Below are 56,360 nucleotides of genomic sequence, written 5' to 3' on the forward strand. Positions count from 1 at the left end.
TTCAAGATCGTCGTGTACGCGCCGGTGGACAGCTTGCCCGTCGCGACAGCAGCCCCGAAGTAGCGCCCCTTCTCGGCCGCGGACGCGCGGAGGGTCGTGCCGGCGCTGGCCGAGGTGGTCAACGCCATCGTCATACCGGCGGCGAGGACGCCGGTGACCGCGATGGTCACCGCCGCCCGCAGGGCTCTTCTGTGATTCATGCGGATTCCTTCTCTGTGGTGGTGCAGCGATGGAGGCGCAGCGCCCGAATCTGCTTCAGCGACATCGGAGACGACAGCATCGGTCGCCGTCGCGGCAGCAGTGCGGGGAGTCCTGACCCGACGTCCGGCATGCCCTGGGCGGACGTCGCGCTCCGAGGGGCCACAGCGGGTTCGCCCGGTGAACCACAGGTGCGGCCGCCCTCAACCATCGACTGTGAGCGATAACATGCCGTTCGTCAAGTCGTAACCAACCGTGCCGAGAACCTGTCGCTCCGGTCGCAGCCACGGGGCACGTCGTCGTGCTGCCGGAGCCGTACGAGCACGGCTCCGGCAGCGCCCGTCACTGGAACGAGACGTCGTCGACGAGGAGGCTGTCGGTGCCCGCCGCCGTCTCCACGTAGAAGGCGGCACCGGACAGCGTGCCGCTCCACGACACGGTCGTCGTGCCGGTGAGCTGGGTCCAACCGTTGACGTTCACCCCCACCGCCGGGGTCAGCTGGAGGTAGCTCGTGGTGCCGTTCGCGGTCAGCGACAGCGTCGCCTTCGCCGCCGGGGTGCCGCTCTGTGCGCGTACCCAGACGTTTGTGGTGTAGCTCTTGCCGTTGGTGAGCTTGCTGGTCACGTCCTGGCTGGGGCCGTTCCACGCGCCGGTCCGGCCGGTGATCGACAGCGACCCGCTGCCGCCGTGCGCGACAGTGGTGTTCCTGGTGAGCATGCCGCTGCCGTGCACACCCCAGCCCGTCGTGCCGTTCTCCACGTCACCGTTGGTGACCAGGTTGGCGCTGCCGCCGCCGGTGCCGCCGAACTGCCACCAGTTGATGTTGAACAGGTTGCCGGTGCCACCGGCGAAGCGCAGGTAGAGATCATGGGTGCCGGTCGCCCCGCTCACCGCGCAGGTGGTGGTGGTCCACGTCTGCCAGCCGCCGGTGCCGCCGACGGTGCAGGTGCCCACGGTCGGGCCGCTGGCGCTGTCGAGGCGCACCTCGATCCGGCCGCCGCTGGTGGCCGACGCGACCCGGGCGCTGAACGAGGTGGCACCCGCGCCGAACGCGACGCCCTTGACCTTGATGTTGTCGCCGTTCTCGATCCAGCCGACGTTCATCCCGCCCTCGCTGGACGCCTCGGTCTCGATCCCCGAGCCCCACGCGATCGTCTCGGCCTCCTGCCGCACGTACGGGTTCAGCGTGCCCACCTGCGGTGCCCCCGTACCGGTCATCGTGATCGTCGGGAACATGCCGCTGCTTGTGTAAGTGAACTTCTCCACCGCGACCGAACGGGTGTAACCACTACCACCGGGCAACGCCCCGTTGTGATAGAAGAAATACGATCCACCCTGGAAATCGATCACACCCGCGTGATTGGTGAAGCTGGCGCCCTGGCGCGGCATGATCGTTCCCCGGTACGTCCAGGGCCCGGTCGGCCCCGTCGCCGTGGAGTACGCGATGAACTCCGAGCAACACTCCGCCGCGAACACGTTGTAGTACAGGCCGTTGCGCTTGAACACCCACGGCCCCTCCTCGTACAACGTCGGCCGACTCGCATTGCCGTTACGGGTGCCGAAACCCGCTGTCGTGAGGGGAATGCGTGTCGCGCTGCCGGAGTACGAGATCATGTCGGCGTTCAGCTTCACGTACCACAGGCCGGGGTTACCCCAGTACAGGTACGCCTGCCCGTCGTCGTCGATGAAGACGGACGGATCGATCTCGTTGTTGCCGACGAGTGGTCGACCGAGCGCGTCGCGGAACGGCCCGGTCGGGCTGTCCGCCACACCGACACCGATGACCATCTGACCGTTGGAGCGCTGGCGCACCGGCACGTACCAGTAGAACTTCCCGTTACGGGCGATGACCTGCCCGGCCCACGCGTTGGCGTCCGCCCACGCGAAGGTCGCCAGACTCATCGGCGAGCCGTGATCGGTCCAGTTCACCATGTCCGCGGACGAGTACACCCGCCACTCACGCATGGTGAAGTAGGTGGAGTTGTCCTCGTCGTGTCCGGTGTAGAGGTAGACCCGACCGTTGTGCACCATCGGCGCCGGGTCGGCGGTGTAGATGTTCTGGACGATGGGGTTGTCGGCCTTGGCCGTTCCCGGGATCAGTGCGAGGACGCAGGCCATGCTCGCCAGCAAGGCGAGGGCGCGCCCGGCCCGGCGGGTGGCCCGCGTTGTGGATCGATCTTTCACCTTCACGATTACTCCCACAGAGAGTGCGCCGTGCGCGATGTCTGACTCGGCGAGCCACAGCTGTCCTGCTGCCGCTCGAACCGGGCCTTGCCGTCCGCACGCCGTGCAGTACGACCGGCAGCCGTGTTAGCGCTAACAGCTATTTCCGGACACCCCCTCCCCCGTCTGACCTGGATTTTTGCGAGGCGCGGGATGTCCGTCGTAACCACATCGCAGCATTGCTGTATCGACGTGGACATCCAAGATTTACGATGCACCGTACTGAGCGACCCGGCGGGCGTCAACGCCAGGCCAATCGCTCTCCACCCATCGCCATTCGTCACACACGGTCACTTTCTGGTGATCGCGACCCGACGGATGTCCGTTTCGGACCATAGCTGCCATCGGGGCGCGGGCAGGTTGTCGCAGGATGGGTCAGCCAGGCACCCGAGGGGTTGCGGGTGTGTTAACGACGAACTATGTTAGCGATCACATCGATGTGCCGCGATCAGCGCCTGGGTGGGCACCCGGCGTCCACGGCGACCGCGTTCCCCACCACCCACACCGCATCCGTTGTCGGCCCCGTCGCGGCCGACCGCCCCCGCCGCCATCGATGGCGGCCCCGACGTACCCGGCCACCTGGAGGTTCCCCATGCCACCCCCGCCCCTCAGCCGCCGCAACCTGCTTCAGGCCACCGGTGCCACCGTGGTGCTCTCCGCGACCGGCGCCGCCGTCTCTCCCGGAAGCGCGTCCGCCGCCATCGTGCCCCCGGCCCGGGCCGACATCGGCGTCTCGGCGTACGCATTCGACCTCGGTCAGGTGCGGCTGACCTCCGGCCGCTGGATGGACAACCAGTCGCGGACGCTCAACTACCTGCGGTTCGTCGACGTCGACCGGATGCTCTACAACTTCCGCGCCAACCACCGGCTCTCCACCAACGGCGCCGCCACCAACGGGGGCTGGGACGCGCCGAACTTCCCGTTCCGGACCCACATGCAGGGCCACTTCCTGAGCGCGTGGGCGTACGCGTACGCGGTCCTGGGCGACACCACCTGCCGGGACAAGGCGAACTACATGGTCGCCGAGCTGGCCAAGTGCCAGGCGAACAACGGCGCCGCCGGGTTCGGCTCGGGTTACCTCTCCGGCTTCCCGGAGTCCGACTTCACCGCCCTCGAGGCACGGACGCTGTCCAACGGCAATGTGCCCTACTACTGCATCCACAAGACCCTCGCCGGTCTGCTCGACGTCTGGCGCTACATCGGCAACACGCAGGCCCGCACCGTGCTGCTGTCGCTGGCAGGCTGGGTCGACACCCGGACGAGCCGACTGAGCTCCAGTCAGATGCAGTCGATGCTGGGCACCGAGTTCGGGGGCATGAACGACGTGCTCGCCGACATCTACCAGCAGACCGGCGACAGCCGGTGGCTCGCCACCGCGCAGCGGTTCGACCACGCCGGCGTGTTCGACCCGCTGGCCAACAACCAGGACCAGCTCAACGGCAAGCACGCCAACACGCAGGTGCCCAAGTGGATCGGCGCGGCCCGGGAGTTCAAGGCCACCGGGACCACCCGTTACCGGAACATCGCCAGCAACGCGTGGAACATCACCGTCGGCGCGCACACCTACGCCATCGGCGGCAACAGCCAGGCCGAGCACTTCCGGCCGCCCAACGCGATCGCCGGCTACCTCACCAACGACACCTGCGAGCAGTGCAACACGTACAACATGCTCAAACTGACCCGGGAGCTGTGGCTGCTCGACCCGAACCGGGCCGACTACTTCGACTACTACGAGCGCGCGCTGATGAACCACCTGATCGGCGGACAGAACTCGGCCGACAGCCGCGGCCACATCACCTACTTCACCCCGCTGCGGCCGGGTGGCCGTCGGGGTGTGGGCCCGGCCTGGGGTGGCGGCACCTGGAGCACCGACTACAACTCGTTCTGGTGCTGCCAGGGCACCGGCCTGGAGATCAACACGAGGTTGATGGACTCCATCTACTTCTACAACGGCACCACGCTGAGCGTGAACCTGTTCACGCCGTCGGTGCTGAACTGGACGCAGCGCGGCATCACCGTCACCCAGACCACCAGCTTCCCGGTCAGTGACACCACCACGCTGACCCTGAGCGGCTCGATGAGCGGCTCCTGGAGCATCCGGGTGCGGATCCCGTCCTGGACCAGCGGTGCGACGATCTCCGTCAACGGCACTGTGGAGAACGTCACCACCACCCCGGGCAGCTACGCCACGGTCACGCGCACCTGGGCCGCGGGCGACACCATCACCGTGCGGCTGCCGATGCAGATCGCCGTCAAGGCCGCCAACGACAACTCCAACGTCGGCGCGGTCACGTACGGCCCCACGGTGCTGGCCGGCAACTACGGCAACACGGCCCTGAGCACCCTGCCCACCCTCACCGTCTCCTCGATCACCCGGACCAGCACCAGCTCGCTCGCGTTCACCGCCAGCGCGAACGGGTCCACGGTGAACCTCGCCCCCTTCTACGACGCCCACGGCTACAACTACACGGTCTACTGGAACACCACAGGTAGCGGCGGTGGCGGCGGCAGCAGCTACCGCCTGCAGAACGTCGGCACCGGGCTGGTTCTCGGCGTGCAGAACATGTCCACCGCCGACGGTGGCCTGGCCGTGCAGTGGAGCGACAGCGGCACCGCCGACCACAACTGGGTGGTCGTGACCGACGGCAACGCGGTCCGGTTCCGCAACGTCCACAGCGGCAAGGTCCTGGGCGTGGAGAACATGTCCACGGCCGACAACGCTCGCGTCCTGCAGTGGGCGGACAACGGCACCGCCGACCACCGGTGGATCCTCGTGGACAACGGCGACGGGACCTACAAGATCCGCAACGTCAACAGCAACAAGCTGCTCGGCATCCTGAACGCGTCGACCTCCCTGGGTGCGCAGGCCGTGCAGGATTCCGACAACGGCAGCGCGGACAACCGGTGGAGGCTGGTCCGCAACGCCTGACCTCCACCCCGCCAGACGGGCTCACCGGCGCGGTCACCCGAAGACCGCGCCGGTGACGCCGGGCGTCGTCGGCCTACCCAACGCCCGGTTCACCACGCCGCCCACCCCCACCACGCCGTACACGCCCGTCGCGGTCCGCGCCCACGGAGCGACAGGCGGGGGTACGCGCCACGCGAGTGCCACCTCGGCCCGCCGCTCTGGATCTCGATCGCCGATCGGCCGCCAGTAGGATCACTGGCACCTCGGCGGCGACTGTCGCCTCGTGCACCCCCGGAGTCTGTGTGGCCGCCCGTTCGTACCGGTTCCTGCGCCGAACCCTGGTCGTGGGCTGCCTCATCGCGGCCGCCGCACTGCCAGCCGCACGCCCAGCCGCACGCCCGGCGGCACCCCCGACCGGACCAAGCGCCGCCGCGAAAGCCCCGCAGCCCACGGTTCTGCGGATGCTCCAGATGAACCTCTGCAACAGTGGCCGCGCCGGCTGCTACACCGGCCAGGCGATGGCCCGGGCCGCCGAGGTGATCACCGTCGAGGCCCCCGACGTGGTCACTCTCAACGAGATCTGCGCGGGCGACCTGACCGTCCTGCGGCGCGTGTTCCAGGCCGTCCACCCCGGCCGGACCATCGTGGGCGCGTTCCAGGCCGCCGGCGACCGCCCAAGCGGCGACGACACCCGCTGCCGCAACGGCCAACGATTCGGCATCGGGCTGCTGGCCCACGTGCGGACGCCGAGTTCCCCGGCCAGGGTGTACGCCGGAACCCACCCGACGCAGGACCTCGCGGACCCCGAGGAACGAGCCTGGCTCTGCGTCGACGTCGACGGCGCCCTGCTCGCCTGCACCACGCACCTGTCGGCCAGCGGCGGCTACCGCGTCGCGCTCGCCCAGTGCGACCACCTGCTCGGCACCATCCTGCCGATGATCAGCCGCGACGCCGGGCACGAGCCCACCGCGCTGGGCGGCGACCTCAACCTGCGCGCCGGCCACGACCCCGACGTGCGGTCCTGCACACCGCCGGGCCATCAGCGCATCGACGACGGCGGACTGCAACACGTCACGGCGACCCGCGAGATCAAGCTCTGCTGTCGCAGAACGGTGCCCATGCACGGGACGACCGACCACCCCGGACTGCTTGTCACACTCAGCATCGACGGTAGCCGACCGGGCCGGCGGCCGGCCTGATCCGCCACCGCGCCGTACGCGGACGGGGCCGGCCGGCCGCACGGCATCAGCGCGGCGGCGTGTCCCGGCGGGACGGGAACGGCGTACCCGGCTGACCGAGGGTGGAGCGGGCGCGCAACCCGACCGGGTCGGGAGCAGCGGTGGGCGCCGGGGCCGCCGGCTCCGAGAGCCGCCGCGCGTCCAGGTACGCGGTGGCGGCCCGGTCGTCGTCGGTCGGAGCGGCGAGCAGGGCGTAGAGCAGCCCGACGACCCCGAAGACCACCGCCAGCACGATCGGCACGAGCAGGGTGCTCACCCCGGCGCCGGTCACCTCACCCGCCCGTTCGTGGCGGTGCACCGACAGGGCGCTCATTCCGGTGAAGTGCATCCCGTTGACGGCGATCCCCATGACCAGCGCGGAGGCGAAGATCGCCAACCCCCGCCGGACGGTCATCGCGAGCCACAGCGCGACGGTGGACGCCACCACGGCGATGACCACCGAGAGCACGACCCGGACCGTGTCGTAGCCGAGACTGCCGTTGAGGCGCATGGCGGCCATGCCGGTGTAGTGCATGGAGGCCACGCCGGCGCCGGTGAAGATACCGCCGGCGATCAGGCGTACCGGATTCAGCCGGCCGGTGCCCACGATGGCCAGGCCGATACCGACCGCCACCACGGCGATGGCCGTGCTGGCCGCGGTCAGCGGCACGTCGTAGCGGATCCGGGTGTTCTCGACGGCGAAGCCGAGCATGGCCATGAAGTGCATCGCCCAGATGGCGGTGCCGCCCAGCGCCCAGGCCGACAGCAGACCCCACCACGCCCGCTGGCCGTTGGTGCGGGCCGTGCGGATGCGCCCGGCGCAGACCAGACCGAGGATCGAACCGAGCACGGACAGCGCGTAGCTCAGCGCGGGCGTGATCCAACCGTACTCAAAGTGATTGATCTCCGCCACGGCGGCTTTCTCCCCATTCGTTACCGACGCGTCAACAAGACGCCTCGGCAATGATCAGGGGTGCTGTGATCAGGCGCAACAGTGCCCCCTGGGCTATCCGAGGGGTGCCGTCACGGTGACCGTCCGCTGCGTCGATTCACCGACGATAATGACTGAGCGTGATTGTCACGCTGACGTGTGGTACGCGAGAACACCTCGATTGACGGCCGCTATAGCCTGTCGAGCCGTCGACCGCAGCTCCGTTGTGGCACCGCCGGAGTCGGCAATCTGACCCAGCAGGTCGACGACCTGTCGGGCCCACCGGACGAAGTCACCGGCGGGCATCTCGCCATCGATCTCGTGACCGCTGCCGAGCACCTTCGCCAGCGCCTCGCCCCGGGCCCACCGGTAGACGGGCCAGGCGAAACCGAGATCCGGCTCCCGGGTCGCCGTCAGCCCCCGCGCGGCCTCGTCGGCCTCGATCTCCCCCCACAGCTTCAGCGTCTCGTCCACCGCGTCGGCCACCGGCCCGCGCGGCAGCGACGCCCGCTCGTCGACATCGCGGCGCGCCTCGAACACCACCACTGACACCGCGGCGGCCAGCTCGGCCGGGGACAACCCGTTCCACACCCCCCGGCGCAGGCACTCGGCGACCAGCAGGTCCGCCTCGGTCCAGATCCGGCCCAACATCCGACCGGCGTCGGTGACGGCACCGTCGCGGGCGAGGTAGCCACGCTCGGTCAGCAGCGCCACGATCCGGTCGAACGTTCGCGCGAGGGACCCCGTACGACCACTGACGCGCTCCCGCAGCTCCTCGGTGTCGCGCTCCAGCCGTCGACGCCGCTCCGCCCAGCGGGCGTGCTCCTCCCGCTCCGGGCAGGCGTGGCAGGGATGGTGACGCAGCTCGGTGCGGAGCTGGGTGATCTGGTGGTCCTCGCCGGTCACCTGCCGGGAACGGCCCCCGCGTCGGCCACCGTGCCGATCCAGGCCGGTGCCGCTGACCTCGGCGGCGAGATCCCGCCGGGCGCCCGGGGACCGGTGGTTGAAGTGCTTGGGCACCCGGATCCGGGCCAACACCTCGGCCGGAGTGGTGAAGTCGCCGGGGCTGACCCGCCCGGCCCACCGGTCCTGGGTGAGCACCAGCGGCCGGGGCTCACCGAACCCACCGGTCGCCGGGTCCAGCACCACGGCCAGCCCGGCCCGCCGGCCCGACGGCACCCGGATCACGTCGCCGACCCGCAGCCGCTCCAACGAGGCCACCGCGGCGGCCTTGCGCTGGGTCTGCCCCTGCCGGGCGATCGCCTTCTCCCGGTCGGCGATCGCCACCCGCAGCGCGAAGTACTCGTCGAAGTCGCCGTGATGGCAGGCGGCCTCCGCGCCGTACGCCTCGATGGTCTCGGTGTTGCGCTGCACCTGCCGGGCCAGGCCGACCACCGACCGGTCCGCCTGGAACTGGGCGAACGAGGACTCCAGCAGGGCCCGAGCCGGCTCCGCGCCGACAGTGCCGACCAGGTTCACCGCCATGTTGTACGACGGCCGGAAGCTGGAGCGCAGCGGGTAGGTGCGGGTGGACGCGAGCCCGGCCACCTGCCGCGGGTCGGTCTCCGGGGACCACACCACCACGGCGTGCCCCTCCACGTCGATGCCTCGACGGCCGGCGCGCCCGGTGAGCTGGGTGTACTCCCCCGGCGTCAGGTCGACGTGCGCCTCGCCGTTGTACTTGACCAGCCGTTCCAGCACCACGCAGCGGGCCGGCATGTTGATGCCCAACGCCAGCGTCTCGGTGGCGAAGACCGCCTTGACCAGACCGCGGACGAACAACTCCTCGACGATCTCCTTGAACACCGGCAGCATGCCGGCGTGGTGGGCGGCCAGGCCGCGTTCCAGGCCGTCCAGCCACTCCCAGTAGCCCAGGACCGACAGGTCCTCACCGGGAATGGCGGTGACCCGGGACTCGACGACGCGGCGGATCTCGGCCCGCTCCTCCGCCGAGGTGAGCCGCAGCCCGGCGGCGAGACACTGCTGCACGGCGGCGGCGCAACCGGCCCGGCTGAAGATGAACAGGATCGCCGGTAGCAGACCCTCCCGGTCCAGTCGGTCGACGATGTCCGGGCGCAACGGGCCACGCCAGCGCGGGCCGCGCCGGCCGGCACCGGGCCCGGCGCTGCGCCCCTCACCCAACTCCAGCCGCCGCGCGGTCTCCCGGGTGTAGCGCAGCAGCTCCGGGTGCACGTCGTGCTTGCGGGCGGCGTCGGCGTCGTGGAACAGGTCGAACATCCGCTTGCCGACCAGCATGTGCTGCCACAACGGCACCGGCCGGTGCTCGCTGACCACCACTGCGGTCTCGCCGCGCACGGTGACCAGCCAGTCGGCGAACTCCTCGGCGTTGGAGACGGTCGCCGACAACGAGACCAGGGTGACGGAGGCGGGCAGGTGAATGATCACCTCTTCCCAGACCCCACCGCGGAACCGGTCGGCCAGGTAGTGCACCTCGTCCATCACCACGTACGCGAGGCCCTGGAGGGTGCTGGAGCCCGCGTAGAGCATGTTGCGCAGCACCTCGGTGGTCATCACCACCACCGGCGCGTCGCCGTTGATCGCGTTGTCGCCGGTCAGCAGGCCGACCTGCTCGGCGCCGTACCGGGCGACCAGGTCGTGGTACTTCTGGTTGGACAGCGCCTTGATCGGAGTGGTGTAGAAGCACTTGCGCCGCGCCGGTGGGGTCGCCGCGTCGACATCGGGCACCGGGTCGTCGGGCCGCCCCCGCAACGCCAGGTGGACGGCGAACTCCCCGACCACCGTCTTACCGGCGCCGGTGGGAGCGCAGACCAGCACACCGCTGCCCCGCTCCAGCGACTGACACGCCTCCCGCTGGAAGTCGTCGAGGTCGAACCCCAACTCGAGGGCGAACTCGTCCAGCGCCGGAAACTGTGCGGCTTGTGCGGCCTTGCGGCGCGCCGCTGCGTACCGCTCGGCGGGGCTCGACATGGCACCAAGATTAGTGCGTGCCGAGTCATGTCACCCCACAAGGCCGTCCGGAGGCACGGTCGGGGGCGGTCGGTAGGGTGCACGGCGTGCCGGACCATGCCGAACCGCCCCAGACCAGTCCGCCGGGCACCGCTGAGGCGCCCGCCGCCCGCCGGGCGTCCCGACGCCCTGTCAAGGCGGTGCTCTTCGACTTCCACGGCACCCTGGCCCAGGTGGAGGACCCCCAGCGGTGGGTGCTGGAGGCCGCTGCGGCGTGCGGCGTCACCCTGGACCGGGTCCGCGCCACCTCGCTGGCCGACCGACTGCTGACCGCCGGCCGCGCCGGCGGGCCACTGCCGGCACGGGTGCCGCCCCGACTCGCCGAACTGTGGGCCGACCGGGACCTCTACCAACACGCCCACCGGGGCGCGTACACCGGGCTGGCCGAGACCGTCGACGCCGGCATCGACGGCTTCGCCGACGCGCTCTACGAGCGGCTGCTGACCGCCGAGGGCTGGCTACCGTACACCGACGCCGCCCCCACGCTCACCGCTCTGCGCGACGCCGGGGTGCCGGTGGCGGTGGTCAGCAACATCGGCTTCGACCTGCGGCCACACTTCGACACCTGGGGGCTGACCGACCTGGTCGGCGCGTTCGTGCTCTCGTACGAGGTGGGGCGCTGCAAACCCGACCCGGCGATCTTCTGGCGTGCCTGCGGGATGCTGGGCGTCGACCCGGAGCAGACCCTGATGGTCGGTGACACCCCCGCGGACGCGGGCGCCGTGGCCGCCGGCTGCTCGGTGCTGGTGCTCCCGGCCGCCGAGCCGGGCCGGGAGAACGGGCTGGGCGCGGTGCTCGACCTCGCCCTGCCGGCCTGAACCCGCCGTGCTGTGCCGTCAGCCGGGAATGTGAATCACCGGTAGCTCGTCGCCGTACCGGGCCTCCCCGGTGAGGATCGAGGCGTCGTGTTCGAGGACGGCCAACGCCGTGGTGGCCAGGTCGGCACGGCCCGTCACCGTGCGCCAGAAGCTGAGTTCGTGCCAGGAGTGTCCCTCGGTCGAGAGCACCGCACAGGCGTCCAGGTTCAGCAGCCGGTGCAGAGTCGCCCGTTCCTTCGGGTCGCTGACGATCGCCAGCGCCTCCGCCGCGGTCACGGCGGTGACGCCAAACCTGTTGCGGTCCTGGATGACCTCGTGCAGCGGCTCCCCGACGTGCACCGACCCCGCCAGGTACGCCAGCAGTGCCGACCGGTCCAGCACGAGCCGGATCGGCCGGTCGTCCTCGGGGCTCACGCGGCCGGTTGTTCGGGCGTTCCGGCGGCGGCGTCCAGCGCGTGCTGGCGGACCCGCTCGCGAAGGGCGCTGCGGCGGTCCGGCGACCAGTCGGCCTCCACGGCGGCCCGGCGGGCGCGCGCCTCGGCCACGCCCTGCTCGCTGATCGGGATGCCCTGGTGGGCCAGCTCCGCGTCCAGGGCGTCCAGCCGCATCCGGTCGCGGACGGCCTGGGTGATGTAGGCGCTGGCGTTGGACTCCTGCTCCAGGCGCTCAGCCACGTCGGGTGGCACGGAGATCGATAGTTTCCGCATCGCACTCGTCATACCGGGAACCGTACGCCGGTGGCACCGTGGGTGGCGAACATCTACGGCCGTGTCGGCTTTGCGCTCTCGCGGCGCACGGCCAGAGCGGTCGGAACCTCGGACCGCCACCCCGGATACCCCGGTGGCGAGCGGCGAGACACCGCCGCTCGCCACCGGGGCCAGGGCGGTCAGGCGGCTCCAGCTTCGCGCAGGGGACGCCAGGCGAGGACGGTGATTGTCACCATCACGGCGGCGGCGATCCAGAACGGTGTGGTGATCTCCCAGACGCTGGCGAACAGACCGCCCAGGAGCGACCCCAGCGCGGCTCCGCCGAGATCCAGCAACGCGTACACGCTGCCGACGCGGCCGCGTAGCGGTGGCGGCACGACCCGCTGCCGGGCCGAGGTGACGACGATGCCCCACACCATGGCATGGATGCTGAACACGACCAGGGCGATGGCGGCCAGCCAGGGTGTCGTCGTGATCGCAAGGGACACGTGTGTGAGGATCTCGACGACGAGGCCGGCGCGCAACACGGTGGCGTTGCCGAGCGCTCGCATGAGTCTCGCGGCGATTGTCGTGCCGACGAGGCCGCCGACCGCGAACGCGGTCAGCAGGAAGCCGTAGCCGACGCCAGACACACCCAGACGCTCCCGGCAGTAAAGTACGAACACGGCGAACGCGGCACCGAACGCGATGTTGCTCAGGCCCATGCTGACAGCAAGGAGCCGCAGCAGGCGGTGTCGCCACAACCACGTCAGACCTGCGGCGACCTCGGCACGCAGTGAGGTCTGCTCACGGGGTTTCGCGGAGACCGGCCCAGGTCGGATACCCGCTATCAGCGCCGCGGAGATCGCGAAGGTGAGCGCGTCAACGCCGAAGGGTACGGCGGCGGAGATGACGAATAACCACGCGCCGAGCGGTTTGGCGACGAACTGGTTGCCGATGGTGAAACTCGCGTAGAGCCGGGCGTTGGCGCCCGCCAGTTCGTCGGGGGCGACCACCGCTGGGAGTAGGGCGCCCATAGCGGTGTCCGCGAGGGTTTCACCGACACCCAGGATGAAGAGCACCAGGTAGATGATGATCACGCTGACAGTCTCGGTCGCGATGGCAGCCGCCAACCCCGCCAGCGCTCCGGCGCGCGCCAGGTTGACAACCATGACCATGCGGCGCCGGTCGAGTCGGTCGACATAGGCGCCGCTGATCAGGGCGAGCAGCAGCCAGGGCAGTTGCTGCGCGAAGACGGCGCCGGCGATGAGGGCCGGTTTGTCGGTGACGGACGCGACCAACAAGGGGCCGGCAGCCATGGTCACGCCGTCGCCGACGTTGGACACCGCGGCGGCGGTCCACAGTCTGGTGAAGTCCGCGCCAAGACGCGCGGATACAAGGGCACGCAAAAGAGCTCCTCGAGCCAGGGAAGGAAACGGTCGTCGTAAGACCGCTCCGCGGCGAGGAGCACCAGAGCACCGGCGGGAATCCCCGGTGCTGCCCGATCAGTACCGGGCGGGCTCTCGCGGCGAAGCGGAGACCGTGACCAGGTCGAGGCGCATCCCAGCTCCCAACTGTGGATCGATACCGTTCCGAACAGGGTAGCCGCCCATCGAGGCTCCTGTATCCCCGCACACGCTCGCCAGACGGACGAGCAGCAGACGCGGGCTTCGCCACGAACCGACTGGGACGGCACGCCTTTCGGCAGGTGGACACCGCCGCACGGCGGCCGGAGCTGAGCGCCTAGCGTCGTGCCCGTGACCGAGACCCTGCTGCCCACGCCATCGCCGGCCGACACGCCACCGGCCCGGCGCGGTGGCGTCGCCGCCGTGGGGCTGGTGCTCGGCGGGGCCCTGTCGGTGCAGTTCGGCTCCGCCGTGGCCGCGTTGCTCTTCCCTCGGACCGGGGTGGCCGGCGCGGTGACCCTGCGGCTGACCATCTCTGCGGTGCTGCTGCTCGCCGTGTGCCGGCCCCGACTGCGCGGGCACGACCGCTCGGCGTGGCTCGCGGCCGGCGGGTTCGGGCTGGCGCTGGCCGGCATGAACTCGCTGTTCTACCAGGCCATCGAACGCATCCCGCTGGGCCCGGCGGTGACGCTTGAGGTGCTCGGCCCGTTGGCGCTGTCGGTGTTCTCCGCCCGGCGACCGGCCAGCTGGGGCTGGGCGGGGCTGGCACTGGCCGGGGTGGCGCTGCTCGGGCAGGGCGGCTTCGACCGGCTGAACCCCGTCGGGGTGGCCTTCGCGTTCGGCGCGGGCGCCATGTGGGCCGCGTACATCGTGCTGAGCGCCCGGGTCGGCGGCCGCTTTCCCGGCGCGGACGGGCTGGCCCTGGCGCTGACCCTCGCCGCGCTTGTCACCCTGCCGCTGGGCATCGTCGACGGCGGCGCGGTGCTGCTCGACCCGCCGGTGCTGGCGCTCGGCGCCGCCCTCGCGGTGCTCGCCTCCGGGCTGCCCTACACCCTGGAGCTGCTGGCGCTACGGCGGATGCCGACCGCCACCTTCGCGGTGCTGATGAGCCTCGGCCCGGCCGTCGCCACGCTCGCCGGCTGGCTGGTGCTGCGACAGGCGCTGACCCTGCTGGAGTGCGCCGCCATCGTGCTGGTCATCGCGGCGAGCATTGGCGCGGTACGGGTCAACGCAGCAGCCGCAGGGCGCCCGGAACCGCGCTGATCGTCAGCGGCAGCTCCAGGGAGCGTTCCCCGTCGGCGTACGAGGTGATGCCCTCGGCGGCCAACTCCACGGTGCGGGCCCGGAAGCTGTACACCATCGGGTGGTTGACATGGGTGCCCTCGTAGATGCGCGGCTTCACCCGGACCAGGGTCCGCCGGTCGACCGGACCCGCCACCACCACGTCGAGCAGCCCGTCGGTCGGGTCCGCGTCGGGGCAGATCCGCATCCCACCGCCGTACGTGGGGCAGTTGCCCACCGCCACCAGCACCGCGTCCAGGTCCTGCGACACCCCGTCGAGGCTCAACGTGTAGCGGCGTGGGCGCATCCGGGCCAGCTCGACCAGGATCGCCAACTCGTACCGGCGCGGGCCGCGTGGCCAACGCATCCGGTTGGCCCGCTCGTTGACGATCGCGTCGAACCCGGCCGCGAGCACCGCCCCGTACCAGCGCTCGACCCCGTCGACCCCGACCATCCGGGCCAGGTCGACAGGTCGGCTGCGGCCCTCGCGCACCGCGTCGGCGATCACCGCCGCCGCGGCGAAGGGCTCGGCCGGGAAGCCGACGTCCAGGGCGAAGTCATTGCCGGTGCCGGCCGGGATCGCGCCGAACGGTACGTCGGTGCCGGCGACCGCCTGCAACGCCCGATGCACGGTGCCGTCCCCACCGACCGCCACCAACGCGCCGGCGCCGTCGGCGACAGCGGCCCGGCACACCGCCTCCGCCTCGGCGGGGCTGGACACCGGCAGCAGCCGGACCGGCCGCCCACCGGCGGCCAAACCCTCCAGCAGCCGGGGCAGCAGAGCGCGGTGCCGCCCACGACCAGCGGTCGGGTTGGCGAGCACGGCGACCGGGCCGGGCAGGTGATCGTCTGCGGTCACGGGCAGCACCGTACCGGTCGGACACCTGTTGTTCACCATGGGCAGATGCCGTCACCACCGGTTGCGCTACCAGCGCTAAATGTGATGCAACGACGCCGCCCCCAGAAACGGGGACGGCGTCGGCAAACCGGGCGGCGCGGGGCCGTCAGGTCATATCGTCGTAGCGGCGTTCGATAGGTGCCGGTGGGGCGATCGGATCGGGTACGCCGATCGGCGCGGTCGAGTCGACCCGCTGCCCGGCCACGACCGGGTCCGCGTCGAACTCCAACGGCGACACCTCGTCGTCGTCGATGCCGGCGTAGACCTCCTTGCCCCGCCCACGCCGCTTGTCGTTGAGGAACGCGATGCCCACCGCCACGAAGTACAGCAGCGAGAGGGAGAGCGCCAGCAGCGTCATGCCGAACGGACCCGGATCTGGGGTAGCGACAGCCGCGAAGGCGAAGCAGATGAAGATCACCGCCCGCCACCAGCTCAGCAGTCTTCGTCCGCTGGCAATCCCAGCGAAGTTGAGCATGAGTAGGATCAGCGGAAACTCGAACGCCACCCCGAACAGCAGGATCATGTTCGTAATGAAGGCGATGTAGGCGCTGACCTCGAACTGGTTCGAGAGCCCGCCGACACCAGACTCCATCAGGAACCCAAGGCCCTTGTCGACCACGACGTAGGCCAACATCGCCCCAGCGGCGAACAGCGGCGCCGCGATCGACACGAAGACGTAGGCCCACTTCCGCTCATGTCGGTGCAGACCGGGAGCAATGAACGCCCAGAGCTGGTACAGCCAGACCGGCCCGCCGATGATCAGGCCGAGCCAGAGCGCCAACTTCAGCTTCAGCACGAAACCAGTGGTCGGTGCCAGTGCCAACAGGTCCTGGCAGTTCCCGAACGCGTCCCTGGTGTCGGGCAGCCGGCAGTACGGCTGCTTCAGAAGCAGGAAGACCGGATCGGCGAGCAGGAACCCGACGATCAGGCCGGCGACGATCGCCAGTGACGCACGGAACAGACGATTACGTAGCTCACGGACGTGCTCGATGAGCGTCATCGACCCGTCGGCGGCCCGCTCGAACGCCTTTGGGCCACGTTTACGCAGTGCGAAGGCCACGGGAGTGGGGCCCTTCGGTCAGTTGTCGCGGACGCGGTGCACCGGGTCGACGACCGGCTGCTGCGGCGGCGCCTGCTGGTACGGGGCCTGCTGCGGCTGACCAGCGTACGGCGCCTGCTGCCCGGCGTGCGGCGGCAGCGGCTGGTAGCCGGCCTGCGCGTCGGCCTTCTCGGCGAGGTCACGGTCGTCTTCCTGCAGGCTCTTGGTCTCGGCCTTGATGATCCGCAGCGACCGACCCAGCGAACGGGCCGCGTCGGGGAGCCGCTTCGCACCGAAGAGCAGGATCAGCACAACCACGAGAACAGCGATGTGCCACGGCTTGAGGGCACCCATGAGAAGCTCCAGTCGCTCTGTGTCCGGGGGGTGGTACGCAGCCCATCGTACGTGCGGATCGGCTGCCCGCCACCCACTGGGTGGTGGTGGTCCGGGCGGGAGGGTGAAGTCTTGACCAACCCGCGATGATCCGTCAACCACCGCCGGGTGCGTACCCGATCAGCCGCGCTTGGCCTTGATCACCGCGAGTCGCTGGGAGGTGGTGTCGAGCCGACGTTGGACCTCCTCGGCACGCTGTTGCAGCGCCTCGGCGGTTTCCCGCAGCGCCTCGGCCTCGGCGGCCCGCCGCTGCAACGCCACGGCGGCGCGGCGCAGCCGGGGCAGCCGGGCCAGCACCGGGCGCGCGGCCAACGCGAGCGCCACGAGGGGTAGCAGCACCACCGCGAGCACGATCCAGATCAGCACGGCGGTCAGCCTACTGGGTGCGGCCGGCCACCGCCGGGTCACCCGACGCCGCGCGCTCCGGGTCGACCTCGGGCGGCCGGGGCACGGCCGTGGGCGCTGGCACGGCGTACGCGTCCAACGCGGCGGCCGCCGTCGCCCGCACCTGCTCGGCCAACTCGACCGGGGCGACCACCGTCACCTCCGGGCCGAGGCCCAGCACGAACCGGCGGGCCCACAGCAGGTCGGTGACCCGCAGGGAGACGAGCCACTGGTCGCCGTCGCCGGCCTCCACCCGCTCGCACGGGTAGTACTCGGTGATCCACCGCTCGCCCCGACCGATGCGCAGGGTGATCAACGGCAGGTCGGCCGAGGGGCGGAACACGCCCTCGGTGAGGTCGTGCGGGACGGCCTGCGGCGGCACCGTGGCCGGCTCGTCCAGCTCGGTGACCGCGTCGATGCGGTCGGCGCGGAACAGCCGGACGGCCTCCGCACGCCGACACCACGCTTCCACGTACGCCCGGCCACCGACCATGAGCATCCGCAGCGGGTCGATGACGCGTTCGGTGGTCTCGTCCCGGGCAGCCGTGTAGTAGGTGATCCGCAGGGCCTTGCCGCCCTCCACGGCGGCGCGCAGCGCCTCGACCCGCCGGGTGTCCCCGGGCAACCGGACCGCCACCGGCGCGCCCACCAGGTCGCCCGCGGCCTCGATCTTGGCGAGGGCCCGTTCGACGGCCTCCCGGTTGGCCACCCCGGGCGTCTCGGCCAACATCCGCAGCGCCACCACCAGTGCCAGGGCCTCGTCGGGGGTCAGCCGCAACGGCCGGTCGATGCCGGCGTCGTAGGTGATGGTCACCCGGTCACCGTCGAACGCCATGTCGATCAGGTCACCGGGGCCGTACCCGGGGAGCCCGCACACCCAGAGCAGCTCCAGGTCCTCCCGGAGCTGGCGCTCGGTGACGCCCAGGTCACCGGCCGCCTCGGCGATCTCGATGCCGGGCCGGGCCAGCAGGTAGGGCACCAGGTTGAGCAGTCGGGCCAGCCGGTCGGCGGACGCGCGGGAACCGTTGCGGGCGGCCGGGCGGGTCACCGGGCACCTCCGCTGACGGCCAGCTCGTCGCTGTGCACGGCGATCTCCTTGAGTCGTTGGATGACCGCCTCGCGGACCTCCGGTGGGTCCAGGACCCGCACGTCCGGGCCGTAGCCGACGAGATGACCGGCCAGCCCGTCCGGGTCGGCGTACGGCAGGACCAGCCGGTCGCCGTCCGGCCCGGCGGTCACCTCCACCGCCCAACGGCGCAGCCCGGCGGCCCGCCCGGGCGCGGCCAGCACCGTGGCCCGACCGGTGCGCTCCACCGGGCCCGACCAGCGGGCCACGTGGCTGATCAGGTCGACGTTGGCCGGCGGCTCGTACGCGCCAGGGGCGCCGGTCACCCGGACCGCGCCGACGACCCGGGACAGCCGGAAGCAGCGGGTCGCCTCCCGGTCCTGGTCGTGGCCGACCACGTACCACCGGCCGCGCCAGCAGACCACGCCCCACGGTTGCAGCCGCCGCCGGCTGGGCGCGTCGCGGTCGGGCACCCGGTAGTCGAAACCCACCTCGCGGCGGTCCCGAGCGGCGGCGGTCAGCGGCGCGAACGCCGGGTCGACGGTGACCATCGGCTCCAGGCCGAGGGTCGCCTGCGGGTCCACGTCCACCCCGGCGGCACGCAGCTTGGCCAGCCCCGACGACGCGGCGGCGGCCAACCCGGCGTGCTGCCACAGGCGGGCGGCGATGCCGACCGCTGCGGCCTCGTCCGGTTCGAGGAGGATGTCGGGCAGCGCGTATTCGCGGTGGGCGATCCGGTAGCCGGGCTCGGCGTCGAAGGCGCTCGCCGTGCCGGTCTCCAGTGGCACACCCAGCTCACGCAGCTCGGCCTTGTCCCGTTCGAACTTGCGCTGGAACGCCTCGTGGTCGCGCGCGTCGTCCGGATCGTGCTCGTAACCGGGCACGGTCGCGGCGATCTGCGCGGCGGTCAGGAACCGTCGCGTGGACAGCAGGCAGATCACCAGGTTGACCAGGCGTTCGGTGCGGGTCCGCGACACGCGGTAGACGCTAGCAGCCGACCCGCCCACACCGTGCACCCACGCGGGCGTGCCGCACACTTGTTCGGATCGGGCCTCCCCCGGCGCGTCGCCGTCCGCGGTCATAGGGTGATCCTCATGTCGCAAGCGGAGGCCAGGCCCGAGAGTGAGAGCGTCGGCACCGTCGTCGTCGCCGGTGCCGCCAACCTCGCCATCGCCATCGCCAAGCTGATCGCCGGGCTGATCTCCGGATCAGCCGCGATGCTCTCCGAGGCGGCGCACTCGGTCGCCGACACCACCACCGAGGTGCTGCTCTTCCAGGCGCTGCGCCGCGGCGCCCGCCCGGCCGACCAGCGACACCCCTTCGGGTACGGCAAGGAAAGCTACGTCTGGGCGTTCTTCGCCGCCATGTTCACGTTCGTCGCCGGCGCCGGTTTCGCCGTCACCCACGGCGTCACCACGATCCTGGTGCACGAGCACAGCGGCGACTACCTCATCTCGTACATCGTGCTCGGGGTGTCGTTCGTCATCGAGTCGATCTCACTGGCCCGGGCGGTGCGGCAGGTCCGCCGCGAGTCGCGACGCTGGCGGACCACACCTCGGCGGTTTTTGCGGCTGACCGCCGACACCACGGTCAAGGCGGTCTTCCTGGAGGACAGCGCGGCCCTGATCGGCCTGGTGCTGGCCGGGCTCGGCGTCGGCCTGTCGCACGCGACCGGCGACGAGGTGTGGGACGGCGTCGCCTCGATCCTGATCGGGCTCCTGCTGCTGACCGTCGCCGGGGTCCTCGCCGGCAACAACCTGTCGCTGCTGGTCGGCCGGGCCGTCCCGGAGCGGCTGCGCCGCGAGATCGAGCAGGAGCTGGCCGGGCTGCCCGAGGTGGAGCGCATCGACACTCTGTTGACCATGCAGCTCGGCCCGGCTGACATCCTGGTCGCCGCGAAGGTCGACTTCCGGGACGAGGCCACCGGCGCACAGATCGAGGCCACCGCGGACGACGCCGAACGGCGGCTCACCGACCGGTACCCGGAGATCCGGTTCGTCTTCCTCGACCCCACCCGTTCGCTGCCCGGCGTCACCGGCACCGCCCGGGACACCCAGGCCGGGCCGAGCCCGGACGCCGGCGGCCCCGAGCCGACCTGAACCACACCCGGGCGCGGGCCGTCGGGCCCGCGCGGCTAGCGTGCCCGTCATGGTGCGATGGCGTACGGGGACGGTGGCGACGCTGCGACGGCAGTGGACCGGGGCGGTGGAGCTGGACGTCGACCTGCCCGACGGCACGCGGATGCGGGCACTGGCCTACCCGGAACTGGTCGGCACGCCCGAGCCCGGCGACCGGGTGCTGCTCAACGCCGGCGCGCTGCTGATGGGGCTGGGCACCGGCGGGTACGCCTTGGTGGTCGCCCTGCCGGACCGGCTACCGCCGGACCCGCCGGACGTCGCCGACACCCGCGACGCCGGGCACCTGGTCAAGGCCCGCTACACGCCGTTGCAGCCGATCCTCCTCGGCGTCGACGAGGACGCGTCCCCGCACCGCGACGTGCTGGCCGACGCGGACGACCTGGGCGGCCTGCCGGTGGTCACCGCCGACCTGCACTCGGCGCTCCCGGCGATCCTGGCCGGCATCCGCGCCGACGCCCCGCGTGCCCGGGTGGCGTACCTGCTCACCGACGGTGGGGCGCTGCCCGCCTGGTTCTCCCGCACCCTCGCCGGGCTGCGCACCGAGCTGGCCGGCACGATCACCGTCGGGCAGGCGTTCGGTGGCGACCTGGAGGCGACCACCCTGCACGGCGGTCTGCTCGCCGCCCGGTACGTGCTGCACGCGGACGTGGCGATCGTCGCTCAGGGGCCGGGCAACCTGGGCACCGGAACCCGTTGGGGCTTCTCCGGCGTCGCCGTCGGCGAGGCGGTCAACGCGGTGGCCACGTTGGGCGGTCGGCCGGTCGGCTCGTTGCGCATCTCCGACGCCGACCCTCGCCCCCGACACCGGGGCGTGTCACACCACAGCCTCACCGCGTACGGCCGGGTGGCGCTCGCCCCGGCGGAGCTGGTGGTGCCCGAGGACCTCGCGCCGTCCCTCGCGGCCGAGGTGCACGCGGCGCTGACGCCCCTGGCGGCCCGGCACCGGATCGTCCGGGTGCGCACCGACGGTCTCGACGCCGCGCTGCGGGCCAGCGCCGTGCCGCTGTCCACCATGGGCCGCGGTCTCGACGCCGACCACGCGTACTTCCTGGCAGCAGCCGCCGCCGGTCGCCACGCCGCAGCCCTCCTCCCCTAACACCCACCCCCACCCCGGCCCCGGCCCCGGCCCCGGCCAACGCCGTTGATCATGAAGTTATTGCCCGCCGCCTCGGCGTGTCCCGGCAATAACTTCATGATCAACGCGAGGGAAGGAGGGCCCTGGGGGTGGGGGGAGGGGGGCGGGGGTTAGGCCAGGAAGATCAGGGCTAGCCAGCCGCCGACGATGAGGGCCAGCGCCAGGGCCAGCACCCAGGTTGGCACCGTGTAATCACCGCGCCGGTTACGGTCGACCTCGGCGCGGATCTTCTCCCGCCGGCGTTCGATCCAGTTCTGCCGCTCGGTGCCGCGGTCGGGGCGGTCGGAAGGTCCAGAAGTCGTCATGGCGCGCTCAGCTTAACCGCTCGGCGCGGCGAGCTGACCGGCCCCGTCGGCGCAGCGCACCGCCGGGGCCGGCAACCCGTCACATGCTGGCGATCAGCCGCTCCACCCGTTCGTCGTACGCCCGGAACGGGTCCTTGCAGAGCACGGTGCGCTGGGCCTGGTCGTTGAGCTTCAGGTGCACCCAGTCGACGGTGAAGTCCCGGCGCTTCTCCTGTGCGTGCCGGATGAACTCGCCCCGCAGCCGGGCCCGGGTGGTCTGCGGAGGCGTCTCCTTGGCCTCGAAGATCTCCGGATCGGTGGCTACCCGGTCGACGTCGCCGCGGCGCTCCAGGAGCCCGTAGAGGCCCCGGCCACGACGCACGTCGTGGTAGGCCAGATCCATCTGCGCCACCCGGGGGTGCGACAGCGGCAGGTCGTGCTTGCGCTGGTAGCGCTCGATCAGCCGCAGCTTGCTGACCCAGTCGATCTCCCGGGAGACCGGCTCCAGATCGCCAGTCTCCACCGCGTTGAGCACCCGACCCCACAGCTCGACGACCCGCTTGGCGGCCTGGTCGCCACCGCGCCGCTCGACGAACTCGGTGGCCTTGGACAGGTACTCCTGCTGGATGTCCAGGGCGCTGACCTCCTTGCCGTTGGCCAGCCGCACCTTGCGCCGGCCGGTGATGTCGTGTGACACCTCCCGGATGGCCCGGATCGGGTTCTCCAGGGAAAGGTCGCGCATCACCACCCCGGCCTCGATCATCCGCAGCACGATGTCGGCGGTGCCGACCTTGAGCAGCGTCGTCACCTCGTTCATGTTGGAGTCGCCCACGATCACGTGCAGCCGCCGGTAGCGCTCGGCGTCGGCGTGCGGCTCGTCGCGGGTGTTGATGATCGGGCGGCTGCGGGTGGTCGCCGAGGAGACGCCCTCCCAGATGTGCTCGGCCCGCTGCGAGAGGCAGTAGACCGCGCCGCGTGGGGTTTGCAGAACCTTGCCGGCCCCGCAGATCAACTGCCGGGTGACCAGGAACGGGATGAGCACGTCGGCGAGCCGGCCGAACTCACCGTGCCGGGACACCAGGTAGTTCTCGTGGCACCCGTACGAATTGCCGGCCGAGTCGGTGTTGTTCTTGAACAGGTAGATCTCACCCGCGATGCCCTCGTCGTGCAGTCGCTTCTCCGCGTCGACGAGCAGGCCCTCCAGGATCCGCTCGCCGGCCCGGTCGTGGGCGACGAGATCGGTCACCGAGTCGCACTCCGGTGTCGCGTACTCCGGATGCGACCCGACGTCCAGGTAGAGCCGGGCCCCATTGCGCAGGAAGACGTTGCTCGACCGACCCCAGGACACCACGCGACGGAACAGATACCGCGCGACCTCGTCCGGGGACAGCCGCCGCTGCCCGCGATAGGTGCAGGTGACGCCGTACTCGGTCTCGAGGCCGAAGATTCGCCGCTCCATGCTGTGACATTAGCCGCCCGGAGGCCCGGTTCGTCACTGTCGGAGCACAGGTCGTGCTTCAAGCGCGGTCACATACCGGTTGAGTGCGACATTCCGTCCGGGCCGAGGCTCGCCACGAACCGCCGACAGCTGTCGTACTCCGGGAGCAGGCCCCGCTCGCGGGCCTGCGCCAGGGTCGGCGCCGCGTCGTCGCGCGCGGACAGCAGCGGAACCTCGGCGGGCCACTCGATGCCCAGCTCCTCGTCCAACGGGTGCACCGCGTGCTCGCCGGTCGGGTTGTAGGTGGCCGAGCAGAGATAGCTCAACGTCGCGTCGTCGGTCAACGCGCAGAACCCGTGCCCGAGACCCTCGCTGAGGTAGACCGCCCGACGGTCGGTGTCGTCCAGCCGGACGCCCTCCCAACGGCCGAAGGTCGGCGAACCCACCCGCAGGTCCACGACCACGTCCAGGACCGCGCCCCGTACGCAGGTGACGTACTTGGCCTGCCCGGGCGGCACGTCGGCGAAGTGGACGCCGCGCACCACGCCACGCGCGGAGACTGACAGGTTGGCCTGGGCCAGCCGCAGCGGATGCCCCACCGCCTCGGCGAGCTTGTCGAAGCGGTACCACTCCATGAACATGCCACGCGGATCACCGTGCTGCTGGGGCGTGATCTCCCAGGCACCCTCGATGCCCAGCTCCCGGATCTTCACCAGGAACCCTCGTCGCCGGCCTGCTCGCTCAGCAGACGCAGCAGGTAGTCGCCGTAACCGCTCTTGGTCAGCGGCTCGGCGAGCGCGCGCAGCTGCGCGTCGTCGATCAGGCCAGCCCGCCAGGCGACCTCCTCGACGCAACCGATCTTGAGACCCTGCCGCTCCTCGACCACCCGGACGAGCTCGGCGGCCTGCATCATCGAGGTGAACGTGCCAGTGTCCAGCCAGGCGGTGCCCCGATCCAGCACGGTCACCGACAGCTCCCCGGTCTCCCGGTACACCTCGTTGACCGCCGTGATCTCCAGCTCGCCGCGGGCGCTCGGGGTGAGCTTGCCGGCGATGTCCACGACCCGGTTGTCGTAGAAGTAGAGGCCGGGCACCGCGTAGCGGGACTTCGGCCGGGCCGGCTTCTCCTCGATCGAGAGCACCCGACCATCGGCGTCGAAGTCGACCACGCCGTAGTCCTGCGGGTTGGCCACCTGATAGGCGAAGACCCGCCCGCCGACCGGGTCACCGTGGTCGGCGAGCTGCCGACCCAGACCCACACCGTGGAAGATGTTGTCGCCGAGGACCAGTGCCACCGACTCGGAGCCGATGAAGTCCGCGCCGAGGACGAACGCCTGCGCGATGCCCTCCGGGCGCTCCTGGCCGACGTACTCCAGCCGCAGCCCGAACTGGCTGCCGTCGCCGAGCAGCCGACGAAACTGGTCCTGGTCGTCCGGCGTCGTGATCACCAGGATCTCCCGCACCCCGGCCATCATGAGGGTGGAGAGCGGGTAGTAGATCATCGGCTTGTCGAAGATCGGCATCAGCTGCTTCGAGACCGCCCGGGTGATCGGCCAGAGCCGGGACCCGGTGCCGCCGGCAAGTAGGATTCCGCGCACCGGGGAAGCCTAGCCGCACCCGGACGTGTCGTGCGGGGGTCGCATACCAGGCGCCGCGCCGGCCGTCGCGTATACTTCCGGACCCGTGAGGATCCTCGTCACCGGCGGAGCCGGATTCATCGGGTCGGAGTACGTCCGCCTGCTGCTGGGCAAGCCCCTCGGCAGCGCGGACGGTGTGTCGCCGCTCGAGCCGGCCGTCGTGACCGTGCTGGACAAGCTGACCTACTCGGGCAACCTGGCCAACCTCGATCCCGTGCGCGACGACCCGCGACTGCGGTTCGTGCAGGGCGACATCTGCGACCCGGTCGTGGTCGACAAGGTCGTGGCCGAGCACGACGTGGTCGTGCACTTCGCCGCCGAGTCACATGTCGACCGTTCGATCGCCGGCGCCGCGCCGTTCGTCACCACGAACGTGCTGGGCACCCAGACGCTGCTCGACGCGGCGCTGCGCCACGGCACCGGCCGCTTCGTGCACGTCTCCACCGACGAGGTCTACGGCTCGATCGACGAGGGCTCCTGGACCGAGACCTGGCCCCTCGCCCCCAACTCGCCGTACTCGGCGTCCAAGGCCGGCTCCGACCTGCTCGCGCTGTCGTACCACCGCACCCACGGCATGGACGTGGTCGTCACCCGCTGCTCCAACAACTACGGCCCGTACCAGTTCCCCGAGAAGGTCATCCCGCTGTTCGTCAGCAATCTGCTCGACGGGGGCACCGTCCCCCTCTACGGCGACGGCGGCAACATCCGGGACTGGCTGCACGTGCACGACCACTGCCGCGGCATCGCCCTCGTCCAGCAGAAGGGCCGCGCCGGCGAGGTCTACAACATCGGTGGCGGCACCGAGTTGACCAACAAGGAACTCACCGGTCTGCTCCTGGACGCCTGCGGCGCCGGGTGGGACCGGGTCGTCCCGGTCACCGACCGCAAGGGGCACGACCGCCGGTACTCCCTCGACATCACCAAGATCAGTGAAGAGCTCGGCTACCACCCGAGCATCACCCTGGACCAGGGTCTCGCCGACACCGTCCGCTGGTACCGGGACAACCGCAGCTGGTGGGAACCCCTCAAGTCCGCGCCGACCGCATGACCCGACTCCTCGTCACCGGCGCGGGCGGGATGCTCGGCCGGGACCTGGTCACCGTGCTGAGGGCGCGGCCCGACCTCAAGGTGACCGCCGCCACCCGCGCCGACCTGGACGTCACCGACCGCGCGGCGGTATCCGCCGCCGTCGCCGGGCACGACCTGGTGATCAACGCGGCCGCGTGGGCCAACGTCGACGCCGCCGAGGCCGACGAGGCCGCGGCGACCGCCGTCAACGGCGACGCCGTGGCCAACCTCGCCGCGGCGTGCGCCACCGACGGAACCCGGCTGATCCAGGTCTCCACCGACTACGTGCTCGCCGGCAACGCGGACACCCCCTACCCGGAGGACGCGCCCACCGCGCCGGTCAACGCCTACGGCCGTGGCAAGCTGGTCGGCGAGCAGGCCGTCGCGCGGCTACTACCCGACACCGGGTACGTCGTACGCACCGCCTGGCTGTACGGCGCCCACGGCCCGAACTTCGTGGCCACCATGCTCCGACTCGCCACCCAGCGCGAACACCTCGACGTGGTCGACGACCAACACGGCCAGCCCACCTGGTCCCACGCGCTCGCCGAGCGGCTCGTCGCGCTCGCCGACGCGGCGCTGGCCGGTCAGGCGGCGCCCGGCGTCTACCACGGCACCTGCGCCGGGCAGACCACCTGGTACGGGTTGGCCCGAGCCGCGTTCACGCTGGCCGGGCTGGACCCGGACCGGATCCGACCCACCACCAGCGACCGGTATCCGCGTCCCGCCCCCCGGCCTGCGTACAGTGTGCTAGGGCACGGCCGCTGGGCGGCCCTGGGCCTGCCCCCGCTTCAGGACTGGCACAGCGCCCTGGTCGACGCGTTCCACTCCCCCGCTCCACCCGCCCCGTGGAAGGTCGCATGAAGCTCACCCTCGTCACCGGCCTGACCGGTCTGCTGCTCCTCGGCACCATCGTCGAGCTGCTGCGCCGCCGTCAGCTGCGCGAGAAGTACGGCATGCTCTGGCTCGCCGTGCTGGTCGTCGTGATCCCGCTGTCCCTGTTCCCCCGGCTGCTCGACAACGTCGCCGAAATCCTCGGCGTCGCCTCCGGTGTCAGCCTGGTGCTCTTCCTCGGCATCGTCTTCCTGCTGCTGGTGTGCGTGCACCTGAGCTGGGAGGTCAGCGCCCTCGAAGAAGAGACCCGCACCCTGGCCGAAGACTTCGCTCTGCTCCGCGCACAGATCGACGCGGACCGGGCGGCCCGTGACGAACTGGTGTCGAACGATGGTTAACGGCAAACGCACACTCATCATCATTCCGGCGCTGAACGAGTCGGGCTCGATCGCCGACGTCGTCGGCGAGATCCGCGGCGAACTGCCCGGCGTCGACGTACTCGTCGTCGACGACGGCTCCACCGACCGCACGGCGGCCGTCGCCGCCGCCGCCGGTGCCCTGGTCGCCAAACTGCCGTACAACCTCGGCGTCGGTGGGGCCATGCGTCTGGGCTACCGCTACGCCCGCGACCACGACTACGAGGTCGCCATCCAGATCGACGCCGACGGCCAGCACGACCCCCGGTACGTGCCGAAACTCGTCGACCTGCTCGACGACAACGACCTCGTCATCGGCGCCCGCTTCGCCGGTGAGGGCGACTACAAGGTCGGCGGCCCCCGCCGCTGGGCCATGGTGATGCTCTCCGCCGTGCTGTCCCGGGTCGCCCACACCAAACTCACCGACACCACGTCCGGCTTCCGGGCCGCCAACCGGCGGGTCATCGAAATGTTCGCCACCTGGTACCCGGCCGAGTACCTCGGCGACACGGTGGAGACCCTGGTCCACACCGCCCGCCGTGGATACCGCATCCGGCAGGTGCCGGTCGCCATGCGCAAGCGGATGGCCGGCACGCCCAGCCACTCCCCCGCCCGGGCGATGATCTACCTCGGCCGCGCGTTCGCCGTCCTCACGCTGGCGCTCATTCGCCGGTGATCCAACGCCTGCTACGCCTGATCCCGCCCGGCACCATCGCTGTTGGTGCCGGGCTGGGCCTTCTCGGCCTCGCCTCCTACGTTCATCTCGCGGTCGCCGGCCACAGCCTCAGCAAGGCCGACTACTCCGCCCTGTCGGTGCTCTGGTCGATCGTGTTCACCTTCGGCATCGGCGTGTTCATGCCGATCGAGCAGGAGGTCGCCCGGGTCGTCGCCGCCCGGCACAGCCAGGGGCTGCCCCCGGGGCCGGTGCTGGCCCGCGGCGTCACCGTCGCCGCCGTGCTGCTCGCCGTACTGGTGTTGGCCGTCACCGTCGGCCGTCAGCCGCTCGCCGACAAGCTGTTCGCCGGGGACGGCAACCTGGTCACCGTGCTGATCGGCGCGCTCGCCGCGATGGCCGTCGCCTACGCCACCCGCGGCGTGCTCTCCGGCCTGCAACTGTTCCCCTGGTACGGCACCCAACTCGGGATCGACGGCGGCCTGCGCATCATCATGGTCGCCCTGCTCGGGCTGGCCGGGGTGACCTCCCCCGTCTGGTACGGGCTCGTCCTCGTCGCCGCCCCGCTGGTCAGCGTCCTACTCACCCTGCCACCGGTGCTGCGCGCCGTCGGCGCCGGCCCGCCGGTGGCCTGGGCCACCCTGCTGCGCGGCCTCGGCCTGCTCACCGCCTCCAGCCTGCTCTCCCAGGTCGTGGTGAACATCGGCGTGATCAACGTGCAGCTGCTCGCCCCCTCCGACGCGGCGGCCGCCGGCGCGCTGCTCTCCGCCCTCGTGCTGGTCCGCATCCCCCTGTTCGTCTTCGGCTCCCTTCAGGCGTCACTGCTGCCCGGCCTCGCCACCACCGCCACCACCGGCGACCAGGTCGGCTTCCACAGCCTGCTGCGCCGGGCGCTCGGCATCGTCACCGCGCTCGGCCTCACCGGGGCCCTCGGCGCCGTGCTGCTCGGCCCGTGGCTGGTCGGCACCCTCTTCGACGCGCCCGGCGTTCTCGGCCACGGCGACTTCGCCTGGTTGGCGGCCGCCACGCTCGCCTACCTGTGGGCGATGGTGCTCGGCCAGGCCCTGCTCGCCCTCGACCGGCACCGCGCCCAGGCCCTCGCCTGGACCGTCGGCGTAGCCGCCCTGATCGCCGTGACGCTGATCCCGGCTCCGGTCACCCTGCGAGTCGAGCTGGCGTACACCATCGGCTCCGTCATCGTGGCCGCCACCATGGCGACGCTGCTGCTACGCGGCGGTGTCCGCCGACCCACCACCCCCACCCGGCCGCTCCCCGAGGCCGTCGCCCCTGCCGCATCCGGAGGCATCCGATGACCCGCCCACAGGTGACCGCGGTCATTCTCGCCTACGGCGCCGAGCCGTACCTCGTCGACGCCGCCCGAGCCGTCCTGGCCAGCACCGACATCGACATCGAGCTGGTCGTCGTCGACAACGGGTGTACCGGCGACGGCATCGACATCGTCAAGGGCTTCCCCCAGGTCCGGGTGGTGCGCCCCGAGCAGAACACCGGCTACTCCGGCGGCTGCCGGGTCGGTGCGGCCGAGGCCACCGGAGACTGGCTCGCCTTCGTCAACTCCGACGCCGTCGTCGCTCCCGACGCCCTCGCCAAGACGGTCGCGGTCGCCGCCGAACCGGGTGTCGGCGCCGCGATGGCCTCCATCCGACTCGCCGACACACCCGAGCTGATCAACACCTCCGGCAACCCGCTGCACTTCACCGGGCTGTCCTGGGCCGGCGGCAACGGCGAACCGGCCACCGCCCACGCCGTACGCGCGAGGGTGCCGTCGCTCAGCGGCTGCTGCTTCGTGATCAGCCGCCAACGGTGGCAGGAGCTCGACGGCTTCGCCGCCGAGTACTTCGCCTACCACGAGGACACCGAGCTGAGCCTGCGGCTCTGGCAACGCGGCCTGCGCCTGGAGTACGTTCCCGACGCCGTCGTGCGCCACCACTACGAGTTCTCCCGCAACGACCTGAAGCTCTACCTGGTGGAACGCAACCGGCTGGTCACCCTGCTCACCGCGTACCAGACCCGGACGCTTGTGGTGCTCGCCCCGATGCTGCTGCTCACCGAAGCCGCCATGCTCGCCGCCGCGCTCGCCGGTGGTTGGACCCGGCAGAAGACCCGCGGCTGGGGTTGGCTGTGGCGCAACCGGTCCTGGGTCGGCGCCCGCCGCCGCCAACTCCAGACCGAACGCACCGTGCCCGACGGGGTGATCGCCGAGCTGATGACCGCCCGGGTCGCCCCCTCGAACATCGACTCGCCCCCCGGCATGGGCGTGTTCAACGCGGTAGCCGCCGGCTACTGGGCCCTCGCCCGGCCGCTGCTCCAGCGCCACTGACCCACCCGGGTAGACGACGCACCGGGGCTGCTCACGCAGACGACAGCGCCGGGGCCCGCTCACGCGGAACCCCGGCGCTTCGTCGTCTCACGATCAGCTGTCGGCCTGCCCCGGCCGATCCTCCAGGTCCGCGGAGCCCGCCGAGCTGGTCGGCTTACCCGCCTCCCCGGTCGGCACGCTCGGCGTGTCCGGCAGGTCGCTCGCCGGCGGCGCCGCCTTTCCGTCCAGCAGCGCGGTCAGCGCGGCCCCGGTGATCCGCCGGAAGGTCCTGCCCACCCGCTGACGGTCCAGCACCGCCACCTCGAGTTGGTTCGCGGCGATCGTCCGGGCTGCCCCGCCCTCCCCACCGACACTGCTCAGAGCCTGCATCGCGACCTTCGCGGCCTCCCCGAGCGACATGTCCGGCCGGTGGTTGGACTTCAGCACGCCGGTGATGGCCTCAGCCTGACCACCCATCGCCATCCGCCCAGGCTCGTCGTTGACCGAACCGTCGTAGGTCAGCCGGTACAGTTCGTCGTCAGCGGCCGTGGCCCCGACCTCCGCCACGCAGATCTCCACCTCGAACGGCTTCGACTGCTCGGTGAAGATCGCGCCAAGGGTCTGCGCGAACGCGTTGGCCAGGGCCCGACCTGTGACGTCCCGGCGGTCGTAGCTGAGCCCGTTCAGGTCGGCCATCCGCACGCCGGCCCGTCGGAGGTTCTCGAACTCGTTGTAACGGCCGACCGCGGCGAAGCCGATCCGGTCGTAGATCTCACTGACCTTGTGCAGGGCGCTGGAGAGGTTCTCCGCGACGAAGAGCACCCCGCCGGAGTAGCTCAGGACCACGGCGCTACGCCCGCGAGCAATGCCCTTACGGGCCAGCTCGGAGCGGTCACGCATGATCTGTTCGGGCGAGGCGTAGAACTGCATGGCCACGGCGGCGGTTCTCCTAACGGCGCTGTGCTGAGGACTGCTGGCTGGTGGGGGTGAGCGGGCCGAACTAACCGCCCGGGTTTTCCATCCGGCCGGCGACCACGCCCTCGGCGATCGTCGCCGTCTCGGCGTCGGTGAGCCGGTAGGTGCCCTCGGCAGTCGCGGTCATCACCACGGGGTAGATCCGCCGGGTCAGGTCGGGCCCACCGGTCGCGGTGTCGTCGTCGGCCGCGTCGTAGAGCGCCTCGACCGCCAGTCGCGTCGCGTCCTCGGCGGACAGCCCGACCCGGTACCGCTTCTTCAACGCGGACTTGGCGAACAACGACCCGGACCCGATCGCGTCGTAGCCGGTCTCCTCGTACGGGCCACCGGTCACGTCGAAGCTGAAGATCCGACCGGCCCGCGCCGGGTCCGCGGCGGCCAGGTCGAACCCGGCGAAGAGCGGCACCACGGCCAACCCCTGCATGGCCGCCCCCAGATTGCCCCGGATCATCGAGGCCAGCCGGTTGGCCTTACCGTCCAACGAGAGCATCGCGCCCTCGATCTTCTCGTAGTGCTCCAACTCCACCTGGAACAGTCGCATCAGCTCGATGCCGATACCGGCGGTGCCCGCGATGCCGACCAGCGAGTACGCGTCGGCGGGGTGCACCTTCTCGATGTCGCGCTGGGCGATCAGGTTGCCCATGGTGGCCCGTCGGTCGCCCGCCATCACCACACCGTCGGCGGCCGCGATGGCCACGATGGTGGTCGCGTGCGGCGCCAGGTCGGCGGCCATGCCCGGCGGCAGCGGTCGCCGACCGGGCAACATCTCGGGGGCCACCCGACTCAGAAACGTCGTGAAGGAGGACGTCCCCGCGTTGGTGAACACATCTGGTAGACGCCCGGATGGATCAAAGCCCGCTGCCACGTGGTTCCTCTCAGGTACGTGATCGCCCTGGCCAGCCTCATGGGACTGTCACGGAACTGGCCAAGACCACCGTTGCAGTTGAAGCAGAGTATCCCGCGCACCCATCCGGTGCGATGATCGTGGTCCAGATGTTGCGGGTCGGCGCCGCCACAGACCGCGCAGACCCCGCCCTGCTCGGCCAGGAGTTCCTGAAACTCTTTCTCACCCACGCCGTACCGCTGCCGCAGGTGGTACTCGCGATTGCCTCCATAGAGGCGTTCTTTGGTCTCCCTGGTCTTCGTGTTGTGGCAGGGCTTGCAGTAGGTGGCATAACCGGAGGCATCCGCCCGGTTACGGGGAAAGGCATCGAACAGCTTGACCGCGTTGCAGGCCGGACAAAACCTGGGCCCCTCCGGCACGACACGACCTTCGCGCACCTCGCGGTCAAACTTGGCTCTCACCCGACGCGCGTAACTTGCCTTGCATCGCTCGTTGAAGCAGAGCTTGCAGAAACTACCCCGACCGCCTGGCCGCTTGGAGCTCGCGCAGAACTGATCGAGCGCCTTCCATTCGCTGCAATCTCGGCAGCGGCGGAGTCCGTCCCGATCATCGTTCGCTCTAGGCATGTCCGAATTGACCCTATATGCTCACTGACCTCCTTTTTGTACGTAACCTCTCACGAATTCCTCTGCGTTTTCTTCGAGGACGGAGTCGATCTCGTCGAGGAGGTCGTCGACGTCCTCGGTGATCTCGGCGTGCCGCTCGGCCACCTCGGGGTTGGCCTCGGTGGTGACGTCCTCGATTTCCTCGCCCTGACGGGACTTGCCGGACTGCGACTGGCCGCCGCTGTCATGAGTGGCCACTGCTGCCTCCTCCACGATCGTCTGCGATGAACTTACCTCGCGCGGGCGACGAAAAGCCCGCCGCGCGCCGGCTTGCGGCGCACGACGGGCAGACGAATCCGGAATCAGCCCCCGGTCAGCGTCTCCAGCAGGTCCTTGGCGCTGGCGCAGCGGTCGAACAGGGCGCCGACGTGTGCGCGGGTGCCCCGCTCCGGCTCCATCATCGGGACCCGGACCAGCGACTCCCGACCCACGTCGAAGATCACCGAGTCCCAGCTCGCGGCGACCACCTCGGAGGCGTACTGGGCGAGGCAGCGACCGCGGAAGTAGGCCCGGGTGTCCTCCGGGGGCTCGGTCATCGCGGTGCGGGTCTCGTCGTCGGTGAGCAGCGTCTTCATCGCCCCCCGGCTGACCAGGCGGTGGTAGAGGCCCTTCTCCGGCCGGACGTCGGAGTATTGAAGGTCGACGAGCTGGAGCTTGTGCGAGCCCCAACCGAGCTTCTCCCGCTCCCGGTAGCCCTCCAGCAGCCGTAGCTTGGCCACCCAGTCCAACTCGTCGGCGCAGAGCATCGGGTCCCGGCCCAGCCGGTCCAGGACGCTCTCCCAGCGGTCGAGCACGTCGACGGTCTGCTCGTCGGCGTCGGTGCCGTACCGGTCGTCGACAAAGGACCGGACCCGCTCCAGGTAGGCCCATTGCAGGTCCAGGGCGGTGAGCCGGCGACCGTCGCGCAGTCGCATGCGGTGCGTCAGGGAGGGGTCGTGGCTGACGGCGCGCAGCTCGCTGACCGGGTCCGCGATGCCGAGGTCGGCACCGAGCGCCTTCTCTTCGATCATGGTGAGGATCAGGGCGGTGGTGCCGACCTTGAGGTAGGTGGAGATCTCGGAGAGGTTGGCGTCGCCGATGATGACGTGCAGCCGGCGGTATTTGTCGGCGTCGGCGTGCGGCTCGTCGCGGGTGTTGATGATCGGACGCTTGAGCGTGGTTTCCAGACCCACCTCGACCTCGAAGAAGTCGGCGCGTTGGGAGATCTGGAAGCCGCTCTGGCCGCCGTCCTGGCCGATGCCGACCCGGCCGGCGCCGCAGACGATCTGCCGGGTGACGAAGAACGGCGTCAGGTACGCCACGATGTCGGCGAACGGTGTCTGCCGACGCATCAGGTAGTTCTCGTGGGCGCCATAGCTGGCGCCCTTGTTGTCGGTGTTGTTCTTGTAGAGGTGGATCGGCTGGGTGCCCGGGATGGTGGCGGCCCGGCGGGACGCCTCGGCCATCACCCGCTCGCCGGCCTTGTCCCAGCGCACGATGTCCCGGGGGGTGGTGACCTCCGGGGTGGAGTATTCCGGATGGGCGTGGTCGACGTAGAGCCGTGCGCCGTTAGTGAGTATCACGTTGGCCAGGCCGAGGTCTTCGTCCGCGAGCGCCTCGGCGGGGTCGTACGCGGCGCCGGAGTAGGTGAAGCCACGGGCGTCGCGCAGCGGCGACTCTTCCTCGTAGTCCCACCGGGCCCGGCCGCCCCGGTTGAGTTCTGGACGTGCCCCGTAGGCGTTGACCACCTGCGATGAGGTGACCATCGGGTTGGCTCCGGCCTGCCCAGGCACGGAGATGCCGTACTCGACCTCGGTGCCCATGATTCGCCGTACGCTCATCCCGCGCCCCGCTTCAGCTCGCTGACGTACCGGTCCACGCCCGCGCCGGCCGGCGCGTTACCGCTCGATCGGCCCTGCACTCCAGACTAGTCCGATTCCGACAGCAACGCCCGCACCGGGCGCGGTCGGCCGGTCGGTCGATCAGCGAAGATCCGCCGCGGGCGCCGGCTCGGTGATCGCGGGCGTCGGCTCGCCGGGCTCGCTCAGTGGGCGCATCGAGACCCGCCAGGCGAGGACGCCGAGCAGGGTCAGACCGAGCACGCTCGCCAGCAGGGGCGTGATCGAGCCGAGCGGCGGGTGCCAGTCGCCGGCGAAGGGGTTGAAGGTGCGGAAGGTCAGGTATTTGGGCAGCCCGTCCTGCCACCGCACCATCGTCAGGACCAGCGTGAAGAGCTGGATCGGCAGGAGCAGGACGACGCTGAGGCGGACCAGGGTTCGGCTGCGGGTCGCGTCGAGCCCTCGCTCCTCCCAGACGTACGCGGCGAACAGCATCACCCCGGCGAGCATCGGCAGCATGTAACGGCCCTGGGTGACGAACCCGGTCTGCTTGACCAGGGCCACCTGCATCACGGACGGCACGACGGTGCCGGCGACGATCAGGACGAGCAGTCGCCAACGGTCGACCAACCGGCCGAAGACGAACGCCCCGATCAGTAGCGTCGCGGCGACGAACTGCCAGGTCAGGTAGATCGGCGCGGGCATTCGGGTGTCCAGCCACGACGTCACTCCGACCATCTGGTCGAGGTAGCCGCGCCACCGGTCGGCCTCGGCGAGGGCGGCCTGACCGTAGGTGTAGACGTTGCCGCCGTAGTTGCCGAGGTCGGAGGACTTCATCACGACGCCCCAGCCGACGGCGGTGAGGGCCGCGACGGCGATGCCGCCGACCCACCACCACACGGCCTTCTCGCGCATCAGCCGGACGACGTTGCTCTGCCGCCACGGGAAGGCGAAGGCGACGAACGCCGCGGCCAGCCAGAGTGGCCCGGTCTGGCGCAGCATCGCGAGCAGCAGGCCGCTGACGCCAGCCAGGATGAGGAGCCCGTGGTGCGGCTTCGGCCGGCGGTCCAGGAACAGGGGGATGGTCGCCGCGAAGAACGCCACGCCGGCGGCGATCTCCACGCCGTTGGGGTTCACGGCGCTGGCCATCTGGGCGGCCATCGGCGTGACGGCGACCAGCAGCCCAGCGACCATCAGACGACGCCGGGACCAGTTCACCGCCACGACGAACGCGCTGGCCAGCAGCGCTGCGGCAATGCCGGCGCTGATGAACCGGGCGAGCAGCACCCCGGACCAGCCCGGCCAGAGGTCGAGCGGCCAGCCCACCAGGGCGTAGTAGACGGGGTGGTAGCGACCGGCGCCGGTGCCGGCGCGCACGGGGGTGTCGTCGCTGCCCGGTGGGACCGCGCAGGCGGCCGAGATGGCCGGCTTGAACTGCCAGCACTGTTCTCTGACCAGGCCGGCGGGCACGTCCTGGAAGGCTCCCGAGCCCTTCTTGGCGGCCGCCGGCGGCGGGGCGATCTCCCCCGCCGCCACACCGGCGGCGCGGATCATGTGTTCCCGCTCGTCCGGCGTGCCGTCGTAGGGGGCGGCGACCGACCAGGCCCCGATGGTCAGCAGGAAGCCGACGAACGCCAGGATCCAGACCCGGCGGGCGCCGGCGACGGCGCCGTCGCCGGCCGCAGGTTGTTCGGTCATCGCGGTTCTCTGCGCTGCCTTTCAGGGGGGCGTGGAACGGATCAGGCCTCGATACCGGTCAGTCCGGCGTCGACTGGATGTCCAGGGTGAGCGCGGAGATCAGCATGTGGATGCCGGTCAGCAGCGGCCCGACGCAGAGCAGGACGCTGCCGGTGGTGGCGACCGGTGGGCCGAGCGTCTCGGCCAGCACCCAGATCCCCCAGCCGGAGCCGAACAGGATGAGGAACAGGCCGGTGAAGAACAGCAGCGCGACCGCGGAGAACGAGGCGAGGACGTGCTTGAGCAGCATCCGCCGCCAGAAGCCGCGGAACAGGAGGCTGGCGATGCGGGGGGCCACCCGGTGGATGCGCATCGTCGACACCTCCTCGCCGTAGCTGGCGGGGATCGGCACGTCCTTGGCTCGGGCGTTGGCGATGTTGAGCCAGATCAGGAGGTCGTTCTCGAATTCGTAGCCGCGTGCCACGGCGGCGACGTTGAGTCGCAGCAGGGCCGATCGGGACACCGCGGTATAGCCGTTCTGCGGGTCGAAGAGGTTCCAGTAGCCGCTGGCGACCTTCGTCGCGAACGACAGGGCGACGCTCCCCAGCATCCGTACGGCCGGCATGTCGGCGAACGAGGTGCGGGAGAAGAAGCGGTTCGCCTTGGTGAACTCGTAGCCGTCGTCGCAGATCGGGTCGAGCAGCGCCGGCAGGTAGGCCGGGTCCATCTGGGCGTCGCCGGCCATCACGACGTTGATGTCGGCGCCCAGCGCGAGGGCCCGCTCGTGCCCGTCCATGATCGAACCACCGACGCCTGTGTTCTTCTCGTGGTCGATGACGACGACGCGCGGGTCCCCCACCGCGCGAGCGCGCTCGGAGGTGTCGTCGGTGGAGCAGTCGTTGATGACCACGATGAAGTCCACGAAGTCGGGCATCGTGGTGATCGTCTTGCCGATCAGCCGGCTCTCGTTGTAGGCCGGGACGACGGCGGCAACCTTCTGACCCTTGTACATGCTCAGCCGACCAGCGCGGTGTCGCGGATCTGGAGGCACACCTCGAGCGCGGCCAGGCCGTCCTCGCCGCTGACCACCGGTCGGCGACGGTTCACGACGCAGTCGGCGAAGTGCCGCAGCTCGTGCATCAGCGGCTCGCCGTGCTGCGAGAGGAAGGGGATCTCGACCCGGCCGCTCTGCCGGTAGCGCACGCCACCCTCGGAGAGGAACTCGGAGTGCTCGATCCGGTGCACCTCGACCTGCTGGCGCAGCAGGTCGGCGATGACGCAGTCGTTGCGCTGGGTGAGGGTCACGCGGCGGATCTTGTTCTGGCTGACCCGGCTCGCCGTGATGTTGGCGATCATGCCGTTCTCGAACATGAGCAGGGCGAAGGCCAGGTCCTGCTCTGCGGAGCGGACGATCCGGGTCGCCGCGCGGTGCGCGACGATCTCCGAGCCGGCCACCGTCCGGGCCAGGTCGACGTCGTGGATCATCAGGTCCAGCAGGACGTCGGCGAGGGCGCGGTTGGAGAACGGGCCGACCCGGGTGATCTCCAACGACAGCGGGTCGTCCACCAGTTGGAGGAGCTCCGTCACCGCCGGGTTGAAGCGCTCGACGTGGCCGACCATCAACACGCGTTCGTGCTTCTCGGCGAGGTCGATGAGGTGCCGCGCGTCGGCGACGGAGGTCGCGATCGGCTTCTCGACGAGCAGGTCCCGGCCACTGCGCAGGATGCGCGCGCCCAACTCGCCGTGGGTCTCACTCGGGGTCGCCAGGATGACCGCGTCCACGCCGGCCAGCGCCTCGTCGAGGTCGGTCGTGTAGTCCGCGCCGATGGCCTTGGCCAGGGTGGCGGCCCGCTGGGGGTCGGGGTCGCAGACGGAGGTGACGGTGACGTCCGGCGTGGCGCGGGCCACGCGACCGTGGTTCGCGCCCATGATGCCCGCGCCGATGATCGCCAAGTTAGGCATTGAACGCACCTCGTACGGCCTCGATCACCTGGTCGACGTCGTCGTCGGCGAGGTGCTGGTGAACAGGAAGGGAGAGCGCCTCCTCGGCGGCGCGAAGGGCACGAGGGGTCTCGTCCGTGCCGATCTGTGGGTGGCCCACGTAGCAGTCGTAGTGGTGCATGAGGCGGGGGTAGTACAGACCGTAGCCGATCTGCCGCTCGTCAAGCTGTTTGCCGAGGTCGTCGCGGGTCAGCGGCGCGTCGGCGCCGATACGCACGGTGTACTGGTGCCAGACGTGGCTACGCCCCGCAGGCACCGACGGGGTGGTCAGCCCGGGCAGGTCGGCGAGGCCGGCGGTCAGCCTCGCGGCGTTCGCGGCTCGACGGGCCGTGGTCTCGGCCAGCCGGCCGACCTGCGGCACGGCGATGGCCGCCTGGAGGTCGGTCAGCCGCCAGTTGTGGCCCGGCGCCTCGTACTGGTACCGCACCCGCATGCCCTGGTTGCGCAGCAGCCGGAGCCGGTCCGCGATGGCGTCGTCGGAGGTGGTGATCAGGCCGCCCTCGCCGCACTGCAGGTTCTTCGTGGCGTACATGGAGAAGCAGCCGACGCCGAACGAGCCGACCGCCCGGTCGCCGACGCGGGCGCCGTGCGCCTGGGCGGCGTCCTCGACGATCGCGAGCCCGGCGGTGTCGGCGATCGCGGTGAGGGCCGTCATGTCCGCGGGCAGGCCGTAGAGGTGCACCGGGAGGATGGCCTTGGTCCGTTCGTTCACCAGCGCCTGGACCGAGGCCGGGTCGATGGTGAAATCGTCACGGATGTCGGCGAAGCGGACCGTCGCTCCGGACTCGAGGATCGCGTTCAGGGTCGCCGCGAAGCTGAAGGGAGTGGTGATCACCTCGTCGCCGGGCTGCAGGCCGAGCGCTTCGAGAGCGGCCACCAGGGCGACGGTGCCGTTGCTGACGGCCACGGCGTGGGGGACACCGCACAGCTCCGCGAAGGACCGCTCCAACTCGGCGACCATCGGACCCTGAGCCAGCCTGCCGGACCGCAGAACCGACAGGACCGCGGCCTCTTCCTCGGGGCCGATGACCACCGAGGTGATGGGAATAGACATGAGAGGTTGTCTCCTGTGGGGTTCAGCGCTCTTCGAGGACGCCGGCGGGCAACTGCTCGTCGCCGCGGGCGACCACCTCGCCGTTGCGGTTGACCCAGCCGAGGTGCCGGGCCGGGTTGCCGGCCACGAGTTGGTACGGCTGCACATCGCGCGTGACGACGGCGCCCGCGGCCACCAGGGCGAACTCCCCGATCTCGGTGCCGCAGACGATCGTGGCGTTGGCGCCGATGGAGGCGCCCGTGCGGACCAGGGTCGGCGTGACCTTCCAGTCCGGGTTCTGGGCGCGCGGGTTGAGGTCGTTGGTGAAGACCGCGCTCGGGCCGACGAACACCTCGTCCTCGAGCGTGACACCGTGGTAGACCGAGACGTTGTTCTGCACCTTGACGCGGTCGCCGATGGTGACCCCGGCGTCGACGAACACGTTGCGGCCGAGCGTGCAGTCGGCGCCGATGCGGGCGGTCGACCGGACATGCGTCAGGTGCCAGATCCGAGTCCCGGCTCCGACCTCGGCCCCGGTTTCCACCTCGGCTGTCGGGTGGACGGAGACGCTCGGCATGTCGGTCACTGCACACCTTCGGGGGGTCTCGGGGCGATCGCGGGACGGGGAGACGATAGCGTGCTCCACCGTGACGACACATGGCGGGTCCGCATCCGAGGGTCAGCGATGAGGGCGGCGGCCTCGGCGACGCTCGCAGGCCTGACACGCCGCAGCGAGGTGCGGTTTCTGATCGTCGGCGGTCTCAGCGCGATCACCGACACCAGCGCGCTCTACCTGTTCCACGGTGTGCTGGGAGTGTGGCTACCGTTCGCCACGGTGCTCGCCTTCGCCGTGGCGTTCGTGGTCAACTTCGGGCTCAACCGCGCCTGGTCGTTCGGCTCGACCGGCGACGTCGGCGGTCAGGCGTGGCGGTATCTGCTGCTGGTGATCGTCAACCTGGCTCTCACGGTCGCCCTCGTGCAGGGGCTGACCTGGGCCGGCCTTCCGTACCTGGTCGCGAAGATACTCACCACCGGGGGCCTGGCGGTGCTGAATCTCTTCGTGTCCCGCAAGTGGATCTTCACCGACGGGCAGAGCTGACCCGCGGGACCGACGGGCAGAGCTGACCCGCGGGGCAGCCCGCCGGACACGAGCGGAACGACAACCGGGGCGACGCGTCGAAACGCGTCGCCCCGGTTGACCGTTGCCTACAGGTACTGGCCGGTGTTGCTGGCGGTCTCGATGGACCGGCCGGCCTCGGCGCCCTTGCCGCCGGAGACGAGCGTGCGGATGTAGACGATCCGCTCGCCCTTCTTGCCGGAGATGCGCGCCCAGTCGTCGGGGTTTGTCGTGTTGGGGAGGTCTTCGTTCTCGCGGAACTCGTCGACACAGGCGTCGAGCAGGTGCTGCAGACGCAGCCCCTTGCGACCCGAGGTGAGGAACTCCTTGATGGCCATCTTCTTGCTCCGGTCGACGATGTTCTGGATCATCGCGCCGGAGTTGAAGTCCTTGAAGTAGAGGACTTCCTTGTCGCCGTTGGCGTAGGTGACCTCGAGGAACCGGTTCTCCTCGGTTTCGGAGTACATCCGCAACACCACGGCGTCGATCATCGCCGCGACGGTGGCCTGGGGGTCGGCGCCGTGTTCGGCCAGGTCGTCCGGGTGCAGGGGCAGCCCGGAGAGGATGTACTTGGAGAAGATGTCCTTGGCCGCCTCGGCGTCCGGTCGCTCGATCTTGATCTTCACGTCGAGGCGACCGGGGCGCAGGATCGCCGGGTCGATCATGTCTTCCCGGTTGGAGGCGCCGATGACGATGACGTTCTCCAGCCCCTCCACGCCGTCGATCTCGCTGAGCAGCTGCGGGACGATGGTGTTCTCCACGTCGGAGGAGACACCGGAGCCGCGGGTCCGGAAGATCGAGTCCATCTCGTCGAAGAACACGATCACCGGCGTGCCCTCGCCGGCCTTCTCCCGTGCGCGCTGGAAGATCAGCCGGATGTGCCGCTCGGTCTCACCGACGTACTTGTTGAGCAGCTCGGGGCCCTTGATGTTGAGGAAGAAGCTGGTGTGCTTCTCCTTGCCCTGACGCTCGGCGATCTTCTTGGCCAACGAGTTGGCCACCGCCTTGGCGATGAGCGTCTTGCCACAGCCGGGCGGGCCGTAGAGCAGGATGCCCTTGGGTGGGCGGAGCTGGTGCTCACGGAACAGGTCCGCGTGCAGGAACGGCAACTCCACCGCGTCGCGGATCTGCTCGATCTGCGACTGGAGGCCACCGATGTCGCCGTAGTCGACGTCGGGCACCTCCTCCAGGACCAGCTCCTCGACCTCGCTCTTCGGAATCCGCTCGTACGCGTACGACGAGCGGGGCTCGATCATGAGCGAGTCGCCGGCCCGGATCGCCGAGCCGATGAGCGTCTCGGCGAGGTGCACGATGCGCTCCTCGTCGGAGTGGGAGACCACCAGCGCCCGGTCGCCCGGCCCGCCGTTCGGCCCCTCCAGGATCTCCTTGAGCATCACCACTTCGCCGACCCGCTCGTAGCCGAACGCGTCCACGATGTTGAGCGCGTCGTTGAGCAGGACCTCCTGGCCGCGCAGCAGGTCGCCCACGTCGAGCGAGGGCGAGACCGCGACCCGCAGTTTGCGGCCGCCGGTGAAGACGTCCACCGTGCCGTCCTCGTGCTTGGCCAGGAAGACGCCGTACCCGCTCGGCGGTTGCGCGAGCCGGTCGATCTCCTCCTTGAGCGTCACGATCTGCGTGCGAGCCTCCTTGAGGGTGCTCACCAGCCGGTCGTTGTTCTCGGTCAGCCGCGCCAACTGTGCCTGGGTGGCCGCCAGCCGCTCTTCGAGCTGCCGGACGTGTCGGGGGCTTTCGGTCAACTTGCGCCGCACCAGGGCGAGTTCCTCCTGCAGGAACGCGACCTGCGTGGAGAGATCGTGGGCTTCCTTCTCCCACCGTGCGGCGCGCGAGTCCGCGTCGTCGCTACGTGCTGCCACGTCCCACCTCCCCGGGGGGCTTGAACGTTCTGCCCTAACACTAGCCGCTATGAGGCCGATTCGGTCCCACGCAACACCCTCGTCACCGAACCTTGATCGCCAAGGGTGGCCTGACGGGCCGTTACCGGCGTTCGGGTACCGTCGGAGCGTGGCACGGGAGAACATGGGGGGTGCGCCGGTGGCCGAGGTCGCGACCGACGAGTTGCAGGTCTGGGTCGACCAGGATCTCTGCACGGGCGACGGGCTCTGCGTGCAGTACGCGCCAGAGGTGTTCGAGTTCGACATCGACGGCCTGGCCTACGTCAAGGGCGCCGACGGCGAGCTGCGGATGGCGCCGGGCAGCCGGGTCGACGTTCCCGCGCACCTGCGGCTCGAGGTGATCGACTCCGCGAAGGAGTGCCCGGGCGACTGCATCCACGTGGTGCGCGGCGACGGCGTCGAGGTCGCCGGCCCGGAGGCCGAGGAAGACTGACCCACCGGCCGGGCCGCGCGGCCCGGCCGGCTCCACAACCGGGGTACGCCTCAGAGCATCGGACGGCCGACCACCGAGGCGACCAACCGCGCGAACTCCTCCAACCGGGCGATCTGCCCGGCCCCGCCGTCGTCGAGGGTCTTGCCGAAGCGCAGCGCGTCGTGCCGGGGCGTGCCGGCCATCTCCTCGCTCGGCGGCGCCTCGTCCAACGAGGTGAGCAACAGGTAGACGTCGATGCTGTCGACCCGGATCTCGCCGCTCTCGGCACGGTTGAGCCGCCGCCGGCAACCCACCTCGGTGACTGTGGAGATCGGCACCACCCGCAGCGACGAGGTCATCGAACCCGGCGGGCCCTCCTCCGGCGGGACGTCCTCGCCGTGCCAGAGGATGAGCCGACTGCCGTCGCACACGACGACCTCCTGCCACACCCCGTTGACCTCGTTGACGAAACGTTCCAGGGTGAAGCCGAGCACCGACGCGCCGCGCAGCACGCCGCCGAGGGCCTCCAGGGCGACGTCCGGGTCGCGCAGGTAGGCCCGCGCCGCCGACTCCAGGTCCTGGTAGGGCGACCAGTCGGGAAAGACCGCGGGGAGGTCTCCACCGCCGTAGCCCGGTCGGCTCATGCCAGCGTCTCCCCCTGCTCGGCGGTGCCGACACCCAGCTCGATGGTCACGGCCTGTCCATCTCCCCCGTACCGTTGGGCTGCGCGCCGGCCGCCTGGGCGGCAGCGGCCTGTCGGGCCGCCTCCGCCTCGCGCAGGTCCTGGCGGCGCTGCACGTACGCCTCGGTGCCCTTGCTGGGTTTGCGGCGGCGCGGCGGCGCGGTGACCCCCGGGGCCAGCTTGCGCGCGGACACCAGAAAGGCGGTGTGCGCGATCATCCGGTGGTCTGGGCGGACGGCGAGGCCCTCGGCGTGCCAGTCGCGCACCAGGGACTCCCAGGCCCGTGGCTCGGTCCAGCCGCCGCGCTCGCGCAACGCCTCCACCAGCTCGGAGAGCTGCGGTGTGGTGGCGACGTAGCCGATGAACACCCCACCGGGCACCAGCGCCCGCTCGACCATGTCGAGGGTCTCCCAGGGGGTCAGCATGTCCAGGATTATCCGGTCGAAGCCGGTCTCCTGGCATTGCGCGACGTCGCCGACGTGCAGGTTCCACGAGGGGTGCGGCCCGTTGAAGAAGGCCTCGACGTTGCGCTTGGCGATCTGGGCGAAGTCGTCGCGCAGCTCGAACGAGTGCAGCTCGCCCTCGGTGCCGACGGCACGCAGCAGGGAGCAGCTCAGCGCGCCAGAGCCGGCGCCGGCCTCGAGGACCTTGGCGCCGGGGAAGATGTCGCCCATCGCGACGATCTGCGCCGAGTCCTTCGGGTAGATCACCTGGGCGCCGCGTGGCATGGACAGCACATAGTCCGACAGGAGCGGCCGCAGGGCCAGGAACGCGGTGCCGCCACCGGAGGTGGTCACCACGCTGCCGTCGGGGAGCCCGATCAGCGCGTCGTGCGCCAGGATGCCGCGGTGGGTGTGGAACTCCTTGCCGGGCTCCAGCGTCACGGTGTGCATCCGCCCCTTGGGGTCGGTCAGCTGGACCCGGTCGCCGGGCCGGAACGGCCCCCGGTGCACGGGTGTCAGCGCCGGGGTGGCGGGGTCGGCGGCGACGGTGGAGGGAGTTGCGGTCACGGTGTCATCTTCCGGTTGGGTTCGAGGAGCTGGGCCAGGTCCGCGATGTGCAGAATGCCGACGACATCTTCGCCTGACGTCACCACGTACTGCGCGCCCGGGTGGGTCTGTACGGCCTCCATCACCCGCTCGCCGTCCCACCCGACCGGCAGCGTGGGAAGTGTGCCCAGTGACCGGGCGACGGCGTCCACCGCCAGCCACGGTCGGCGCTCGACCGGCACCGCGTCGGCGGCGGCCGGGTCGACAAGCGCCACCGGTCGACCGGTGGAGTCGGTGACCAGCAGCGCCGCGTCGGGCTGCCCGCTCTCGGTGCGTCTGCGCTGGGCCTCGGCCAGGGGCGTACCGGTGGTCACGGGCCAGATCGGACGGGCCAGTCGGGCGAGGTCGATCAGCGGGAACCGGCGGCTGACCCGGGCGGCCCGGATCGACTGCCCGGCACCGCGCCAGAGGGTGACGGCGACCAGCAGCATCAGCGGCAGCGCCAGCGGCGCCAGACGCCGCTCGACGGTGAGGAGCACGACCAGGGCCGCGGTGCCGACGGCGACGATCCGGCCGGCCCACCCGGCGACCTCGGTGCCGAGGTGCCGGTCGTGGGTCAGCCCCCACACGGCGGCGCGCAGCGCCCGACCGCCGTCGAGCGGCAGCCCGGGCAGGCTGTTGAACACCGCCACGATGACGTTGCTGACCGCGAGCTGGAAGGCGAGCTGGTGGGCCACGGTCCCCTCGGGCAGGGCGAGCGTGGCGGCGACCGCCAGGACGCCGAGCACCGCGGAGACCGCCGGGCCGGCCAGCGAGACCAGCAGGTCGACGCGGGGCGACGGGGCGTCCCGGTCCATCTCGGTGTAGCCGCCGAGCAGCTCCAGGGTGATCCCGCGCACACCGATGCCGTACCGGCGGGCGGTGAGGGCGTGGCCCAGCTCGTGCAGCAGCACCGAGCCGAGCAGCGACACGACGAACCCGAAGCCGATCAGGTAGCCGCTGAGCTGCGGCAGGTCCAGTTGTCGGCGGGCGAACTCGCCGTACAGCACCGCGATGAGCACCGCGAGCAGGACCATGGAGCCGTTGAGGTGCAGCGGCACCCCGAACACCCGGCCGACGTTCAGGCCGAGGCGTCGGTCTGGTCGGCGCGGCGGCCTGGTTGTCTGCTCCATCGCCACGATGCTACGGACCGTCCCTGTGCGGGGCGGGTGGCGGTCGGTGTCATACCGGTGCCCTAACCTTTGCCCACATGACGGCGGAATCGGTCACCACCTCCCAACCCTCCCCCGCGGCGCAGGCGCCGCCGACGGTGCGGGCCTCGCTGTCCCCGTCGCGGGCGGCGGATTTCAAGACCTGCCCGCTGCTCTACCGGTTCCGCAGCATCGACCGGCTGCCCGAGCGCACCACCATCGAGCAGGCCCGGGGCACGTTGGTGCACGCGGTGCTGGAGCGCCTGTTCGACCTGCCCGCCACCGGGCGCACGCCGGAGGCGGCCGGTGACCTGGTGGCCCCCCAGTGGGACCGGCTGGTCACCGAGCAGCCGGAGCTGGCCGCGATCTTCGACGGCGCGGAGCCGGCCGGCCCGGTCGAGTTCCTGCGCTCCGCCGCCGGGCTGTTGCAGGGTTACTTCGCGGTGGAGGATCCGACCCGACTGGAGCCGGCCGAGCGCGAGAGCCTGATCTCCGCGGTCGTCGACGAGGAGTTGCTGATCCGGGGTTACCTCGACCGGCTCGACGTCGCTCCGGACGGCGCGCTGCGGGTGGTCGACTACAAGACCGGCGGCGCCCCACGGGAGGCGTTCGAGGCGCGGGCGCTGTTCCAGCTGAAGTTCTATGCCCTGGTGCTGTGGCGCACCCGGGGGGTGGTGCCCCGGGTGCTGCGGCTGCTCTACCTGCGCGACGCCGAGGTGTTGGATTACACCCCGGACGCCGACGAGCTGGTCCGCTTCGAGCGCACCGTGGTGGCGCTGTGGCGGGCGATCGAGCAGGCCACCGCCCGGCAGGATTTCCGGCCCCGGCCGAGCCGGCTCTGCGACTGGTGCAGCCACCAGGCGCTGTGTCCCAGCTTCGGCGGCACCCCGCCGCCGTTCCCGGTCAGCGCGGCGAGCGCCGACCCGCTGCGCGACTCCCGGTCCACCCCGGTGGCGCCGGGCGCCGACGAGTGACGGTTCGCTGACCGAGGCGCGCGCACGGCGCCGCGATTCAGGCCGCCGGGATCGCCCGCCGCAGGCCGACGCCGGAGACCCGACCGCGGCGGTGCCGCCGCGGTCGGGACAGGACGACCGGCCGGCCTCTACGGTGATCCGCGACGCACCGGCTCCGGTACGCGAGGATGACCCGTGCGCGCCACGACGTCGGCGGGACGGAGGACGAGATGAGCGATCAGACGCCCTCGGCGCGGCCGGTGCGGATCCTGCTCGCCGACGACCAGCCGCTGCTGCGGACCGGTTTTCGGATGGTGCTGGGCGCCGAGACCGACCTGGACGTGGTGGCGGAGGCCGGTGACGGTGTGGAGGCGGTCGAGTTGTCCCGCCGGCTGCTGCCCGACGTCGTTCTGATGGACATCCGGATGCCCCGGATGGACGGGGTGGCGGCGACCCGGGCGATCGTCGACGCCCGACTGCCGGTACGGGTGCTGGTGCTCACCACCTTCGACCTGGACGAGTACGTGGTCGGCGCGTTGCGGGCGGGCGCCAGCGGGTTCCTGGCCAAGGACGTGCCGGCCGAGGATCTGATCGCGGCGATCCGCACGGTCGCCGGTGGGGACGCGGTGGTGGCACCTCGGATCCTGCGGCGACTGCTGGACCGCTTCGCCGAGCTGCTGCCCGACCCGGCGGCGACACCGTCGGCGGCGCTCAAGGCGCTCACCGACCGGGAACGCGAGGTGCTCGTGCAGGTGGCCCGGGGGCTGTCCAACGCCGAGATCGCGACGGTCCTGTCGGTGAGCGAGACCACCATCAAGACCCACGTCGGGCACGTGCTGACCAAGCTGCGGCTGCGCGACCGGGTGCAGGCGGTGGTGCTGGCCTACGAGTCGGGGCTGGTCCGCCCTCGGGCGTAGCCGGACCGGCCCGGGTACCTCACCCGGCGTACTCGAAGATCCCTCCCTGGGGGGACGGCCGGCGTTGCCATCGTCACCTACCGTGACCGGAGATGGCTCGGTTCGGTTGACCCTCCTGTGGCGTCAGGTGGAAGTGTCGGTGCTGCCGCCCGCCGCCGTGGGGAAAAACGGTCGACCGGCCGTCGACTCAGGGGCAACCCTGATGCGACATGGGGGTGCACCCGCAGCGGGAAATCCGCGCCGGGTCCCCCCAGGGTCGGACGGGGCGGGGGGATTCAGCACCGATGATTGAACAGTCGCGCCGGACCATCGGGGGGCGGCGTGCATTTTCGGACAGACGGAAGAGGTAGATGACGTGACCGCGACGGTAGGCCAGCAGGCGCAGGCCGCGGCCCGGGCGAACGACGTGTGGAAGGTGTACGGCAGCGGCGAGGCTCAGGTCATCGCGCTGCGGGGGGTAAGCGCCGAGTTCGAACGTGGCCGCTTCACTGCGATCATGGGCCCGTCGGGTTCCGGTAAGTCGACGCTGATGCACTGCCTGGCCGGCCTGGACTCGGTGACCCGGGGGACGGTGGCGATCGGTGAGACGACCGTCACCGGGCTCGGCGACGCGGGGCTGACGAAGCTGCGACGCGACAAGGTGGGCTTCATCTTCCAGCAGTTCAACCTGCTGCCGACGCTCACCGCCAAGGAGAACATCCTGCTGCCGCTGTCGATCGCCGGGCGCAAGCCGGACCCGGCCTGGTACGACACGGTGATCGAGACGGTGGGTCTGAAGGACCGGCTGGACCACCGGCCGGCGCAGCTCTCCGGTGGGCAGCAGCAGCGGGTGGCGTGCGCGCGGGCGCTGGTGTCCCGCCCCGAGGTGATCTTCGCGGACGAGCCGACGGGCAACCTGGACTCGCGCTCCGGCGCGGAGGTGCTCAACTTCCTGCGCAACTCGGTACGCGAGCACGGCCAGACCATCGTGATGGTCACCCACGACCCGACGGCCGCCGCGTACGCCGACCGGGTGGTCTTCCTCGCTGACGGCGAGATCGTCTCGGAGCTGATCGAGCCGACCGCCGAGACGGTGCTGGACACCATGAAGAAGCTGGACACTGCGGCCGAGGTGGGCAACTGATGTTCCGCGCGACGCTGAAGAGTCTGCTGGCCCGTAAGGTCCGGCTGATCCTGTCCGGCCTGGCGGTGGTGCTCGGGGTGATGTTCGTCTCCGGCGCGTTCGTGCTCACCGACACGTTGGGGCGCTCCTTCGACTCGGTCTTCGCCGACGGTTTCTCCGAGATCGACGTGAACGTCGCGGCGAAGCCGAAGGTGCAGGTCAACGAGATGGAGGGCGAGCAGACCGCCGCCCCGCTGCCGGCCGCCCTGGTGGACCGGGTGAAGCAGGTGCCGGGCGCGGCCTCGGCGACCGGCGTCGTCAACGCCGACGGCGCCCGGGTGATCGGCAGCAACGGCAAGGTGGTCACCTCGTTCGGCCCGCCGCAGTTGGGTGAGAACTGGACCGGCGAGAGCGAGCTGCTGCGACTGCGCGAGGGGCGCGCGCCGCAGGCCGAGGACGAGATCGTCATCAACAAGGCGTTGGCCACGGCCGCGAAGGTGCAGGTCGGCCAGAAGGTCGGCGTGCTCACCGCGTTCGAGTCGAAGAAGCGGGACTTCACACTGGTCGGCGTCTTCGGTTACAGCGGTGACCGGGACTCGATCGGCGGGGTCAACGAGGTCTTCTTCACCACCCCGGTGGCGCAGCGACTGATGCTGGGCGAGCCGGATGTGTTCAGCAGCATCACCGTGCAGGCTGCCGGCGGGGTCTCCGACGAGACGCTGCGCGACGACGTGGCCCGCACCCTGGGCGCGGACTTCGAGGTGAAGACCGGCAAACAGGTCGCCGCGGACGCCTCGGCCAGCCTGAAGGAGGGCCTGGCCTTCTTCAACAAGATCCTGCTCGGCTTCGCCGCGGTGGCGCTGCTGGTGGGCACCTTCCTGATCCTCAACACCTTCTCGATCATCGTGGCGCAGCGGACCCGGGAGTTGGCGCTGATGCGCGCCATCGGGGCCAGCGGCCGGCAGATCATCGGTTCGGTGGTGCTGGAGGCCATCGCGGTGGGGTTGATCGCGTCGGTGCTCGGCCTGGCGGCCGGCATCGGGGTGGGCGCGCTGCTGGCGTTCCTGTTCGGCAAGCTCGCCGGTGGGCTCACCCTGGCCGGGATCGGCGTACCGGCGGCGGCGGTGATCGGTTCGTTCGGCGTCGGTCTGGTGATCACCGTGGTGGCGGCGTTGCTGCCGGCGCTGCGGGCGTCCCGCATCCCGCCGATCGCGGCCATGCAGGACGTGGCCACCCCGGACCGGCCGCTGACCAAGATCACCGTGGCCGGGTCGTTGGTCACCGCTGTCGGCGCGGTGCTGCTGTTCCTCGGGCTCAGCGGCAACGCCGGCGGTCAGACCCTGGCCACCATCCTCGCCGGGGTGCTGTTCGCCTTCATCGGGGTGGCGCTGCTGACCCCGCTGATCAGCCGGCCGGTGGTGAGCCTGCTCGGCGCGATCTTCTCCTGGTCGGTGCCGGGCAAGCTGGGCCGGCTCAACTCCGGGCGCAACCCGCGCCGGACGGCCATCACGGCCGCCGCGCTGATGGTCGGCATCGCGCTGGTCACCGGCGTCACGGTCATCCTCGACTCGGCCAAGGGCAGCATCAGCGCCCTCGCCCAGGACACCATCAAGGCCGAGTTGGTGATCGCCGGCCAGCAGGGTGGCCCGCGCCCGCCGAGCTTCGACCCGGGTGTGCTGGACCGGGCCAAGACCCTGCCCGGTGTGCGGATGGTCGACGGCGAGTACGGCGACATGGGACGGATCGACGGCGAGAGCACCTGGGTCGCGGCGAGCAGCGACATCGCGTCGCTGCGGCAGATCTTCGGCGCGAAGCCGACCGCCGGTGACATCGACCGGCTCGGGCCGACCCAGATGCTGGCCAGTTCCGACACCGCCACGTCCCGTGGCTGGTCGGTGGGCTCGACCGTCAAGGTGCAGCTGACCCGGGGCGAGGCGCGCACGTACACGATCAGCGGCATCTACGAGTCGTCGCAGCTGACCAATCCGGTGACGTTGCCGGTGACGGCGGCGAAGGACTTCGCCATCCCGCAGCCCATCCAGGGCTTCATCCAGCTGGCCCCGGGCACCCGGGTGGCCGACGTTCAGCCGCAGGTGGAGACGCTCCTCGCGGACAGCCCCGAGGTGTCGGTGGCCGACCGGGACGCGTTCATCAAGCAGCAGACGAGTTCGCTCGACGGCCTGCTCACGATGATCCAGATCCTGCTCGCGTTGGCCATCGTGATCGCCGTGCTCGGCATCATCAACACGCTGGCGCTGTCGGTGCTGGAACGGACCCGCGAGTTGGGTCTGCTACGGGCGATCGGCCTACGCCGGTCGCAGACCATGGGCATGATCACCGTGGAGGCGGTGGTGATCTCGGTGTTCGGCGCGCTGCTCGGCGTCGCGGTGGGTACCGGCCTCGGCGCCGCGGTGGTCGAGGCCCTCAAGGACGAGGGCATCACCGACCTGATCCTGCCCTGGGGGCAGATGGGAGTCTTCCTCGGTCTCGCCGCCATCATCGGCGTGGTGGCCGCGGTGCTCCCGGCCATCCGGGCGGCCCGGATCAACGTCCTGGGCGCCATCGCCCACGACTGAGTCACGACTGATCGGCACTGCCGAGGCCCCCGGCCGCCATCCGCGCGACCGGGGGCCTCGGCCTGTCCCATTCCCCCTCCGCCACCCGTACGCGACTGCCAGGCTGGTGCTGCCGGCAGGGCGCCGGCCCGCCCCGCGAGCGGGCGGCCGGAGAACCGGGGCCGGTGACATGACCGATCAGGACGCGTACCAGCGGGCACTCGACAACGCCGAGCGGCTGCTCGGGCAGCCGCTGGTCCTGCCGCTCGGCGAGGGTGAGCCGTCGGTGGGAAACGACTTCCGTCGTCTCGCCACCGTGCAGACCTTCGGCGCGGCCTGGCCCCGAGAAGGCCTGGACCTGCGCAGCCGGTGCCTGGTCTCGGTGGCGATCGCCGCCGCCCTCGGCACCCACGAGCCGCTGCGCGGGCAGCTGCGCATCGCGCTGACCTCGGGCGTGACCAGGGAGGAGATCGTCGAGCTGTTCATCCACCTGGCCGCGTACGCGGGGGCCGCGCGGGCGTTCGACAGCTACCAGGTGGTCGCCGCGGTCTTCGCCGAGCGCCCCTGAACGAGGCCGGTCGCGACAGCCGAGCGCCGTCGGACCCGCGCCGGGCGGGTCAGCCGGTCGCCGCGGCCCGATCGGTCAGCAGGGCCGCGAGCAGCGCCAGGTCCACGCCGGTCAGGCTCTCCACCTGGTGTACGCCCACAGTGCTCGGCAACGCCACCTCCGCCGGTACGGCAAGCACCGCCGCGCCCGAGGCCAGCGCGCTGGCCACCCCGGTCGGTGAGTCCTCGATCGCCACGCAACGCTCGATCGGCACACCCAGCAGCCGGGCCGCGGTCAGGTAGGGCTCGGGGTGCGGCTTGGCCGCCACCACCTCGTCGCCGGCGACGACCGTGTCGAAGTTGTCCCGACCGAGGGTGTCCAGGGCGATCTCGACAAGCGCCCGAGGGCTGGAGGTGACCAGCGCGGTGGGGATCCCCGCCACGCGGACCGCGCGCAACAGCTCGAACGCCCCCGGCCGCCAGGGCAGACCGCTACGGAACAGCTCCAGGATCCGGGTGTTGATCCACGCCGCGCTGATCTCCGGATCCCGTTCGGGCTGTCCCAGGTCGTCGTGCAGGATGCGCATCGACTCGGCCATGGCGGTGCCGATGATCGACTGGCGGGCGTCGACGGAGAGCTCCCCGCCGTACTCCTTCGCGAGTTCCTGCAACGCGACGTCCCACAGCTTCTCGCTGTCGACCAACGTGCCGTCCATGTCGAAGAGCACAGCGGCGGGGTGATGGCTGCTCAGCGGAACCTCCAGGGTCGTGACCGACACCGGCGATCCTGCCAGCACCTCCCGTGCTCGGTGGCGGCAACGGGCGCCAGGGTGATGCGGGCAACCCCGCTCAGCCCAGGTCGCACTCCTTCAGGGAACCCTCGTACCCCCGGAAGAACATGTCGGTGCGCTGCTCGGCGGTGCCGTGCGCCCCTTCCGCGAACCACGGCTGGTCCGGGTCGTCACCGACCGCCGCCACCCCCTCCCGGAACTCGTCCAGGTCACCCTCGGCCAGGGTCAGGGCACCCGAGCGCACCGAGTCGCCGAGGTAAGCCCCGGCCATGCAGTCGGCCTGCAACTCCTGCTGGATGGTGAAGCTGTAGTTGATGCCGAGCCGCACCTGGATGGCGTGCGCGTACTCGTGCCCGAGCAGGTAGAACACGAACGCGTCGCCGACCTGGCGGAACGCCGCCACCGACCAGGCGACGTCGTACGCGATGAAGTCGCCCTGCGAGCAGTAGACGGCGTTGTTACGGGGCAACGGCTGGCCACCGCAGGACACCTCGCCGTCGCGCTGGTACGGGGTGATCCGCCGGATCGGTCGGAACCGCTGCCCGGATTCCTTGAACTGGGCTGCCCAGTACCGCTCGGCGACCGCCTGCGCGTCGGCGACGTCCTGCTCGAACTCGGCGACGCTTGTGGTGCTGTCGGCTCGGGTGGTGCTCGGCCCCGGCGAGGCGGCCGACGGCTTCGCCCCGGGGCGCTCGGCGTCCGGCTCGGCCAGCCCACCGCCGGCGCAGGCGAGGGAGACCAGGGCGGCGACCAGCAGACCCGCCATCGGGCCCCGCGCGTCGCGTCCGAACCGTGCCGCCACTGTGCCTCCCCAGACGTCGGTGCTCGCGCTGCGCTGTACCCCGACGATACGACCGCCACGCCCCTCACCGATTCACGCACGAGGTGGCCGAACGGTTCACGCCCGGTGGGCCCGGGTCGGCTGCGGCACAGCGGGCTCGGGTGGGCTGGGGTGAGGTGTCGCGCGGCGACCACGGGTGGGCGAGGAGCGCCGCCGCGCGGCCTGCCACAGTGCTCCGGGGCGGGGTGTCGCCGTCCCGGGCTACGCGCCGCTCGTACGGCCAGTAGGGTCGCTCAACCGCCCGACTCCCGACCGCGCTGCCAGGTGTCCCCCTGGTCACCGTGCCGCTCGGCCTCGTACCGCTGCTGCCGCGCCCGAGCGTCCCGCTCAGCCCCACGATCGACGCTGACGCCGTCCGCTGCCCGGCCCCGCCGCACGAGAACTCCCCAGGCCACACCCGCCACCACCACAAAACCCCCGACCACCACCCACAGCACAGTCATCCCGCCAACCTAGGCCCCACCACCACTCCCCGAACCTCGGTGATCATGAAGTTAGCGTCATCCCGGCCGGCGTGTCGTGACGCTAACTTCATGATCACCGGTTCTGGTGGGGGTGGTGGGGGCCGTGCGGATCAGGGGCTGGCGGCCAGGAAGACGAAGGCGGCCATCAGCACCAGGTGTACGCCGCCCTGCAGCACGTTGGCCCGGCCGGGCACCACGGTGAGGACGGCGGTCACGGCGGTGAGCGCGAGCAGGGCGAGCTGGGTGCCGCCGAGGCCGAGCAGCAGCGGGCCGTCCAGCCAGATCGACGCGATCGCTATGGCCGGGATGGTCAGGCCGATGCTGGCCATCGCCGAGCCGAGCGCGAGGTTCAGGCTGATCTGCACGCGGTCGCGGCGGGCTGCGCGAGCGGCGGCCAGGGTCTCCGGCAGCAGCACCAGCAAGGCGATGATCACGCCGACGAACGCGTGCGGCAGGTTCGCCGCGGCGACCCCGGCCTCGATGGTCGGCGAGACGGTCTTGGCGTCACCGACCACCGCGACCAACGCCACCAGCAGCAGCCCCAGGCTCATCAGCGCCGCGCGGGTGGTGGGCGGCTTGGCGTGCTCCTCCGCGTCGATCACCTGGCCCCGGCTGTCGACAGGCAGGAAGTAGTCGCGGTGCCGGCCGGTCTGCACGAGCACGAAGAGCCCGTAGAGCGCCAGCGAGGCGACGGCGGCGAAGGCGAGCTGGGCCGGGCTGAACTCCGGGCCGGGCCGGGCCGTGGTGAAGGTCGGGATGACCAGACTCAGGGTGGCCAGGGTGATCACGGTGGCCAGGGCCCCGCCGGTGCCCTCCGGGTTGAACACCGCGACGCGACGGCGCAGCGCCCCGAGCAGCAGGGACAGGCCGAGGATCCCGTTGCAGGTGATCATGACGGCGGCGAAGACGGTGTCCCGGGCGAGCGACTGGGTCTTCTCCGGCCCGCTGATCATGAGCGTGACGATGAGGGCTACCTCGATCACGGTGACCGCGACGGCGAGCACCAGCGACCCGTACGGCTCCCCCACCCGGTGGGCGACCACCTCCGCGTGGTGCACGGCCGCGAGCACGGCGCCCCCGAGCAGCAGCGCGACCACCACGATGACCGGGCCGGGCAGGTTCCGCCCCCAGGTGACGATCAATACCAGGACGGCGAGCACGGGTACGGCGAAGGTCCAGTCGGTCAGGCGGGAGCGAAGCGGGGCGGCCATGCCGTCCAGGGTGCCAGCTCAGGTGATCATGTGCCCACCATCGACGCACGGATCCGCGGCGTCGCGGGTCCACAACGGGCAGACCCGTAACTTATAGGTTACGCTTCCGGGGTGGACGAGGTGACCGTCGCGATCGCGGACCCGGTGCGACGGCACATCCTGACCATGCTGCACGACGAACCCCTCTCCGCCGGCGACATCGCCCAGCGGTTCACGATCAGCCGGCCCGCCATCAGCCGCCACCTGCGGGTGCTGCGCGAGAGCGGGCTGGTCCGTGACGAACTGGTCGGACGGCAGCGGATCTACCGCCTCGACCCGGGCCCGCTCGCCCCTCTGCTCGACTGGCTCACCGGGCTCACCACTGTCGACAGGTGGGAACGGCACCTCGACGCGTTGGAGACCGAGGTCTATCGCACCCGCCGAGAACGCCGCAGCGGCGGCCCGGCGGAACATCGAAGGGAGCACACGGCATGACCCGCACACCCGCCGGACGCCTGTTTCGCACCGCCACCGGGCACGATCTCGTCCTCACCCGGACCTTCCACGCCCCCATGGCGGACGTCTGGGCCAGCCTGACCGAATCGGAACGCACGGCCCGCTGGTACGGCCCGTGGGAGGGCGACGCCGGGCCCGGACGGACCATCCGGGTCCAGATGGCGTACGAGGAGGAGCAGCCCTGGTCCGAGGTGCGCATCGACGCGTGCGAACCGCCGCGGCGCCTCGCCGTGGCGATGATCGACAGCTACGGCACCTGGCTGCTGGAGCTGTCGCTGACCGAAACCGACGGCACCACCGAGCTGCGGTTCGTGCAGCACCTGAGCAGCGTCGAGGGCATCGCCGAGGTGGGCGCCGGTTGGGAGTACTACCTGGACCTGCTCCTCGCCTCTCGGGACGGCTCGCCCCGCCCGGAGTTCGACGACTACCACCCCGCGATGCAGCCCTACTACCAGGGGCTGGCCGCCGCGGCTGGCTAGGAGTGCGGCCGACTAGGCGTCGAGCTCCCGCCGCAGCTTGGCGAACTCGGCGGTCAACGCCGGCAGGGGGAAGTGCGCGTTCAGGCCACTGGGGTTCGGCAGCACCCACACCCGGGCCGGGCCCAGCAGATCCGGTCGCGGACCGAGACCGGCCTTCGGTCGGGCGAAGGCGATCCGGTACGCGGTCACCCCGAGGATCGCCACCCAGCGGGGCCGGTAGCGCTCGGCCTTCACCGCCAACCCGGTGACCCCGGCCACCAGTTCCTCCGACGTCAGCTCGGCGGCGCGGGCGGTGGCCCGGTTGCTCAGGCTGGTG

General features: G+C 70.9%; 56 protein-coding genes and 1 pseudogene (1 of these 57 running past the window's edge). 21 read left to right on the forward strand and 36 right to left on the reverse strand.

All coding sequences use genetic code 11. The features are described 5' to 3' along the window. Together ACLQ3B_RS25230 and ACLQ3B_RS25235 are read right to left on the reverse strand one after the other, a co-directional pair. Positions 1–200, reverse strand: a pseudogene (locus ACLQ3B_RS25230) (endo-1,4-beta-xylanase); the annotation flags it as partial. A 340-nt stretch (positions 201–540) separates the two neighbouring features. Beyond that, positions 541–2,316: a family 43 glycosylhydrolase gene (locus ACLQ3B_RS25235; protein WP_425783486.1), complete on the reverse strand. Its 1,776-nt coding sequence runs from the start codon at positions 2,314–2,316 to the stop codon at positions 541–543. A gap of 697 nt (positions 2,317–3,013) precedes the next feature. On the opposite strand from ACLQ3B_RS25235, the gene ACLQ3B_RS25240 reads away from it, so the two are divergent. Next, complete coding sequence (locus tag ACLQ3B_RS25240; RefSeq protein WP_425783186.1) at positions 3,014–5,350, forward strand: beta-L-arabinofuranosidase domain-containing protein; 2,337 nt, start codon at positions 3,014–3,016, stop codon at positions 5,348–5,350. A gap of 440 nt (positions 5,351–5,790) precedes the next feature. Next, entirely contained in the window at positions 5,791–6,528 is a 738-nt protein-coding gene (locus ACLQ3B_RS25245) for an endonuclease/exonuclease/phosphatase family protein (RefSeq protein ID WP_425783187.1), read from the forward strand. Between the two features lie 46 nt (positions 6,529–6,574). Here the strand turns inward: ACLQ3B_RS25245 and ACLQ3B_RS25250 are convergent, their stop codons facing one another. Together ACLQ3B_RS25250 and ACLQ3B_RS25255 are read right to left on the reverse strand one after the other, a co-directional pair. Then, a complete protein-coding gene (locus tag ACLQ3B_RS25250; RefSeq protein ID WP_328654363.1) occupies positions 6,575–7,459 on the reverse strand; it encodes an MHYT domain-containing protein in 885 nt (294 codons plus the stop codon). Positions 7,460–7,624: 165 nt separating this feature from the next. After that, a complete protein-coding gene (locus ACLQ3B_RS25255) occupies positions 7,625–10,426 on the reverse strand; it encodes a DEAD/DEAH box helicase (RefSeq protein WP_425783188.1) in 2,802 nt (933 codons plus the stop codon). A gap of 86 nt (positions 10,427–10,512) precedes the next feature. Between ACLQ3B_RS25255 and ACLQ3B_RS25260 the strand changes: the two genes are divergently transcribed. Next, complete coding sequence (locus tag ACLQ3B_RS25260) at positions 10,513–11,283, forward strand: HAD family hydrolase (RefSeq protein ID WP_425783189.1); 771 nt, start codon at positions 10,513–10,515, stop codon at positions 11,281–11,283. Between the two features lie 18 nt (positions 11,284–11,301). Here the strand turns inward: ACLQ3B_RS25260 and ACLQ3B_RS25265 are convergent, their stop codons facing one another. From ACLQ3B_RS25265 to ACLQ3B_RS25275, 3 genes are all read right to left on the reverse strand, one after another. Continuing rightward, the gene (locus ACLQ3B_RS25265; protein ID WP_425783190.1) at positions 11,302–11,697 is read right to left on the reverse strand and encodes a hypothetical protein; all 396 of its coding nucleotides are present in this window, start codon (positions 11,695–11,697) and stop codon (positions 11,302–11,304) included. Continuing rightward, entirely contained in the window at positions 11,694–11,990 is a 297-nt protein-coding gene (locus ACLQ3B_RS25270; RefSeq protein WP_425783191.1) for a hypothetical protein, read from the reverse strand. Before ACLQ3B_RS25270 ends, ACLQ3B_RS25265 begins: the two co-directional genes overlap by 4 nt. Positions 11,991–12,169: 179 nt before the next feature. Next, positions 12,170–13,378: an MFS transporter gene (locus tag ACLQ3B_RS25275; RefSeq protein WP_425783192.1), complete on the reverse strand. Its 1,209-nt coding sequence runs from the start codon at positions 13,376–13,378 to the stop codon at positions 12,170–12,172. A 342-nt stretch (positions 13,379–13,720) separates the two neighbouring features. Between ACLQ3B_RS25275 and ACLQ3B_RS25280 the strand changes: the two genes are divergently transcribed. Continuing rightward, positions 13,721–14,638: an EamA family transporter gene (locus tag ACLQ3B_RS25280; protein WP_425783193.1), complete on the forward strand. Its 918-nt coding sequence runs from the start codon at positions 13,721–13,723 to the stop codon at positions 14,636–14,638. On the opposite strand, the gene ACLQ3B_RS25285 is transcribed toward ACLQ3B_RS25280, so the two are convergent. The 6 genes from ACLQ3B_RS25285 to ACLQ3B_RS25310 all read right to left on the reverse strand — a co-directional run bounded on the left by ACLQ3B_RS25285 (position 14,601) and on the right by ACLQ3B_RS25310 (position 19,413). Beyond that, positions 14,601–15,524 (reverse strand): diacylglycerol kinase, encoded by a 924-nt coding sequence (locus tag ACLQ3B_RS25285; RefSeq protein WP_425783487.1) that lies wholly within the window; start codon positions 15,522–15,524, stop codon positions 14,601–14,603. The two genes, ACLQ3B_RS25280 and ACLQ3B_RS25285, sit on opposite strands and share 38 nt — an antisense overlap. 136 nt (positions 15,525–15,660) lie before the next feature. Continuing rightward, the gene (gene tatC, locus ACLQ3B_RS25290) at positions 15,661–16,614 is read right to left on the reverse strand and encodes a twin-arginine translocase subunit TatC (protein WP_425783194.1); all 954 of its coding nucleotides are present in this window, start codon (positions 16,612–16,614) and stop codon (positions 15,661–15,663) included. An 18-nt stretch (positions 16,615–16,632) separates the two neighbouring features. After that, positions 16,633–16,947 carry a Sec-independent protein translocase subunit TatA gene (gene tatA / locus ACLQ3B_RS25295; protein WP_091408718.1) on the reverse strand — a complete coding sequence of 105 codons (315 nt, stop codon included), beginning with the start codon at positions 16,945–16,947 and terminating at the stop codon, positions 16,633–16,635. Between the two features lie 159 nt (positions 16,948–17,106). Beyond that, entirely contained in the window at positions 17,107–17,352 is a 246-nt protein-coding gene (locus ACLQ3B_RS25300) for a hypothetical protein (RefSeq protein ID WP_328654369.1), read from the reverse strand. Between the two features lie 10 nt (positions 17,353–17,362). Then, on the reverse strand, positions 17,363–18,418 hold the full coding sequence (locus ACLQ3B_RS25305) for a helix-turn-helix transcriptional regulator (RefSeq protein WP_425783195.1): 1,056 nt from the start codon (positions 18,416–18,418) through the stop codon (positions 17,363–17,365). Then, on the reverse strand, positions 18,415–19,413 hold the full coding sequence (locus tag ACLQ3B_RS25310) for a helix-turn-helix transcriptional regulator (protein ID WP_425783196.1): 999 nt from the start codon (positions 19,411–19,413) through the stop codon (positions 18,415–18,417). The genes ACLQ3B_RS25305 and ACLQ3B_RS25310 overlap by 4 nt, the downstream gene beginning before the upstream one ends. A gap of 117 nt (positions 19,414–19,530) precedes the next feature. On the opposite strand from ACLQ3B_RS25310, the gene ACLQ3B_RS25315 reads away from it, so the two are divergent. Both ACLQ3B_RS25315 and ACLQ3B_RS25320 read left to right on the forward strand, forming a co-directional pair. Further along, a complete protein-coding gene (locus tag ACLQ3B_RS25315) occupies positions 19,531–20,535 on the forward strand; it encodes a cation diffusion facilitator family transporter (protein WP_425783197.1) in 1,005 nt (334 codons plus the stop codon). Positions 20,536–20,584: 49 nt separating this feature from the next. Continuing rightward, complete coding sequence (locus ACLQ3B_RS25320) at positions 20,585–21,670, forward strand: DUF3866 family protein (RefSeq protein WP_425783198.1); 1,086 nt, start codon at positions 20,585–20,587, stop codon at positions 21,668–21,670. A 149-nt stretch (positions 21,671–21,819) separates the two neighbouring features. Here the strand turns inward: ACLQ3B_RS25320 and ACLQ3B_RS25325 are convergent, their stop codons facing one another. The 4 genes from ACLQ3B_RS25325 to rfbA all read right to left on the reverse strand — a co-directional run bounded on the left by ACLQ3B_RS25325 (position 21,820) and on the right by rfbA (position 25,028). Further along, positions 21,820–22,014 (reverse strand): hypothetical protein, encoded by a 195-nt coding sequence (locus ACLQ3B_RS25325; RefSeq protein WP_425783199.1) that lies wholly within the window; start codon positions 22,012–22,014, stop codon positions 21,820–21,822. Between the two features lie 79 nt (positions 22,015–22,093). Beyond that, the gene (pafA, locus tag ACLQ3B_RS25330; protein ID WP_124771093.1) at positions 22,094–23,452 is read right to left on the reverse strand and encodes a Pup--protein ligase; all 1,359 of its coding nucleotides are present in this window, start codon (positions 23,450–23,452) and stop codon (positions 22,094–22,096) included. Between the two features lie 68 nt (positions 23,453–23,520). Then, on the reverse strand, positions 23,521–24,144 hold the full coding sequence (rfbC, locus tag ACLQ3B_RS25335; protein ID WP_425783200.1) for a dTDP-4-dehydrorhamnose 3,5-epimerase: 624 nt from the start codon (positions 24,142–24,144) through the stop codon (positions 23,521–23,523). After that, entirely contained in the window at positions 24,141–25,028 is an 888-nt protein-coding gene (gene rfbA / locus ACLQ3B_RS25340) for a glucose-1-phosphate thymidylyltransferase RfbA (RefSeq protein WP_425783201.1), read from the reverse strand. The genes rfbC and rfbA overlap by 4 nt, the downstream gene beginning before the upstream one ends. An 85-nt stretch (positions 25,029–25,113) precedes the next feature. Between rfbA and rfbB the strand changes: the two genes are divergently transcribed. Genes rfbB through ACLQ3B_RS25370 form a run of 6 tightly spaced genes read left to right on the forward strand, consistent with a single transcriptional unit; the run spans position 25,114 to position 30,396 of the window. Then, a complete protein-coding gene (gene rfbB / locus ACLQ3B_RS25345) occupies positions 25,114–26,115 on the forward strand; it encodes a dTDP-glucose 4,6-dehydratase (protein ID WP_425783202.1) in 1,002 nt (333 codons plus the stop codon). Beyond that, positions 26,112–26,999: a dTDP-4-dehydrorhamnose reductase gene (gene rfbD / locus ACLQ3B_RS25350; RefSeq protein WP_425783203.1), complete on the forward strand. Its 888-nt coding sequence runs from the start codon at positions 26,112–26,114 to the stop codon at positions 26,997–26,999. Before rfbB ends, rfbD begins: the two co-directional genes overlap by 4 nt. Further along, positions 26,996–27,367: a DUF2304 domain-containing protein gene (locus tag ACLQ3B_RS25355; protein WP_425783204.1), complete on the forward strand. Its 372-nt coding sequence runs from the start codon at positions 26,996–26,998 to the stop codon at positions 27,365–27,367. Before rfbD ends, ACLQ3B_RS25355 begins: the two co-directional genes overlap by 4 nt. Next, the gene (locus ACLQ3B_RS25360; protein ID WP_425783205.1) at positions 27,360–28,061 is read left to right on the forward strand and encodes a glycosyltransferase family 2 protein; all 702 of its coding nucleotides are present in this window, start codon (positions 27,360–27,362) and stop codon (positions 28,059–28,061) included. Before ACLQ3B_RS25355 ends, ACLQ3B_RS25360 begins: the two co-directional genes overlap by 8 nt. Beyond that, positions 28,058–29,371 (forward strand): lipopolysaccharide biosynthesis protein, encoded by a 1,314-nt coding sequence (locus ACLQ3B_RS25365; protein ID WP_425783206.1) that lies wholly within the window; start codon positions 28,058–28,060, stop codon positions 29,369–29,371. Before ACLQ3B_RS25360 ends, ACLQ3B_RS25365 begins: the two co-directional genes overlap by 4 nt. Further along, positions 29,368–30,396, forward strand: a complete 1,029-nt coding sequence (locus ACLQ3B_RS25370) for a glycosyltransferase family 2 protein (protein ID WP_425783207.1) — start codon at positions 29,368–29,370, stop codon at positions 30,394–30,396. Before ACLQ3B_RS25365 ends, ACLQ3B_RS25370 begins: the two co-directional genes overlap by 4 nt. A 93-nt stretch (positions 30,397–30,489) precedes the next feature. On the opposite strand, the gene prcA is transcribed toward ACLQ3B_RS25370, so the two are convergent. From prcA to ACLQ3B_RS25420, 10 genes are all read right to left on the reverse strand, one after another. Continuing rightward, positions 30,490–31,311 (reverse strand): proteasome subunit alpha, encoded by an 822-nt coding sequence (prcA, locus tag ACLQ3B_RS25375; protein ID WP_425783208.1) that lies wholly within the window; start codon positions 31,309–31,311, stop codon positions 30,490–30,492. Between the two features lie 64 nt (positions 31,312–31,375). Beyond that, a complete protein-coding gene (prcB, locus tag ACLQ3B_RS25380) occupies positions 31,376–32,215 on the reverse strand; it encodes a proteasome subunit beta (RefSeq protein WP_425783209.1) in 840 nt (279 codons plus the stop codon). Beyond that, entirely contained in the window at positions 32,134–32,655 is a 522-nt protein-coding gene (locus ACLQ3B_RS25385; RefSeq protein WP_425783210.1) for an endonuclease VII domain-containing protein, read from the reverse strand. Before ACLQ3B_RS25385 ends, prcB begins: the two co-directional genes overlap by 82 nt. A 186-nt stretch (positions 32,656–32,841) precedes the next feature. Next, entirely contained in the window at positions 32,842–33,057 is a 216-nt protein-coding gene (locus ACLQ3B_RS25390; RefSeq protein ID WP_030332902.1) for a ubiquitin-like protein Pup, read from the reverse strand. A gap of 104 nt (positions 33,058–33,161) precedes the next feature. Further along, positions 33,162–34,679, reverse strand: coding sequence for a depupylase/deamidase Dop (gene dop, locus ACLQ3B_RS25395; RefSeq protein WP_425783211.1), 1,518 nt, complete (start codon positions 34,677–34,679; stop codon positions 33,162–33,164). Positions 34,680–34,820: 141 nt separating this feature from the next. Then, entirely contained in the window at positions 34,821–36,374 is a 1,554-nt protein-coding gene (locus ACLQ3B_RS25400) for a DUF2142 domain-containing protein (protein WP_425783212.1), read from the reverse strand. A 58-nt stretch (positions 36,375–36,432) separates the two neighbouring features. Then, complete coding sequence (locus ACLQ3B_RS25405) at positions 36,433–37,365, reverse strand: glycosyltransferase family 2 protein (protein WP_425783213.1); 933 nt, start codon at positions 37,363–37,365, stop codon at positions 36,433–36,435. 2 nt (positions 37,366–37,367) lie between these two features. Next, positions 37,368–38,315: a Gfo/Idh/MocA family oxidoreductase gene (locus ACLQ3B_RS25410; RefSeq protein WP_425783214.1), complete on the reverse strand. Its 948-nt coding sequence runs from the start codon at positions 38,313–38,315 to the stop codon at positions 37,368–37,370. Continuing rightward, positions 38,308–39,408, reverse strand: coding sequence for a DegT/DnrJ/EryC1/StrS family aminotransferase (locus tag ACLQ3B_RS25415; RefSeq protein ID WP_425783215.1), 1,101 nt, complete (start codon positions 39,406–39,408; stop codon positions 38,308–38,310). The genes ACLQ3B_RS25410 and ACLQ3B_RS25415 overlap by 8 nt, the downstream gene beginning before the upstream one ends. A gap of 22 nt (positions 39,409–39,430) precedes the next feature. Next, positions 39,431–39,964, reverse strand: a complete 534-nt coding sequence (locus ACLQ3B_RS25420; RefSeq protein WP_425783488.1) for an acyltransferase — start codon at positions 39,962–39,964, stop codon at positions 39,431–39,433. Positions 39,965–40,072: 108 nt separating this feature from the next. Here ACLQ3B_RS25420 and ACLQ3B_RS25425 point away from each other — a divergent pair, with 108 nt between their 5' ends. After that, positions 40,073–40,486 (forward strand): GtrA family protein, encoded by a 414-nt coding sequence (locus tag ACLQ3B_RS25425; protein ID WP_425783216.1) that lies wholly within the window; start codon positions 40,073–40,075, stop codon positions 40,484–40,486. A 107-nt stretch (positions 40,487–40,593) separates the two neighbouring features. Here the strand turns inward: ACLQ3B_RS25425 and arc are convergent, their stop codons facing one another. Further along, entirely contained in the window at positions 40,594–42,378 is a 1,785-nt protein-coding gene (gene arc, locus ACLQ3B_RS25430; protein WP_425783217.1) for a proteasome ATPase, read from the reverse strand. A 178-nt stretch (positions 42,379–42,556) separates the two neighbouring features. Between arc and ACLQ3B_RS25435 the strand changes: the two genes are divergently transcribed. Beyond that, positions 42,557–42,850 (forward strand): ferredoxin, encoded by a 294-nt coding sequence (locus tag ACLQ3B_RS25435; protein WP_425783489.1) that lies wholly within the window; start codon positions 42,557–42,559, stop codon positions 42,848–42,850. 50 nt (positions 42,851–42,900) lie between these two features. Here ACLQ3B_RS25435 and ACLQ3B_RS25440 read toward each other — a convergent pair whose 3' ends face one another. Genes ACLQ3B_RS25440 through ACLQ3B_RS25450 form a run of 3 tightly spaced genes read right to left on the reverse strand, consistent with a single transcriptional unit; the run spans position 42,901 to position 45,672 of the window. Next, positions 42,901–43,473 carry a hypothetical protein gene (locus ACLQ3B_RS25440; protein WP_425783218.1) on the reverse strand — a complete coding sequence of 191 codons (573 nt, stop codon included), beginning with the start codon at positions 43,471–43,473 and terminating at the stop codon, positions 42,901–42,903. Positions 43,474–43,519: 46 nt separating this feature from the next. Beyond that, positions 43,520–44,521 carry a tRNA (adenine-N1)-methyltransferase gene (locus ACLQ3B_RS25445; protein ID WP_412100268.1) on the reverse strand — a complete coding sequence of 334 codons (1,002 nt, stop codon included), beginning with the start codon at positions 44,519–44,521 and terminating at the stop codon, positions 43,520–43,522. Further along, positions 44,518–45,672 (reverse strand): site-2 protease family protein, encoded by a 1,155-nt coding sequence (locus ACLQ3B_RS25450; RefSeq protein ID WP_425783219.1) that lies wholly within the window; start codon positions 45,670–45,672, stop codon positions 44,518–44,520. The genes ACLQ3B_RS25445 and ACLQ3B_RS25450 overlap by 4 nt, the downstream gene beginning before the upstream one ends. Positions 45,673–45,749: 77 nt before the next feature. On the opposite strand from ACLQ3B_RS25450, the gene ACLQ3B_RS25455 reads away from it, so the two are divergent. The 5 genes from ACLQ3B_RS25455 (at position 45,750) to ACLQ3B_RS25475 (ending at position 51,785) form a co-directional block, all read left to right on the forward strand. Then, positions 45,750–46,664, forward strand: a complete 915-nt coding sequence (locus ACLQ3B_RS25455) for a RecB family exonuclease (RefSeq protein ID WP_425783220.1) — start codon at positions 45,750–45,752, stop codon at positions 46,662–46,664. Positions 46,665–46,873: 209 nt separating this feature from the next. Beyond that, positions 46,874–47,560, forward strand: coding sequence for a response regulator (locus ACLQ3B_RS25460; RefSeq protein ID WP_425783221.1), 687 nt, complete (start codon positions 46,874–46,876; stop codon positions 47,558–47,560). Positions 47,561–47,915: 355 nt separating this feature from the next. Next, positions 47,916–48,683, forward strand: coding sequence for an ABC transporter ATP-binding protein (locus ACLQ3B_RS25465; RefSeq protein ID WP_124816963.1), 768 nt, complete (start codon positions 47,916–47,918; stop codon positions 48,681–48,683). Then, complete coding sequence (locus tag ACLQ3B_RS25470) at positions 48,683–51,238, forward strand: ABC transporter permease (protein WP_425783222.1); 2,556 nt, start codon at positions 48,683–48,685, stop codon at positions 51,236–51,238. Before ACLQ3B_RS25465 ends, ACLQ3B_RS25470 begins: the two co-directional genes overlap by 1 nt. 169 nt (positions 51,239–51,407) lie before the next feature. After that, positions 51,408–51,785: a carboxymuconolactone decarboxylase family protein gene (locus tag ACLQ3B_RS25475; protein WP_112640307.1), complete on the forward strand. Its 378-nt coding sequence runs from the start codon at positions 51,408–51,410 to the stop codon at positions 51,783–51,785. Between the two features lie 49 nt (positions 51,786–51,834). Here ACLQ3B_RS25475 and ACLQ3B_RS25480 read toward each other — a convergent pair whose 3' ends face one another. The 4 genes from ACLQ3B_RS25480 to ACLQ3B_RS25495 all read right to left on the reverse strand — a co-directional run bounded on the left by ACLQ3B_RS25480 (position 51,835) and on the right by ACLQ3B_RS25495 (position 55,070). Continuing rightward, the gene (locus ACLQ3B_RS25480) at positions 51,835–52,491 is read right to left on the reverse strand and encodes an HAD family hydrolase (RefSeq protein WP_425783490.1); all 657 of its coding nucleotides are present in this window, start codon (positions 52,489–52,491) and stop codon (positions 51,835–51,837) included. 121 nt (positions 52,492–52,612) lie between these two features. After that, positions 52,613–53,356, reverse strand: a complete 744-nt coding sequence (locus tag ACLQ3B_RS25485) for a neutral zinc metallopeptidase (protein ID WP_425783223.1) — start codon at positions 53,354–53,356, stop codon at positions 52,613–52,615. Positions 53,357–53,628: 272 nt separating this feature from the next. Next, positions 53,629–53,838, reverse strand: a complete 210-nt coding sequence (locus ACLQ3B_RS25490) for a hypothetical protein (protein WP_425783224.1) — start codon at positions 53,836–53,838, stop codon at positions 53,629–53,631. A gap of 131 nt (positions 53,839–53,969) precedes the next feature. Continuing rightward, complete coding sequence (locus ACLQ3B_RS25495; protein WP_425783225.1) at positions 53,970–55,070, reverse strand: calcium:proton antiporter; 1,101 nt, start codon at positions 55,068–55,070, stop codon at positions 53,970–53,972. Positions 55,071–55,181: 111 nt separating this feature from the next. On the opposite strand from ACLQ3B_RS25495, the gene ACLQ3B_RS25500 reads away from it, so the two are divergent. Both ACLQ3B_RS25500 and ACLQ3B_RS25505 read left to right on the forward strand, forming a co-directional pair. Further along, positions 55,182–55,544, forward strand: a complete 363-nt coding sequence (locus tag ACLQ3B_RS25500) for a metalloregulator ArsR/SmtB family transcription factor (protein WP_425783226.1) — start codon at positions 55,182–55,184, stop codon at positions 55,542–55,544. Beyond that, positions 55,541–56,044 (forward strand): SRPBCC family protein, encoded by a 504-nt coding sequence (locus ACLQ3B_RS25505; protein ID WP_425783227.1) that lies wholly within the window; start codon positions 55,541–55,543, stop codon positions 56,042–56,044. Before ACLQ3B_RS25500 ends, ACLQ3B_RS25505 begins: the two co-directional genes overlap by 4 nt. 12 nt (positions 56,045–56,056) lie before the next feature. Here ACLQ3B_RS25505 and mug read toward each other — a convergent pair whose 3' ends face one another. After that, positions 56,057–56,360: the 3' portion of a G/U mismatch-specific DNA glycosylase gene (gene mug, locus ACLQ3B_RS25510; protein WP_425783228.1), read on the reverse strand. 266 nt of this gene lie beyond the right edge of the window; 304 of the gene's 570 nt are visible here — the last part of the coding sequence; its start codon lies beyond the right edge, outside the window; it ends in the stop codon at positions 56,057–56,059.

The organism is Micromonospora sp. DT53, from assembly GCF_049841535.1.
GTDB lineage: Bacteria > Actinomycetota > Actinomycetes > Mycobacteriales > Micromonosporaceae > Micromonospora.

Coding starts and splice junctions, on each gene's coding strand:
- pafA (WP_124771093.1), bottom strand. CDS start 23,452: ATGGAGCGGCGAATCTTCGGCCTCGAGACCGAGTACGGCGTCACCTGC.
- ACLQ3B_RS25505 (WP_425783227.1), top strand. CDS start 55,541: ATGACCCGCACACCCGCCGGACGCCTGTTTCGCACCGCCACCGGGCAC.
- ACLQ3B_RS25355 (WP_425783204.1), top strand. CDS start 26,996: ATGAAGCTCACCCTCGTCACCGGCCTGACCGGTCTGCTGCTCCTCGGC.
- ACLQ3B_RS25450 (WP_425783219.1), bottom strand. CDS start 45,672: ATGGAGCAGACAACCAGGCCGCCGCGCCGACCAGACCGACGCCTCGGC.
- ACLQ3B_RS25470 (WP_425783222.1), top strand. CDS start 48,683: ATGTTCCGCGCGACGCTGAAGAGTCTGCTGGCCCGTAAGGTCCGGCTG.
- ACLQ3B_RS25405 (WP_425783213.1), bottom strand. CDS start 37,365: ATGTACAAGGGTCAGAAGGTTGCCGCCGTCGTCCCGGCCTACAACGAG.
- ACLQ3B_RS25425 (WP_425783216.1), top strand. CDS start 40,073: ATGAGGGCGGCGGCCTCGGCGACGCTCGCAGGCCTGACACGCCGCAGC.
- tatA (WP_091408718.1), bottom strand. CDS start 16,947: ATGGGTGCCCTCAAGCCGTGGCACATCGCTGTTCTCGTGGTTGTGCTG.
- ACLQ3B_RS25490 (WP_425783224.1), bottom strand. CDS start 53,838: ATGACTGTGCTGTGGGTGGTGGTCGGGGGTTTTGTGGTGGTGGCGGGT.
- ACLQ3B_RS25460 (WP_425783221.1), top strand. CDS start 46,874: ATGAGCGATCAGACGCCCTCGGCGCGGCCGGTGCGGATCCTGCTCGCC.
- ACLQ3B_RS25325 (WP_425783199.1), bottom strand. CDS start 22,014: ATGACGACTTCTGGACCTTCCGACCGCCCCGACCGCGGCACCGAGCGG.
- ACLQ3B_RS25255 (WP_425783188.1), bottom strand. CDS start 10,426: ATGTCGAGCCCCGCCGAGCGGTACGCAGCGGCGCGCCGCAAGGCCGCA.
- ACLQ3B_RS25420 (WP_425783488.1), bottom strand. CDS start 39,964: ATGCCGAGCGTCTCCGTCCACCCGACAGCCGAGGTGGAAACCGGGGCC.
- ACLQ3B_RS25270 (WP_425783191.1), bottom strand. CDS start 11,990: ATGCGGAAACTATCGATCTCCGTGCCACCCGACGTGGCTGAGCGCCTG.
- ACLQ3B_RS25320 (WP_425783198.1), top strand. CDS start 20,585: ATGGTGCGATGGCGTACGGGGACGGTGGCGACGCTGCGACGGCAGTGG.
- ACLQ3B_RS25370 (WP_425783207.1), top strand. CDS start 29,368: ATGACCCGCCCACAGGTGACCGCGGTCATTCTCGCCTACGGCGCCGAG.
- ACLQ3B_RS25315 (WP_425783197.1), top strand. CDS start 19,531: ATGTCGCAAGCGGAGGCCAGGCCCGAGAGTGAGAGCGTCGGCACCGTC.
- ACLQ3B_RS25475 (WP_112640307.1), top strand. CDS start 51,408: ATGACCGATCAGGACGCGTACCAGCGGGCACTCGACAACGCCGAGCGG.
- ACLQ3B_RS25245 (WP_425783187.1), top strand. CDS start 5,791: ATGCTCCAGATGAACCTCTGCAACAGTGGCCGCGCCGGCTGCTACACC.
- ACLQ3B_RS25235 (WP_425783486.1), bottom strand. CDS start 2,316: ATGGCCTGCGTCCTCGCACTGATCCCGGGAACGGCCAAGGCCGACAAC.
- ACLQ3B_RS25415 (WP_425783215.1), bottom strand. CDS start 39,408: ATGTCTATTCCCATCACCTCGGTGGTCATCGGCCCCGAGGAAGAGGCC.
- dop (WP_425783211.1), bottom strand. CDS start 34,679: ATGAGCGTACGGCGAATCATGGGCACCGAGGTCGAGTACGGCATCTCC.
- ACLQ3B_RS25440 (WP_425783218.1), bottom strand. CDS start 43,473: ATGAGCCGACCGGGCTACGGCGGTGGAGACCTCCCCGCGGTCTTTCCC.
- ACLQ3B_RS25455 (WP_425783220.1), top strand. CDS start 45,750: ATGACGGCGGAATCGGTCACCACCTCCCAACCCTCCCCCGCGGCGCAG.
- ACLQ3B_RS25240 (WP_425783186.1), top strand. CDS start 3,014: ATGCCACCCCCGCCCCTCAGCCGCCGCAACCTGCTTCAGGCCACCGGT.
- ACLQ3B_RS25360 (WP_425783205.1), top strand. CDS start 27,360: ATGGTTAACGGCAAACGCACACTCATCATCATTCCGGCGCTGAACGAG.
- ACLQ3B_RS25495 (WP_425783225.1), bottom strand. CDS start 55,070: ATGGCCGCCCCGCTTCGCTCCCGCCTGACCGACTGGACCTTCGCCGTA.
- ACLQ3B_RS25410 (WP_425783214.1), bottom strand. CDS start 38,315: ATGCCTAACTTGGCGATCATCGGCGCGGGCATCATGGGCGCGAACCAC.
- rfbD (WP_425783203.1), top strand. CDS start 26,112: ATGACCCGACTCCTCGTCACCGGCGCGGGCGGGATGCTCGGCCGGGAC.
- ACLQ3B_RS25400 (WP_425783212.1), bottom strand. CDS start 36,374: ATGACCGAACAACCTGCGGCCGGCGACGGCGCCGTCGCCGGCGCCCGC.